This window comes from Pseudomonas syringae (assembly GCF_001698815.1).
Lineage (GTDB): Bacteria > Pseudomonadota > Gammaproteobacteria > Pseudomonadales > Pseudomonadaceae > Aquipseudomonas > Aquipseudomonas syringae_A.
Window position 1 is genome coordinate 1 of the sequence record NZ_LGSI01000052.1, and the last position, 41,739, is coordinate 41,739.

Here is a 41,739-nt window from a genome sequence, read left to right on the forward strand (position 1 = left end):
CGGCCGTAGGAGCGACTTTAGTCGCGAAGGCGTCAATTGCCCTCCCGGCTAAAGCCGGTCCTACAGCAAGCCTCGCTCCAACGAAGGTGCGAGCGGCGATTTACGCCACATCCTCCGCCCGACGCCCTGTGCTGCGCCGTCCGCCGGTTACCAGTTCAGTAAACTTGCTGGCTGTCAGCGGTCGGGCGAAGAGCCAGCCCTGGCCGTAAATCACGCCCTCGCTCTGCAGCAGTTGCGCCTGGGATTCAAACTCGATGCCTTCGGCTATCACCCGCAATTGCAGCGCATGGGCCATGCGAATGATGTGTGGGGCGACACCGCTGCTGGCCGCGTCATGGCCGAGGGCGTCGATGAAAGCCTTGTCGATTTTCAGGCAATCCACGGGAAGGGTTTGCAGATAGGCAAGGCTGCAATAACCAGTGCCGAAATCATCAATCAATACCTGATGGCCTTTGTCGCGCAGCCCTTGCAGATGATTGCGCGCCACCACCACATCGATCAGCCCGCGCTCGGTGACTTCAAAGGCAATCTGTCGTGCGGCGACCCTGTGCTGGGCCAGCAATCGAGCCGTCACCCGCCCGATTCGCGGCGCCATGACATCGCACGCCGCCAGGTTCACGGAAATATACAGCTGCGGGTTTGCGCGCAGCAGCGGGCCGAGCTGTTCGAGCAGTTGTTGCAGGACAAAGTCGGTGATCTGCCGGATCTGACCGGTGTTTTCCGCCAGCGGTATGAACAGGTCGGGACTGGTCAGCGTGCCGTCGGGCCTGCGCCAGCGCACCAAAGCTTCGGCGCCGACACAGAGGCGAGTGTTGAGATCGAAGATCGGCTGAAATAAAACCTTCAGTTCGCTGCGCCGCAGCGCACCCTGCAATTCACCGCCCAGCGACTGGCGCTGGCGAGCCAGTTGCAGCACCAGCAGGCCAATGCAGAGGGAAACCAGCAGGCTGGCGGGGACCAGCAGCCACCAGGCTCCGGCGATTTTTTCCTGCAGTCCGCTGCGTGGCGTCGTCAGCACCAGTTGGTATTCGGGACTTTGCGTGGGCATTCGGTAAATCAGCCGCGAAGACGTGGTCAGCAACGTTTCATCAGTGGCGGAAGACCAGTTCTTCGTGGGTGGCCAGGATTGCTCCGGTCCGAGAACGGTGACTGCCTTGCTGCCGTGATTGAGCACGACCAACAAGCTGCCGCCTGCCGGCAGATCGACCACATCAGTGAGGTGTCCGCGAGACGTGGTAACCCTGAAATCGCCGCGCCCCATCATCAGCGCCGCAAGATTATCGTCCGGCTGGGCCGAGGTGTTGAGCCAATAATCGTAAGTCGGGCCGCGAATGTCCGGTTCGCGCGGCGTGCCAAGCTTGCTGTTGAGTGGCCAGCTGGAGCACAGACTTCTGTCACCGACGAACCCCGCTTCATAAATGAAGCGATAGCTGGAGATGATCTGGCGCAAGCGATCAACCATTTGCGGCGTGCAGTGACGTAACGGCTGGGCTTCGAGCTGGTCCAGGCCGGTGCGCAGCTGGCCGAACAACTGTTCCAGGCGAACCAGAAACCGCTCGCCCTGGGCTTTCATCTGTTCGCTTTCATTCTGCCGGGCCTGATGAATCGCCAGTGCAAAACTGCCGCATAGCAGTAAGACCGCACTCAAAAGGGCTGCAAGCAATGCCATCAGCCATGGGCGGTACAGGTTCAAACGAAAGGGTATTGCAGCATCAAGCATCGGTGGGTATCCGGATGAATACCCTTCAGGTTAGCAACAAGCCAGAAAATCGCCTGATTAAATCGGCGACCGAGCGAAAATTGTCATTTGGACCGATTGAGTACCTTGAGCAGCGCGGCGGTACGGGCGTCCGGATTGCCCGTGAAGCGTTCGGGGCGATAGTGCATCTGAAAGGCCGCGAGGACGTGACGCGTGGCGACGTCCAGCTCGCCGGTCTGCGGTGTTTCGTATCCCAGTCGCGCCAATTGTTGCTGAAACCAGGAAATGCTCGGCAAGGCGTCCATCAGCAACGCCTGCTCTTGGGCAACCAGTCTTTCGTCTGGCCAGATACCCAAACCTTCTGCGGCCAGTCGCTTCCACGGGAACAATGGGCCTGGATCCAGCTTGCGCAGCGGCGCGATATCGCTGTGGCCGATGATGTGCCGAGGATCAATGTGATTGCGCTTGACTATATCCTTGAGCAGCACGATCAGCGCCTGAACCTGACCCTCGCTGTAGGGATACCAGACGCGTCCAGTGGGTGTGTCGGTGAAACCCGGATTGACGATTTCAATGCCGATCGAGCTCGAATTGAGCCAGGTTCGGCCTTCCCACACGCTTTCGCCAGCATGCCAGGCCCGCGCAGACTCATCGACCAACTTGTAAATAGTCGGCGGCGTATCGCCAATGAGGTAGTGGCTGCTGACTTCGCCATGGGTCAACAAGGCCAGCGAGCGCTCAAGGTTCGCCGAGGTGTAATGCACCACCACGAATTGCACGCGATTGTCGAAATTCACCGAAGCATGACTGGTGTCGAGTCGCGGCCCGCTGGTGCAAGCCGTCAGCGCGAAGAGTAATAGGGCAGGGAAAAACAGCTTCATGAACATCGGCACACGCTGGGAGTAAAAGGGTGAGCATAACGTACTGCGGCAATAACGCTTATTACAGCGGCAATCGGTCACCCTTGTTCGATCCGGTTGCGGCCGTTTTCCTTGGCTCGATACAGCGCCTGATCGGCACGCTTGAGCGCTACATCGCTACGTTCGCCCGCGCGAAATGCCGTGACACCCATTGAAACAGTGACGGTCACCGGCTCGCTCTTGAAGTGAAACGGGCAGAGTTCGACCGCAGCGCGCAGTTCGTCGAGCAGGGCTAGCCCGGCACTGACCGCCGTCGCGGGTAACAGCAAGACAAACTCCTCACCGCCGAAGCGCGCGATGAAGTCGCTGCTGCGCAGCCGTTTTTTCAGCACCGTGGCAATGATCTTCAGCACCCGGTCGCCCGCCAGATGGCCGAAGCCATCGTTGATGCGCTTGAAGTGATCGAGGTCGAGCATGCACACCAACAGGCTGTTCTTCTGCTGCTGCCACGCGGCCATTTCCTGCTCAAGACGCTCGCCCCAGGCTGCACGATTGGGCAGGCTGGTGAGCGGGTCGATCAGTGCTTTCTGTCGTTGTTCTTCCAGATGACCACGAAAGCCCAAGGCTTCCTGTTCCATGGTCGCAACACGAGTTGCCAGGCTTTGCAGACGCTCGGCGACTTCATGCTCGCGCGCATCGCGTTGCACCTGATGTTGATCCATCGTGTTCAACAGGCCTTCGAGTCGGTTCTCAAGCACGCGCTTGAGGCTGGACAGGTCCGGGGCGTCCTGCACGCTGCTTTGCAGGCCATCGACCTGCTCGCGAAGCTGGCTGTTGAGGTCACGGGAAACCGACTGGTTATCGGCATAACCTGCGCTCGCCGCCTGAAGGTTGCTCTGAAACGACTCCAGACGCTCGTTCAGCTGCTTGAGATAGATTTCGAATTCATGCTGGCCGGTGTCAGTGATGGCCAGCATCAACACCGCAAGATCATCGAGTATCGGCAGCAGTTCGTACCAGTTCAGGCCATGTTCCAGGCGTTTGCGCATCGCCTCGGCCTGAGGTCGATGATGTTCCGGAAGCGTCAGATCATTGAGCAGCCCCAGCAAGGTCTGTTCGATGTGAGCGGCCACTGAGCTATAGCTGGGTTCGGGCGAGGCGGGCAGCGCAAAACCGACACCCTCTTCGTCAAGCGCTTGCTCATCGGTTTCGCTTTCGCCTTCTTCCTCGGACGGCGCTTCAACCACAGCCTCAGGCAGCTGTTCGAAGGGCACGGATGGCGTGGGTGTGAGCAGATCCTCTACCGCAAACGCGTCAACCGCTACGGCAGCGACGGGGATTGGCGGCTCACGGAGCGGCTCAGCCGCATCGAGCTGCACTGGCTGCACTGGCGATTCGGCAGCCGGTTCGAAGACTTCGGCAACAACGGGCGGCAACGCTTCGGCAATCGGGGCTTGCGGCGAGTCGTCGGTTTCGTCTGGCTGATGCTGAGTCGGCACAACGACAGGCTCAGGTTCAGGCTCCGACTCCGACGTCGGGACGTGATCGGGTGCAGCGGCTAGGGGCTCGACCTGTTGGTTTTGCTTGGGCTGATAATGCTCTGTGGCGGGATGTTGTATGTGTTCAGGGGCGGGTGCAACGTCATTGGGGCTTTCATGGCCGCCAAACAAGCGCTGCAACAAGCCGGGTCGCGCCGCCTCTTCAGGCTTGTCCATCAATGTCAGCGCCTGGCCTTGCAGGCCGCTCAGCTCACCCAGCAGCAACGGCAGTTCCCGCGATTGGGAGGCGCGCTCTTCGAGATCCTTGGCGAATTTTTTCAGCGGTTTGCGCACATCCTTGGGCAGCGGCAATGATTGCAATTGCGTAACCAAGGCAGTCAAGGCGCTACTGATCTGGCCAGCGCGGACTTCCCGACGTTGCTCGGAATCCAGCACGGCTTTTTCAAGGCGCGGGATAAGCGCGGCCAGGCCAGCGTCCATATCGTCCTTGCGTACGATTTCGCGCATTTCCTTCATGCACTGGTCGACCGCGCGGTCCGAGCCTTCCGCCGCCAGACTGCTGCGCACCAGACCCCGACGCAAAAGGTCGAGGCGAGCTTCCCAGCGTCTTTCGAGCTTTTCTTGCTGCTCGATGCCCGTCAGGTACTTTTCTTTCCAGCGCTCCGCGTCATCGCTCATGCAATGGGCTCGCTACTGGCCGTGCTGGGTACCGGTAGTGAATCCTGGGTCAGGGACGCTGGCAGACGAATTTCTACGGCAACAGGAAGATGGTCCGAGATCGGCTGAGCCAGGACCTGCACCCGTTCCAGGGTCAGGCTCGGGCTGAGCAAAATGTGATCAAGGCAACGCTGCGGTCGCCAGCTAGGGAACGTCGCTTCGATCTGCGGCGCCAGCAAGCCAAGGTCCCGCAGCGGCGAGTTCTCCAGCAAGTCCAGGGCGTGAGTGTTCATGTCACCCATCAAGACCTGATGGCGATAGTCGCCGATCAGCTCGCGGATATAAGCCAGTTGCCGGGTTCGGGTACGTGCGCCGAGGGCCAGATGCATCATGACCACGATCAACGCGTCCGCGCCTTCGCCGAAGCGCACCAGAATCGCGCCACGCCCGGCGGGGCCCGGCAGCGGATGGTCTTCGATGGCCGTCGGCCGCAAGCGGCTGAGCACACCATTGCTGTGCTGGCCGAAGCGTCCGAGGTTGCGATTGAGCTGCTGGTACCAGTAAGGGAAAGCACCGAGCTGGGCCAGGTGCTCCACTTGATTGATGTAGCCGGAGCGCAGACTGCCGCCATCGGCTTCCTGCAAGGCGACCAGATCGAAGTCGCCCAGCAGATCGCCGATCTTTTGCAGGTTGCCGGCGCGGCCACCATGAGGCAGCAAATGCTGCCAGCCTCGGGTCAGGTAATGACCATAACGCTCAGTACTGATGCCGACCTGAATGTTGAAGCTGAGCAAGCGCAGCCGACCATCGGCCGGCAAGCCGCTTTCCAGTACATGGTGTTCGTTGACCTTGGGGTCGTGTCGGCCAACGATCCGTTCCGTTCTCCAGCGCCGCATGGCAGGCGCCGCTTACTTGGCCGCTCGCTCTTTGGCGATGAGCTGATCGGCGACCTGCAGGGCTTGCTCTGCACCACCCGCGGAACCCAGGTCAAAACGGTATTTGCCATTGACGATCATGGTGGGTACGCCCGTGATTTCGTACTTCTTGGCCAGTTCTTTGTATTGGGCGATCTTGCCCTTTACAGCGAAGGAGTCGAAAGTTTTCAGGAACTTTTCCTTGTCTACGCCTTGAGTGGCGACGAAGTCAGCCATGTCATTTTTGTCGACCAGACGCTTGCCGCCCTTCTGGATCGCTTCGAATACTGCTGCGTGAACCTTGTGCTCTACACCCATGGTATCCAGGGTGATGAACAACTGGCCGTGAGCATCCCACGGGCCACCGAACATGGCGGGGATCCGCACGAAGTTGACGTCGGCAGGCAGTTTTTCCACCCATGGATTGATGACGGGTTCGAAGGCATAGCAATGCGGGCAGCCATACCAGAACATTTCCACGACTTCGATCTTGCCTGGCACGGAAACCGGGACGGCGCTGCTCAGCTCGACGTACTGCTTACCTGCTTCGATAGGCTCGGCTGCTTGCGCCGTTATACCGAACAAACTGGCGGCAACCAGAGCGGCGCTGAGGATCAGATTACGCATGCTTTACTCCTGAGACAGATTTGAGTCGCCTTCAAGCGACCGGCTTTGGACCGGACGGGTGGGCGCGAGTTCGCTAGTGTAACGCTGGCGACAATAAAAAAGGGCAGCCGAAGCTGCCCTTTTTCAGTTGAAAACCCATTGGAGCGATGCTCGCCCGCAAAGAAGGGTAACGCGGTGTGTCAGGCTTGCCGCAGTGACTGATTCGCGGGCAAGCCTCGCTCCAACGGGTTACTCAGGATGTTTCGGCTGAACGATTCAAAACCTGTTGGAGCGAGGCTTGCCCGCGAAGGTATTGGCCCGGCCCCAGCGGGTTGCTTAATGCAGGCCTTGGATATATTGCGACAGCGCGTCGATATCCTTGTTGCTCAGCTTGGCCGCGATGGAGCGCATGACCATGGTGTCGCCGTCGTTGGTGCGGTCGCCTTCGCGGAAAGCGACCAGTTGTTTCTTGATGTAGTCGGCATGCTGGCCACCCAGATGCGGGAAGCCGGCCTGCGCGTTGCCGACGCCATTAGGCGAGTGGCAGCCGGTGCAGGCGGGCATGCCTTGATCCAGCTTGCCGCCGCGGAACAGTGCTTCACCCTGGGCCACGAGTTTTGGATCGGCAGCGCCAACACTGCCTTTCTGACTGGCGAAATAAGCCGCGATGTCTGCCAGATCCTGATCGTTGAGGTTGGTCAGCAGGCCGGTCATTTCCAGGACGACGCGTTTGCCGTCCTTGATTTCGTGCAGCTGCTTGAGCAGATAACGATCACCCTGGCCTGCCAGTTTGGGGAAGTTCGGGGCCATGCTGTTGCCGTCCGGGCCATGACAGGCGCCACACATGGCGGCTTTGGTCTGGCCAGCGGCAGGATTTCCAACCTCACCAGCAGCCTGCGCCGCACCGCAGATGCCCAAGGTCAACAGCAGACTCACGAGTATTTTGTTCATCAGGTAATCCAAATCGGCTAAAGGTGAAAAGTTATGTAGGAGATGACTCGCTCATCCGAAGATGAAGGTTCGCAAATCCTCGCTACTGCTGTCCTTGCACAATCCACGCGGCGGCAACGCTTTGAACTACCGGACACAGGCAACTCCAAAGCCTTCATACTTAACGAAACCTTTTCAGGTTCAAAGCGGACTGCGTTCTAATGCGCATCTATATGTCTCGCTCAGGTTGTGATCTTGGCCCTGTTCACAGGACAAAGCACACACAAAATCTGCGGCATTATATACTGGCGCTACTGAAACGGAAACGACACCTCTTGCCGCACCCCTTGCAGGCACCGCCCTCACCGGAAATCACATGCAACTCAAGAATCCCATCCTCGGCCTGTGCCAACAGTCCACCTTCATGCTCAGTGCTGCCAAAGTCGATCAGTGCCCTGACGACGAGGGCTTTGAAGTCGCCTTCGCCGGGCGCTCCAACGCGGGCAAATCGAGCGCGCTGAACACCCTGACTCATGCCAGTCTAGCTCGTACTTCGAAAACCCCCGGGCGAACTCAGCTGCTGAACTTCTTCAAGCTGGACGACGAGCGTCGCCTGGTCGATTTGCCGGGTTACGGTTACGCCAAAGTGCCGATCCCGCTCAAGCTCCACTGGCAGCGCCACCTGGAAGCCTATCTGGGCAGTCGCGAAAGCCTGAAGGGTCTGATTCTGATGATGGACATCCGTCATCCAATGACCGACTTCGACCTGCTGATGCTGGACTGGTCGATTGCCAGCCACATGCCAATGCACATCCTGCTGACCAAGGCCGACAAGCTGACCTACGGCGCCGCGAAGAACGTGCTGCTCAAGGTTCAGGCCGAAATCCGCAAGGGTTGGGGCGATGCGGTCAGTATCCAGTTGTTCTCGGCCCCCAAGCGCATGGGCCTGGAAGACGCCTACACCGTACTGGCCGGCTGGATGGAACTGGAAGACAAGGCGCCGGCCGAGTCTGCTCAGCCTGCTCAGTAAAAACGCAGGCAAAAAAAACCCCGGACTTCGTATGGGGAGGGGAAGTCTGGGGTCTAAGTTTTCAGACCTTTAGGGTGGGGTCTGAATATCTGCCAACACTTAACACAACTAGGAGCATTGATCGGCTTCGCTGCCAATCGAGAACTCTGACTCGATTTTCAGGGCTTAAGTTCCTGGCCCGCTGAAATTCTCCAGCCAGATTGCGTTTTGGCAGAACCGGCCTCTTCGGGGACGAGTCCCCTCCTACCGGTTTGTGTAGATCGGGTAGGACCGGACTTGTCCGGGAAGCTGTCCATCCGGGCAATGGACAACAGGTAGAGCCGGCAACCTCGAGCGCGCAACGCAATCGTGCGCGCTCCAGGTCTGAACACCCGTTATCAGTGCGCCTCGTCCCAGTTGTTGCCGACACCCACCTCAACCAGCAGCGGCACATCCAGTTGCGCCGCACCGCTCATGTGTGGGCGGATCTGCTCGCTGATCTGCTCCACCAGATCCTCGCGAACCTCCAGAACCAGTTCATCGTGCACTTGCAGGATGACCCGTGCATCCAGGCCCGACTCTTCCAGCCAGCCGTTCACCGCGACCATGGCTTTCTTGATGATGTCGGCGGCGGTGCCCTGCATCGGTGCGTTGATCGCCATACGCTCGGCGCCTTTGCGCAGGGCCTGGTTCTTGGCGTTGATGTCCGGAAGGTACAGGCGACGGCCAAAGATAGTTTCGACGAAACCCTGCTCGGCGGCCTGGGTGCGCGTGCGCTCCATATAAGCCAGCACGCCGGGGTAACGGGCGAAATAGCGATCCACGTAGGCTTGCGACTGTTTGCGGTCGACGCCGATCTGCTTGGCCAGGCCAAACGCGCTCATGCCGTAGATCAGCCCGAAGTTGATCGCCTTGGCGCTGCGACGCATGTCCGTGGTGACGCCCTCAAGCTCGACGCCGAAGACTTCAGCAGCCGTTGCCCGGTGCACATCGAGGTTGTTGCGGAACGCATGCAGCAGCCCTTCATCCTTGGCCAGGTGCGCCATGATGCGCAGTTCGATCTGCGAATAGTCCGCCGCCAGCAGTTTGTAGCCTTTAGGCGCGACGAACGCCTGCCGGATCCGGCGGCCTTCGGCAGTACGGATCGGAATGTTCTGCAGGTTCGGATCACTGGAAGACAAACGCCCGGTCACCGCCACCGCTTGATGGTAAGACGTGTGAATACGCCCGGTGCGCGGGTTGATCTGTTCCGGCAGGCGGTCGGTGTAAGTGCTTTTCAGCTTGCTCATGGAGCGGTACTGCATCAGCACGGTCGGCAGCGGGAAACCTTGCTCGGCCAGCTCCGCCAGCACCGCTTCGGCTGTGGAGGCCTGGCCCTTGGCGGTTTTGCTGAGGATCGGCATGCCGAGTTTTTCGTAGAGAATCACCCCCAGTTGCTTGGGCGAGCCGAGGTTGAATTCTTCCCCGGCGATCTCGAACGCTTCACGTTCAAGGGCGATCATTTTGTCGCCCAGCTCGACGCTCTGGATGCCGAGCAATTTCGCATCGACCAGCGCGCCTTGACGTTCAATACCCGCCAGAACCGGCACCAACGGCATTTCAATTTCATTGAGCACGGGCAGCAGGCTCGGAATCGCGTTGAGCTTTTCCTGCAATGCCTCATGCAAGCGCAAGGTCACGTCGGCTTCTTCTGCGGCGTATTGCGCAGCCAGTTCCAGGGAAATCTGGTCAAAGGTCAGCTGCTTCACGCCCTTGCCAGCGATGGCCTGCATAGCGGTGGTGGTATGGCCGAGGTATTTCAGCGCCAGGCTTTCCCGGTCATGCCGCGTCGCGGTGGAATCCAGCACATAGGATTCGAGCATGGTGTCGTACACCAGGCCGCGCACGGTAATGCCCTGGCTCTGGTCGCCGTCAATGGCGCAGTTGGCCAGAATGTTGATGTCGAACTTGGCGTGCTGGCCGACCTTGATCTTGCTCGGGTCTTCCAGTAGCGGCTTGAGCTGCTTGAGCGCGTGGTCGCGATCCAGCTGTTGCGGCACGCCCATGTACGAATGCGTCAGCGGAATATAAGCGGCTTCATTGGACTGCACCGAGAACGACAGGCCGACCAATTGCGCGCGCTGTGCGTCCAGCCCGTTGCTCTGGGTGACGAAAGCGACCAGCTTCGCGGCATTGAGCTTTTTCAGCCAGGCGTCGAGCTGATCCTGTTCGAGGATGGTTTCGTACTGCGTTTCAGCGGTCGGCGGTGCTTCGGCGATGGCGACTTCCAGCCCGGCACGCTGCGCATCGCGATGCAGGTCTTCGATCCAGCTTTTGAATTCCAGCTCGGCGTACAGCTCCAGCAAGGCTTCGCGGTCCGGCTCGCCGCAGTGCAGCGCGTCGAGTTCGATGTCCAGCGGCACGTCGATCTTGATGGTCGCCAGCTCGTAGGACAGAAACGCCATGGCGCGATGCTCTTCGAGCTTGGCGGCTAGGGTTTTCGCCCCGCGAATCGGCAGCGCCGCCACGGCCTCAAGGTTGGCGTACAACTCAATCAGACCGCCGCCAACGCCGACCAGCAGGCCAACCGCGGTTTTTTCGCCAACGCCGGGAACGCCCGGAATGTTGTCGACCTTGTCGCCCATCAGCGCCAGATAATCGATGATGTGCTCGGGACCGACACCGAACTTCTCCTTCACGCCAGCCACGTCCAGCACGCTACCGGTCATGGTATTGACCAAGGTAATGTGGCCGTCGACCAGCTGCGCCATGTCCTTGTCGCCGGTGGAGATAATCACCGGACGATCTGCCGCCGCGCTGCTGCGCGCCAGCGTGCCGATCACATCGTCCGCTTCGACGCCATCGACACATAGCAGCGGGTAACCCAGGCCTTTGACGCAGGCGTGCAGCAGATCGATCTGCACGCGCAAATCATCCGGCATGCTTGGCCGATTGGCTTTGTATTCGGCGTAGAGATCGTCGCGAAATGTGCCGCCTTTGGCGTCGAAAACCACTGCGAAAGGGCTATCCGGGTATTGCCGGCGCAGGCTTTTGAGCATGTTCAGCACGCCCTTGACCGCGCCGGTTGGCAGGCCCTTGGACGTAGCGAGCGGTGGCAGCGCGTGAAAGGCGCGATACAAGTATGAAGAACCGTCCACCAGGACGAGGGGAGCTTGGCTCATGAGCAGAATCAACCTTTTCGGCGGGGTCGGCGCTAGAATGCGCGGACCATTGACGACAAAGGGACAAGGTTATCATGCGCACGACAAATCGCTTGTTGCTGGCGGGCCTGTTTGCATTCTGCCCGCTGATTGCTGTTGCTGCGGACGATGCACCGTCGGCAGATCCGGATGTAACGATCCGCACCGAAGGCGACAAGACCATCCAGGAATACCGCCAGAACGGATTTCTGTATGCAATCAAGATTACGCCCAAGGGCGGCAAGCCTTATTTTCTGGTGCGTGCCGATGGCACCGATGCCAATTTCATTCGTTCAGACCAGCCGGATATGCTGATTCCTTCGTGGAAAATATTCGAGTGGTAACGTCCCACATTCACTTTTTTTGCTGGCAGTCCTGATATGTCCGTGTTCACCCCTCTGGCCCGGCCCGAGCTGGAAACTTTTCTCGCCCCTTACGGGCTTGGCCGTCTGCGCGATTTCCAAGGCATCGCCGCCGGCAGCGAGAACACCAACTACTTCATCAGCCTGGAGCAGGGCGAATTCGTCCTGACTCTGGTCGAACGCGGGCCGGTTCAGGATTTGCCGTTCTTCATTGAATTGCTGGATGTGCTGCACGAAGCGGACCTGCCGGTGCCTTACGCGTTGCGCACCACGGACGGCAGCGCGTTGCGTGAGCTGGCCGGCAAACCGGCGCTGTTGCAGCCGCGTCTGCCGGGCAAGCACGTCAGCGAGCCGAACACGCAGCATTGCGTGCAGATTGGTGAGTTGTTGGGGCATCTGCACCTGGCAACTCGCGAGCACGTGCTGGAACGCAAGACTGATCGCGGGCTGGACTGGATGCTGACCGAAGGGGCCGAACTGGTTTCGCACCTTGATCCGGCATCGGGCCAGTTGTTGAAAACCGCGCTGGAAGAAATCGAGCGGCTCAAGCCGGGAATCATGGCGTTGCCGCGCTCCAATCTGCATGCGGACCTGTTTCGGGATAACGCGCTGTTCGAAGGCACGCACCTGACCGGGCTGATCGACTTCTACAACGCGTGTTCCGGGCCGATGCTTTATGACCTGGCTATCGCGCTGAACGACTGGTGCTCGCGTGAAGACGGCCAGATCGACCCACAACGCGCCCGCGCCATGCTCGGTGCTTACGCCGGGCTGCGCCCGTTCACCTCAAGTGAAGCGGAACTGTGGCCGACCATGCTGCGTGTTGGGTGCGTACGGTTCTGGCTGTCGCGCCTGATCGCCGCCGAATCCAACGCCGGACAAGACGTGCTGATCCACGACCCCATGGAGTTCCAGAAACGCCTGGAGCAGCGGCAGGAGACGCATATCCCGTTGCCGTTTGCGTTGTAAGCAGCGCCACCTTCGCTTGGCAGACCTCGACTCCCGTTGGAGCGAGGCTTGTCCGCGAATCGGTATTCCAATCGACCAATCCATCGCATGAGATGACGTCTTCGCGGGCAAGCCTCGCTCCAACGAATTACGTCTTATGCATCGATCAAAGCGACTCCAGGCACCCAACCAGATCATCGCCAAGCGTGCTCAACAGCAGCTCATAACCCTGGGCGTTGATCGGGGTGTCGCTGCCGAGCGCGTCGAGTTCCGCGAGTTTCGCCGGCAAGCCTGCGGTCAGGGTTTCGGCCAGGCGTGGGCGCAAAGGCGGTTCACTGAAGACGCAGGTCTTGCCCATTTCCGTCAGACGCTCGCGCATCGCCGCAACATGCCGGGCGCCCGGCTGGACTTCTGCCGCAACGCTGAACACGCCAGCATGCTTGAGGCCATAAGCGTCTTCGAAGTAGTCGAACGCTTCGTGAAACACAAAATACGGCTTGCCGGAAATTCCCGCGACGCGGGACTTGATCCGTGTATCCAGCGCATCCAGTCGCGCGCTGAATGCCTTGGCGTTGCTGTTATAGCGCGCGGCATGGGCCGGATCTGCGGCGCTCAGGTCAGCGGCCATCTTGGCGGCGATCACCCGGGCATTGAACGATGACAACCACAAATGCGCGTCCAGGCTGCCAGGACGGTGATCATGGTCGTGCTCGTCCGGGTCCTGTTCCTCATGGGAAGCGCTGTCAGCAGCAAAGTGGCGTAGGCGCATGCCCGGCAACGACTGGACATCGACAACAGGCAACGTGCGATTTTTCAGCACGCGCGGCAGGAAGCTTTCCATGTCTGGGCCGATCCAGTAGAGCAGATCCGAGTCCCGAACGCGCCGCACGTCGGATGGCCGCAAGGCATAGTTATGTGGCGACGCACCGGGCGGCAATAACACCTCTGGCGCGCCGATGCCGTCCTGCACAGCCGCGGCAATCAGCTGCAATGGCTTGATGCTGGTGAGGACGCGAACCTCGGCCTGAGCCGGGGCATTTGCCAGGAAACTGGCCGATAAAGCGATGAAAAGGGCAAAAAGACGGTGCACGTGGGCCACTCATTGACGGCGGGAACAGGTAACATAATAACGTCTCTCACAAAAATCGTCGCCGCTCATGCCTATAACACCGTTGGCCAGTCGTCCCCATGATCACTCCCACTGCGTGCACACCGCGCTCGCCGAAGCCGATGCGCTTTGCGCCGAGAAGGGCCTGCGCCTGACCGCATTGCGTCGTCGCGTCCTGGAGTTGGTCTGGCACAGTCATAAACCCTTGGGTGCCTACGACATCCTCGCGGTCCTCAGCGAAGAAGACGGTCGCCGCGCCGCGCCGCCTACGGTTTACCGGGCGCTGGATTTCCTGCTGGAAAACGGTCTGGTGCATCGCATCGCCTCGCTTAACGCCTTCACCGGCTGCAACCACCCGACCCACGCGCATCAGGGCCAGTTCCTGATTTGCCGGGAATGCCACGCCGCCATTGAGCTGCAGCATCCGACCATCAGCGATGCGGTCATTGCCGCCGCTGCCGAAGTCGGCTTCGCGGTGGAAGGTCAGACCGTGGAAATAGTCGGTATCTGTTCCGGCTGCAAGGCAGCCTGATGAGCAACGCACTGATCACTCTTGAGCAGGTGCGCGTCACGCTATCCGGGCAAAACGTGCTGGAAAACATTCAGCTGAGCGTCAAGCCAGGGGAAATCGTCACGTTGATCGGCCCCAACGGCGCGGGCAAGACCACCCTGGTGCGCGCGGTGCTTGGCCTGCTCACCCCGGATTCCGGCACGGTCTGGCGCAAGCCGAAACTGCGCGTCGGCTACATGCCGCAAAAGCTGCACATCGACGCGACATTGCCGCTGTCGGTGCTGCGCTTTTTGCGTCTGGTGCCGGGCGTTGATCGTGCGGCAGCCCTTGCCGCATTGGCCGAAGTCGGTGCCGAAAAGGTCATCGACAGCCCGTTGCAGAGTATTTCCGGCGGCGAAATGCAGCGTGTGCTGCTCGCCCGCGCATTGTTGCGCGAACCGGAATTGCTGGTGCTGGACGAGCCGGTGCAAGGCGTCGACGTTGCTGGCCAGGCCGAGCTTTACAGCCTGATCACGCGTCTGCGGGATCGTCACGGCTGCGGCGTGCTGATGGTCTCCCACGATTTGCATCTGGTGATGAGCACCACCGATCAAGTGGTGTGCCTGAACCGCCATGTGTGCTGCTCCGGTCACCCGGAGCAAGTCAGTAATGATCCGGCGTTCGTCGAGCTGTTCGGCAAAAACGCCCAGAGCCTGGCGATCTATCACCACCATCACGACCACGCCCATGACCTGCATGGCGAAGTGGTCGAAGGCGCCGCCGAACCTACGCCTCATGCCCACAATCACGTTCATGGAGATAGCTGCAAGCATGGCTGATTTTCTACTGTATGCCTTGCTTGCCGGTCTGGCGCTGGCACTGGTGGCCGGGCCGTTGGGCTCGTTCGTGGTCTGGCGGCGCATGGCTTATTTTGGCGACACGTTGTCCCACGCTGCATTGTTGGGCGTTGCCCTGGGCTTTTTGCTGGATGTCAGCCCGACCATCGCAGTGACTGTCGGCTGCCTGTTGCTGGCAATCCTGCTGGTGACCCTGCAACAGCGTCAGCCGCTGGCGTCGGACACGCTGCTGGGGATTCTGGCGCCAAGCACATTGTCGCTGGGCCTTGTGGTGCTGAGCTTCATGCACGACGTGCGCATCGATCTGATGGCTTATCTGTTCGGCGATCTGCTGGCGATCAGCCCGACGGATCTGGCCTGGATTCTCGGCGGCGCGGCGGCGGTGCTGGTGTTGATCGTCGTGCTGTGGCGGCCATTGCTGGCGATCACTGTGCATGAAGAACTGGCCAGGGTCGAAGGTTTGCCCGTGGCAGCGCTGCGCATGACCTTGATGCTGCTGATTGCGGTGGTCATTGCCGTAGCGATGAAAATTGTCGGCGTCTTGCTCATCACCTCTTTGCTGATCATTCCGGCGGCTGCGGCACAGCGTCACGCCCGTTCGCCGGAGCAGATGGCACTGGGCGCGAGCTTGCTGGGCGTGGCTGCGGTGTGTATTGGCCTGTCCATGTCATGGTTCAAGGACACGCCCGCCGGACCCTCGATTGTTGTGTCGGCAGCAGCGTTGTTTCTGCTGAGTTTTGTTCTACCCAAGCGGGCGGTGTAGACTTGCTCGTTTTTTGCGCAATTAGAGAATCGCAGGAATGAAGCCGTTTGCATCCCGTTATCTGCTGCTTGCCGCATTTTCCATCCTGTTGGGTGCCTGTCAGAGTGCGCCCACCGTTGAGGCCCCCGCGCCTGAAACCCCGCCCGACGCGTTCGCGCAGCTGGAGCAGAGCATCACCAGCAATGAGTTGGCGACTGCCGAAGATCAGTTAGGTGCGCTGCAAACTGCTGCGCCCACCGATATCCGTCTGGAACAGTTCCAGCGGCGTCTGGCCGAGGCTTATTTGAGTCGCAGCCAGATCGTGCTGCAAAAGGGTGACGTTAATGCTGCCGCGACGGCGCTGAGCCGCGCTCGTGCGCTGATGCCCAAGGCTCCGGCGCTGACCAGTGGCGTCAACGGCGCCATTGCCCATGCCCGTAAGGCCGAGCTGGACAAGGCCGAAGCTGATTTGAAAGCAGCCGAAGCCAGGCGCATCGCCAAGCTGATCGATCCGACGGCAGAAAGCACGACCATTGCCTTGAAAATTGGCGATATGGCGCAACTGCGTCGCCAACTGGATGCCATCGCCGCTGATACTGTCGCGTTCAATTGTGATGTGGTGCTACAAGTGCCGCGCACTGAAGATTACCCATGGCTGGCCACATTGCTGACCAAGCGGGTGAACAAGATCAATCCGGATTTCGAGCTGGATCTGCGCCGCGTGATCGAGCGCAATGAGAAGGCCCAGATCGTGCTCAAGCCTGCTCAGTTGTAACTTCAAGCCGGAACCGAACTGTACAGTCTGTGTAGGAGGGGACTTGTCCCCGAAGAGGCCAGCCGAGCACTCCAGTCAGCCAGCCTTCGCTTCATTGCCTGACCCGACGCTTTCCCGGACAAGTCCGGTCCTACCTGATTTGGGTTGTCTTGCGTTCGCGTGACGTTTTCACACCGTCTGCGTAGGAACGAACTTGTTGGCGAGAGGGCGTAGCTGACACGCCGCCTCGCCAACAAGGTTTGCCCCTCCGCTTAAGCTGGAATCGCCTTGGCCTTAGGCTCGCGAGCCCAGACCCGATGCTGGGCAATCGCATCAAAGAACGTCTTGAACGACGCGCTATCGGCGACTTCCAGCAACCCGGCATCCAGATCCAGATGCAGCAGTTTCACCAATTCCTTGGCTTCGCCGCTGAACGAGATGGCCTTGAGATGCTTGTAGGCTTCCAGCACATAGTGCAATGCCACGCCATCGCCACTCAGTGCCTTGACCGAAGCGGCACCGCCCGGAATGAACACCGCGTCGAACGCAACCGAAGGCAGGCCTTCCATTGAAGCGTCCACCGCCAGCGTCGCGCCACCAGCCGTCTTTACCGGCGCCGAGGTCGGACCGAGCGCTTTGGAATGAGCGCCTTGCGCCTCCAGCGCGGCTTTCATCGCAGCCACGGCTTTGTCGTCCACGCCGTCAGCCACCAGAATTGCCACTTTGCGCGACACGATGTCCCCGGAAAGCAGGTTGGCCTGGCTCAGCAATGGCGACTCCTTGATGGACGTCGACTTGGCGGGCACGGTGCCGGCTTTCGGCGCAGGCAGGCCCAGGTTCGCGGCAACGCGGCTGGCCAATTCCAGATCAATGTTGGCGAGGATTTCATTTACCTGACGCGCACGAATGTGTTCGCGCTCAACTTTGCCCAACTCGAAGCTATACGCGGCAATGATGTGCTCTTTCTCGTGGTGGCTCATGCTGTTGAAAAACAGCGTCGCCTGAGAGAAGTGATCGCCGAACGACTCGCTACGCTCGCGCACTTTATGGGCTTCAACGCGCTCGTGATACGTCTCGAAGCCGCCGTCTACCGGGCCAGCCGGGGTTTCTTTCGGCCAGCCGCCATCAATCGAATTCGGCTCGTAACTCGCACGGCCTTTGTCGATGGTCGTACGGTGCTGCGCATCACGTTGACCATTATGGTTAGGCGCAACCGGGCGGTTGATCGGGATTTCGTGGAAGTTCGGCCCGCCCAGGCGGCTGATCTGAGTGTCGGTGTAGGAAAACAGGCGACCTTGCAGCAGCGGATCGTTGGAGAAGTCGATGCCGGGCACGATGTGGCCAGGGCAGAATGCGACTTGCTCGGTTTCCGCAAAGAAGTTGTCCGGGTTGCGATTGAGCACCATTTTGCCCAGCGGCGTTACCGGTACCAGCTCTTCGGGGATGATTTTGGTCGGATCGAGCAGGTCGAAGTCGAACGTGTGCTCGTCTTCTTCGGCCACGATCTGCACGCCCAGCTCCCATTCAGGGTAATCACCAGTCTCGATGGATTCCCACAGGTCGCGGCGGTGGAAGTCAGTGTCCTTGCCGGCGAGTTTCTGGGCTTCGTCCCAGACCAGCGAGCAGGTGCCGAACTTGGGTTTCCAGTGGAACTTGACGAAGGTCGACTTACCTTCGGTGTTGATCATGCGGAAGGTGTGAATGCCGAAGCCCTGCATGGTGCGCAGGCTTTTCGGGATCGCGCGGTCGGACATGGTCCAGAGCACCATGTGCGCCGATTCCGGCACCAGCGAAACGAAATCCCAGAACGTATCGTGGGCGGAACCGCCAGTCGGGATTTCGTTATGCGGCTCAGGCTTCACGGCGTGAACGAAGTCCGGAAACTTGATCGCGTCCTGGATGAAAAACACCGGCATGTTGTTGCCGACCAGATCGTAGTTGCCTTCGCCGGTATAGAACTTGACCGAGAAACCACGCACGTCACGCACGGTATCGCCCGAGCCACGCGGGCCTTGAACGGTAGAGAAACGCACGAACACCGGGGTTTTCTTGCCCGGATCGCGCAGGAATTCAGCCTTGCTCAGCGCGGAGTGATTTTCATACGTCTGGAAATAACCGTGAGCGCCGGTACCACGGGCGTGGACGATCCGCTCCGGGATGCGCTCGTGGTCAAAGTGGGTGATCTTCTCGCGCATGATGAAATCTTCAAGCAGCGATGGACCGCGCGCGCCCACTTTCAGCGTGTTCTGGTTATCGGAAACTTTCACGCCCTGATTGGTGCGCAGGGCCTGGTTGGTGGCGTCGGAGCGAAATTTTTCGAGGCTCTCGAGCTTTTCGTTGGTATTGCCCCGGTCGAGCGTATCGGTGCCGGCCAGGTCACTTTTGGTGGTGGGTGCAATGGGTGTCTTTTTAGTAGCCATCAGGCAAAAACTCCTCGGTTCAGAACGGCCCGTATGCTCGATTCGGCAGGGCTCAAACAAGCGGAATTCCCCCGCACGGTAAAGGGGGAAGTCGCGGTGCTCATTAAGTGACCGGGGAGAAAATCAGCCGTTCCGTGAATTTTTCAATCTTCGGTTGGCCGGTATCGGGTGGGTCGCGCTCCAACCGGACCGTTTTTTGTGAAACCACTGATCGCCTTATGCCAAAATCGCAGGCCGCTTATGAAATAAATGCTAAATACCTCTTGGCGGACAGGCTAAAATGCGCGCCCGGCTTATCCAGCCGCTGCGAAGCAGCCCGTGTGCGTCCTGCCACTGCGCTGATTTTTTACCGCGCCCCCACAAGGTTCGCTACGTGATCGAGTTTCATAACGTCCACAAAACCTATCGGGTGGCAGGCAAGGAAATTCCGGCCCTGCACCCCACCAGCCTGCGCGTCGAAGACGGCCAGGTGTTCGGCCTCATCGGCCATTCCGGCGCCGGCAAAAGCACCTTGCTGCGCCTGATCAATCGCCTGGAAACCCCGAGCGGCGGGCAGATCATTGTCGACGACGAAGATGTCACGGCACTGGACGCCAACGGCTTGCGGCGCTTCCGCCAGCAGGTCGGGATGATCTTCCAGCACTTCAACTTGCTGGCGTCCAAGACCGTGGCCGACAACGTTGCCATGCCGCTGACGCTGGCGGGCGACATGTCCCGCAAACAGATCGACCAGCGCGTCGCGGAATTGCTGGAGCGCGTGGGCTTGTCCGATCACGCGAAGAAGTATCCGTCGCAGCTGTCCGGCGGTCAGAAACAGCGCGTCGGCATCGCCCGCGCCCTGGCCACCAAGCCGAAAATCCTGCTCTGCGATGAAGCCACCAGCGCGCTGGACCCGCAGACCACGGCGTCGGTCCTGCAATTGCTGGCCGAGATCAATCGCGAGTTGAAGCTGACCATCGTGTTGATCACCCACGAGATGGACGTGATTCGTCGTGTCTGCGATCACGTGGCGGTGATGGATGCCGGTGTGATTGTCGAGCAGGGCACCGTGGCGGACGTGTTCCTGCATCCGCAGCACGCGACCACCAAACGCTTTGTTCAGGAACACGAGCAGATCGACGAAAGCGAACAGCGCGATGACTTCGCCCATGTCGAAGGCCGCATCGTGCGCCTGACGTTCCAGGGCCAGGCCACTTACGCACCGCTGCTGGGCACTGTCGCCCGGGAAACCGGCGTCGACTACAGCATCCTCGCCGGTCGTATCGACCGCATCAAAGACACCCCTTACGGGCAACTGACGCTGGCCATCACCGGCGGCGACATGGACGCCGCGTTCGCGCGCTTCACCGCTGCGGATGTCGACATGGAGGTGCTGCGCTGATGCAAGCTTTCATCGAACTGTTTTCCAACGTCGACTGGCAGGAAATCTGGATCGCCACCGGCGATACCCTGAACATGCTGGTGGTTTCGCTGGGCTTCACGGTGCTGTTCGGCCTGCCGCTGGGCGTGCTGCTGTTCCTCACTTCGCCGCGCCAGTTGCTGGAAAACAAGCCGCTATATTCGGTGCTGTCGATCGTGGTCAACCTGCTGCGCGCCTTGCCGTTCATCATTTTGCTGATTGTGATGATGCCGCTGACGCAGATCATCACCGGCACTTCACTGGGGATCCTCGGCACCTTGCCGCCGCTGATCGCCGGGGCCACGCCGTTCTTCGCGCGATTGGTCGAAACAGCGCTGCGTGAAGTCGACAAAGGCATCATCGAAGCGACCCAGGCCATGGGCGCCACGACGCGGCAGATCATCGTCAAGGCGCTGCTGCCGGAAGCGCGCCCCGGCATTCTTGCGGCGATTACTGTGACCGCGATTGCGCTGGTGTCGTTTACTGCAATGGCCGGTGCCGTCGGCGCTGGCGGCCTGGGTGATCTGGCGATTCGCTACGGCTACCAGCGTTTCCAGAACGATGTGATGTTCGTGACGGTCGTATTGCTGTTGGTGCTGGTGCAGATCCTGCAAACCATCGGCGACAAACTGGTCGCGCACTACACGCACCGATAATTGAATTGGCTGGTGATGAACCAGCAAATGCCCGCCACACGGCGGGCACTCAAGGGAGTTGATCCATGAAAAAGCTGTTGGCCGTATTTGCCGCTGTGGCCGCGTTGTCCGCGCACGCCGATGAAACCCTGACCGTCGCTGCCAGCGCCGTGCCCCACGCCGAGATTCTCGAGTTCGTGAAACCGACGCTGGCCAAAGAAGGCGTGGACCTGCAGATCAAGGTCTTCAACGATTACGTGCAGCCGAACCTGCAGGTGGCGGAAAAGCGCATGGACGCCAACTTCTTCCAGCACCAGCCGTATCTGGATGAGTTCAACAAAGGCAAGGGCACTGATCTGGTCAGTGTCGGCAAGGTTCACGTCGAACCGTTCGGCGCGTACTCGGACAAGCTCAAATCCCTGGCCGAGCTGCCGGATGGCGCCAACGTCGCGATTCCTAACGATGCCACCAACGAAGGCCGTGCGCTGCTGCTGCTGGCCAAGGCTGGGCTGATCACCCTGAAGGATCCGGACAATATTCTGTCGACCCCTAGAGACGTGCTGCAGAACCCGAAAAACCTCAAGTTCCGCGAACTGGAAGCCGCAACCCTGCCCCGGGTGCTGACTCAGGTTGACCTGGCGTTGATCAACACCAACTTTGCGCTGGCGGCCAAGCTTGATCCAACCAAGGATGCGCTGATCATTGAAGGTGCCGAATCGCCTTACGCCAACATCCTGGTAACCCGCACCGAGAACAAGGACGCCGACGCAGTCAAAAAACTCGTCGCCGCCTTGCAGAGCCCGGAAGTGAAAGCGTTCATTCTTGAGAAGTACAAAGGCGCTGTGGTTCCAGCGTTTTAATCTGAAACCAGCGAGCCCGCAGCGTAGGACCGGCTTTAGCCGGGAGGACATTATTCGGCACTGCGCATTGATTCAGCCTGATGCGGTGTTCGGAGCATAATCCTCGCGCCCCTCGCGGCTAAAGCCGCTCCTACGGGGGCGGGGGCTGGGGGTTATTTGCGCTGCAACAACCCCGGCAATTGCGCCACCAGCTTCTGATTATTCAACGGCGCACGAATGAACCCGCGTTGCGTGCCGTCCGGGCCGAGCAGGGCCAGGTTGCCGCTGTGGTCCACGGTGTAGTTCGGTTTGCTGGTGTCGGCGGGTATGAACGGGATGCTCACCGCGTTGGCCAGCTTCTGGATGTCCGCAACGGACGCCGTCAGGCCAATGAACTCCTTGTCGAAATACCCCAGGTATTGCTTGAGCTGCGCCGGCGTGTCGCGGTTCGGATCGACGCTGATCAGCACCACGCGCAGGTTCGCCAGGACGTCCTTGGGCAGCTCGCTCTTGATCTGCCGCAGCTGGGCGAGGGTGGTCGGGCAAATGTCCGGGCAGAAGGTGTAACCGAAAAACAGCACCGTCCACTTGTCTTTCAGCTCGCTGACTACCACTGGCTGGCCATCTTGATTGGTCATCTTCAGGTCGGGCAGGCTGCGGCTTTGCGGCAGCAGGATGACCCCGGCGTCGATCAACGCAGTCTGTTCGCCCTGGCCTTTACCCGACAGCACGCGGTTGACGGTCAGGCCGAGAATCAAGGCAACGATGGCGGCGAGGATAAAAACGGTCTTCTGGGTTCGAGTCATAGGGTCAACAGTAAGTAGTGGTCTACGAGCAGCGCGATGAACAGCAGGAACAAGTAGTAGATAGAGTACTTGAAGGTATTCATCGCCGCGTGCGGCCGAGCGCCACGGTACAACACCCAGGTCCATTGCAGGAAGCGCGCGCCAAGTCCCAGGGCGCAGAGCAGATACAACACGCCGCTCATCTGGATCACATACGGCAACAGGCTGACCGCCAGCAAGATCAGCGTGTAAAACACGATATGCACTTTGGTGTAGTGCTCGCCATGGGTGACCGGCAGCATCGGGATGTCGGCCTTGGCGTATTCCTCCTTGCGATGAATTGCCAGCGCCCAGAAATGCGGTGGCGTCCAGGCGAAGATAATCAGCATCAGCAACAACGGTTCGGCGCTGACGTGTCCGGTGACCGCGACCCAGCCCAGCAGTGGCGGCGCAGCTCCCGCCAGCCCGCCGATAACAATGTTCTGCGGCGTGGCACGCTTGAGAAAACCGGTATAGATCACCGCGTAACCCAGCAACGAAGCCAGCGTCAGCCACGCAGTCAGTTGGTTGGTGAAGGTCAGCAGCAGCGCCTGGCCGCTCAACGCCAGGGTCAGCGCGAACGTCAGTGCGGCGCGTGGAGACACGCGGCCCACGGCAATCGGTCGTTTATGGGTGCGAGCCATCAGCGCGTCGATCCGGCGATCCACCACATGGTTGACCACCGCTGCGCCACCGGCACAGCAGGCGATGCCCAGATTGCCAAACACCAGCACCGCCCAGGGCACGCCCGCGCGCGTCGCGAGAAACATGCCCACCAGCGAAGTGATCAGCATCAGCACCACGACCTTGGGCTTGGTCAGCTCCAGATAGTCGCGCCAGAGCGCCTGGTTGTGCTGGGCGCGGGTTAGTGTGGTCATGGAGTGAATCTCTCATCCGGTGACGTCCGTTGGAGCGAGGCTTGCCCGCGAAGGCGATAATTGAGCCCCGAAAATTTTGTTGTGAATACTGATCTCTTCGCGGGCAAGCCTCGCTCCAACGAGTACGAGCCGATCCTTGCTGGTACCGCCACCCGAACCCGGAAATTAATCAGCACCATACTCAGCATCAACGCCGCGCCGCCTGCGTTATGCGCCACGGCGACCGCCAGTGGCAGATGAAAAAGCACATTGCTGATGCCCAGGCCAATCTGCACACCCAGCGCCAACAGCAACAGCATCGCCATGCCCTTGAAACCGGCTTTCCTGAGCTGCCACGCCAGGGCGAGCAGGGAAAACGTCACCAGCAGCGCACCGATGCGGTGGGTCAGGTGAATCGCTGTGCGTGCTTCGCTGTCGAGTTTGCCGCCCAGATAATTCGGGCCGATGTGTTGCGTCAGGTGAAAGCCATTGGCGAAATCCGCATCCGGCCACCATTGGCCCTGACACGTCGGCAGATCAGTGCAGGCCATCGCCGCATAATTGGAACTGACCCAGCCGCCCAAGGCGATTTGCACGGTCACCAGCAAGATACCGATGGCCGCCATACGGCGCAGTCGCACCGGCAGTTGCGGCTGAATCGGAAAAGCGCCACTCAGGCGCACCGTCAGTAGAAACAGCAAGCTCAGGGTTGCGACGCCGCCCAGTAAATGCGCGGTGACCACTTGCGGCCAGAGCTTGAGGGTTACCGTCCACATGCCGAATGCCGCCTGGGCAAACACCACGCCCAGCAGCACCAGCGGCAGTTTCAACGGTTGCCCCGCGATATGCCGCCGCTGCCAGGCCTGCGCCGCCAACAGCAGAATCAGCAGCGCCAGTCCTCCGGCGAAATAGCGATGGGTCATCTCGTTCCAGCCTTTTTCGGCATGGACCGGCGTGTCCGGGTAATGCAGCTCGGCGTGGGCCAGCTGCGCCTCGCTGGCCGGCACGCTGATGAAGCCGTAACAACCCGGCCAGTCAGGGCAACCCAGCCCGGCATGGGTCAGCCGCGTGTAGGCACCGAGTAACACCACGAACAGCGCCAGCAGCGTGGCAAGCAGGGCAAGACGAAATCCGGGCTTGGTCATGACGACCCCCTATCCGATATTCGACAGTTTCAGCAGCTGGCGCAGATCGTTGAGCAAGTCCTTACCATTCACGTCCACGCCGTAGCGCAGCACAAGGTTGCCGTGGGGATCGACGATCCAGAGTTGTGGCGCCTCGATGCCTGGCGCGGTTTTTTGATAACGCGGCAGCTCCAGCGGATAGCGCTGCAGTTGCGGGTATTCCCGGGTCAACCTGGCGGTGTAGTCGGCGTCCAGCGGTTGGGCGGCGGCCAGTGCGTGACTGGCCCGAGACGCGTCGCGCCCCAGGCCGATCTGAATCTGCCGGGCCAGATACACCAGGTGCTGGCATTGGGCTTCACACGCCTTGGGCGCGCTGACCAACAGCTGCCAGCGCGACTCGTCGGCCTGCACACCGAGGTCGGCGCGGCTTTGGCCATTGCCGATCAATTCGCCATGAAAGCTGCGGTTTTCCGGCAACCAGAACTTGAACTTGTACATGCTGGTGGCGAGGATCATCGGGCCGATGGCCACCAGCAATACCAGAATCAGCTGCCAGCGACCCTTGCGGCGGTTCAGCGGCGGGCGTGGTTCAGACGTGCTGGTGGGGTTCATGACCGTTCCCATGGTTGTCCTCCTTGGCGTTGTTATTGTTGTTCGGTTTGTTCTTGCTCTGCGCGGTGTGCCAGCCCAGGTACACATAAAGGCCCGTCAGCGCGGTCGCCAACGCGAACCACTGCACGGCGTATCCCTGATGTTTCTCCGGCCCCATTGCCACCAGCGGCCAGTCCAGCCGATAGGCGCCCAGCTCCGACGCCATGCGCAACTCCTGGGGAAAACCGTCGCGGGCCAGTTCCGCCCAGAGCTTGCCCGCATCCACCGCAGTGACCAGTCGCGGCCATGGCGCGTTGGCCGTATCCGCGTGCAACTGGAAGGTGGCGCCGGGGGCCACGTAAACCCAGGCTTCGACATCAAGCAGCTGAACCGGGGTCTGAAACTGTGGTGGCGTGCGGCGATCAGGCCATGGCAGCCAGCCGCGATTGAGTAGTATCCACAGTCCGCTGGCCTGATCCTGAAAGGGCTGGAGCAGCTCGACGCCGACCTTGCCTTCACGCGTACTGTTATCGAGCAACTGACTGTGCTCAGGGTCGAAGCGCCCGCGCAGCTGTACACGGCGATAGGCCGGATCGGCGCTGGTTACCAACTGTTCGATCCGCACCGGTTCTGCCGCACGGCGCTCGGCGTAGTGGGCGAGCATCACCCGCTTTTCCTCGCCGCGACCGAGCTGCCAGAAACCGAGCGCGATCAGGCACGGCAGCAAGGTGAACACCACCAACGTCGGCAGCAGGCCGGGCGCAAAACGCTTCATCGCTGCGCCCGGCCTGACTGTGCGTCCCCACCTATACTCCATTGCATCGCGTTTGCTCCTGGAGTTGCCTGATGCTCAAAGCAGCGATTGTCCTGATGCTTTTCGCCACCACGGCCAGCCTGTTCAGCGGCCTGTTCTTTCTGGTCAAGGACGACAGCCACTCGACGCGTCTGGTGAAAGCACTGACCATTCGCGTCAGCCTGGCGGCCATTACCCTGGCGCTGATTACCTGGGGCTTTTACAGCGGTCGACTGGTTTCGCATGTGACTTGGTAATCGACCTTCTGCAATGACCGTTCCGTAGGAGCGGCTTTAGCCGCGAGAGCGCTTTCCCGGCTAAAGCCGGTCCTACAGCACATACACAAATACAAACAACCCGATCCACACCACGTCCACGAAGTGCCAATACCAGCTCGCCGCCTCGAAACCGAATTGATGCTCGGCATCGAAATGCCCGCGCAGGACCCTCATGAGCATCACGAACAGGATGATGGTGCCGATGGTGACGTGTGCGCCGTGAAAACCGGTGAGCATGAAAAACGTCGCGCCGTAGATGCCCGAACCCAGAGTCAGGCCAAGCTCTTTATAAGCGTGCACATATTCTTCGGCTTGCAAGGTCAGGAAGCTCAAGCCCAGCAGCACGGTGATCGCCAGCCAGATTTTCAGCGCGCCGCGATGGCCTTTTTTCAACGCGTGGTGGGCGATGGTGATGGTCACGCTGGAGCTGACCAGCAGGATCGTGTTGATCAGCGGCAAATGCCACGGGTCGATAATGCCCTTGGGCGCCGGATACAGTTTCGGGTCCGGTGTGTTGAGCATCGGCCAGGTGTATTCGAAATTCGGCCAGAGCATGTGCGCGATGGCCTTGGAGCCTTCGCCGCCCAGCCACGGCCCGGACCAATAGCGGATGTAGAACAGTGCGCCGAAAAAAGCAACGAAGAACATCACCTCGGAAAATATGAACCAGCTCATGCCCCAGCGAAACGAGCGGTCCATCTGCGCGCTGTACAGGCCCGAGCGGCTTTCCTTGATGACCGTTCCGAACCAGCCAAACATCATGTAGGCGATCAGCAATCCGCCGACGAAGAAGATCAGCGGCCCATGAGATTCCGGGCGCGCGGCCTTCATGTCGTTGAACCAGGTGCCCAGGCCATACATGGTCACCAGCAAGCCGACGGTGGCGATGATCGGCCATTTGCTCTGCGCCGGAACGTAATAGTGCTCGTGCGATGCCATATGCTTCTCCTTGCTAACCGCCATTGTTCGCGACACGCGCAGCAGGGGGTTGGCGAGCGGTAATGTCGAACAGCGTGTAGGCCAGTGTCAGGTGTTTCACGTCCTTGGGCAGGTCGCGATCCACAATGAAACGCACCGGCATTTCGATACGCTGGCCCGGTTGCAGCACTTGCTGGGTGAAGCAGAAACATTCGGTCTTGTGGAAATAAACCGCTGCTGCGCCCGGTGAAATACTCGGCACCGCCTGCGCGGTCATGGGTTTGTCGGTGGGGTTCTGGGCAATGAACAGCATCTCGTTGACGGCGCCGGGGTAAACCTCCAGCTGCTCGGCCTTGGGATAAAAACCCCAGACCATGTCCACCGCATTGGTCGACAAAAACTGCACCCGCACCCGGCGGCTCTGGTCGATGACCTGCGAGCCCTGATAGGCATCGCCGGTTTTGCCATTGATGCCGAACGCCTTGCACATCACGGTGTACAGCGGCACCAGCGCGAAGCCGAACGCAAACATCGCCACTACGATCAATAGCAGGCGGGTGACGAGGCGTTTGTTCGGGCTCGGGTTGGTCATCTGGAGCAGGCTTCAGCAAGCATTTTCATTTCACCTCCGGCGGCGTGGTGAAGGTGTGATACGGCGCGGGCGACGGGATGCTCCACTCCAGGCCTTCAGCTCCATCCCAAGGTTTGGCGGGTGCTGGTTCGCCGCCGCGAATGGTCTTGATCACGATGAACAGGAAGAAAATCTGCGTCGCGCCAAAGGTGAACGCGCCGATGGACGACACCATGTTGAAGTCGGCAAATTGCAGGTTGTAGTCCGGCACCCGACGCGGCATGCCCGCCAGACCCACAAAGTGCATCGGGAAGAACGCCATGTTCATGCCGACGAAAGACAGCCAGAAGTGCAGCTTGCCCAGGGTCTCGTCGTACATGTGGCCGGTCCATTTCGGCAGCCAGTAATAGGCCGAAGCGAAAATCCCGAAAATAGCGCCAGGCACCAGTACGTAGTGGAAGTGGGCGACGACGAAATAAGTGTCCTGGTACTGGAAATCCGCAGGCGCGATCGCCAGCATCAAGCCGGAAAATCCACCTATGCTGAACAGGATCACAAACGCCACGGCAAACAACATCGGCGTCTCGAAAGTCAGCGAGCCCTGCCACATGGTGCTGACCCAGTTGAACACTTTCACCCCGGTCGGCACGGCGATAAGCATGGTGGCGTACATGAAGAACAGCTCGCCCACCAGCGGAATGCCCACGACGAACATGTGGTGCGCCCAGACCAGAAACGACAGGAACGCAATGCTCGCCGTGGCGTAGACCATGGAGGTGTAGCCGAACAAGGGTTTGCGCGAGAACGCCGGAATGATCGAACTGACGGCGCCAAAGGCCGGCAGGATCATGATGTACACCTCGGGATGGCCAAAGAACCAGAACACATGCTGGAACAACACCGGATCGCCGCCGCCTGCGGCGCTGAAAAAACTGGTGCCGAAATGGATGTCCATCAGCATCATGGTCACGCAACCGGCCAGCACCGGCATCACCGCAATCAGCAGGAACGCGGTGATCAGCCAGGTCCAGACGAACAGCGGCATTTTCATCAGGGTCATGCCGGGCGCGCGCAGATTGAGGATCGTCGCGACCACGTTAATGGCACCCATGATCGAGCTTATCCCCATCATATGGATGGCAAATATAAAGAAGGTCACGCTTTCGGGTGCGTAGGTCGTCGACAGCGGGGCGTAGAACGTCCAGCCGAAATTCGGGCCGCCGCCTGCCCTGAACAAGGTCGAGACCAGTAATATAAAAGCAGCGGGCAGCAGCCAGAAACTGAAGTTGTTCATCCTCGGCAGCGCCATGTCCGGCGCACCGATCATCAACGGGATCATCCAGTTCGCCAGCCCGACGAACGCCGGCATGACCGCACCGAACACCATGATCAGGCCATGCATGGTGGTCATCTGATTGAAGAATGCCGGCTCGACGATTTGCAGTCCCGGCTGAAACAGCTCGGCGCGAATCACCATGGCAAATGAACCACCCAGCAGGAACATGGTGAAGCTGAACCACAGGTACAGCGTGCCGATATCCTTGTGATTGGTGGTCAACACCCAACGCATCAAGCCCTTGGCGGGGCCATGTGCATGGTCATGGCCCGCGAGGCCATGGTCGTCAATGACTGCACTCATGATCTGTCTCCTGCCAGAATCTGGCTGGTATTTTCGTTGGAGCGTGGCTTGCCCGCGAAGGCGATGTTCCTGCCTGGAAAAATGTTGTGGGTGTACCGACCTCTTCGCGGGCAAGTCGGAATCGCCGCCCGCACGCTCCAACAGAATTCGCCGCCGAACGTAAACTGATTCATTTCTGCGCCTGCTTCAAAGCCAGCACATCCTTGGGCGTGACCATATCGTTGGTGTTGTTGCCCCACGCATGGCGTTCGTAAGTCACCACGGCGGCGATATCGACCTCCGATAGCTGTTTGCCAAACGCCGCCATCGCCGTGCCCGGTCGCCCGTTGAACACCGTTTTCAGGTGTTCTTCCTTCGGTCCGGTGGCTACTTTCGAACCTTTGAGCGCCGGGAACAGCGGCGGCATGCCCTGGCCCTCGGCCTGATGACAGGCCACGCAAGTGGTGTGGTAGACCTTGTCGCCCCGGGCAACGAGTTCTTCGAGGGTCCAGTCCTTGCTGGTCAGCTCCTTGAGCTTGGCGCTTTCTTCCTTGCGGCCCGCCAGCCAGGTGTCGTAATCCGCCTTGGATTTGGCCTCGACCACAATGGGCATGAACCCGTGGTCCTTGCCGCACAGTTCAGTACATTGGCCGCGATAGATGCCGGGTTTTTCGATGCGGGTCCAGGCTTCGTTGACGAACCCCGGTATCGCATCGCGCTTCACCGCAAAAGCCGGTACCCACCAGGAGTGGATCACGTCGGCACCGGTCACCAGGAAGCGCACCTTTTCACCCACAGGCAACACCAGCGGCTCATCAACCTCCAACAGGTAATGCTCGCCTTTGTCGTCGCGGTTGTGGATCTGATTGGTCGTGGTGGTCAGGTTGCTGAAGAATTCGACGTCCTGGCCCAGGTACTTGTAGTGCCATTTCCACTGGTAGCCGGTGATCTGGATATCGATATCAGACTCACTGGAGTCGTACATCTTGATGAGGGTTTTGGTCGCCGGGATAGCCATGACCACCAGAATCAGCAGCGGCACGATGGTCCACATGATTTCGACTTTGGTGTTTTCATGAAAGTGCGCGGCCTGCTGGCCGGTGGAGCGCCGATGCACAATGATCGACCAGAACATCGCGGCAAAAACGACGATACCGATCACCACACAGATCCAGAAAATGGTCATGTGCAGATCGAAAATCGCACTGCTGGTTTCGGTCGCTCCCGGCGCCATATTCACTGTCCAGGCGGCATGCGCCTGGCCGAATATCAACCACAACAGGAGGCCCATCCAAACTGTTGGATGACGCGTCATCACGGGTTCCCCTTTTATTCTTGTTGTCCCGCGGGTCTTCACCAGCGGTCAAGCTTCAAGGGAGTGGCTGCCACGTCAACTACACCATGACCGCGTCAGACACTTTTCGAGTGCTGCGGCCATCAGCCAGCTTCCTTCAATGGCGAGTATAGCCACGCGAATCAGCTACGCAACGCACTGGTAAAAACCGCCGGGTGGGCTATGTGCTTTGTTAATAAGTTTGAATAAATGCGTATTTTTGTCCGAAAAGCCCTTTTTAATAGCCATTACACATAAATGTGAATCTGTTATGACAAATACGTCTTAGCGAACGTCTCAAGCAGGCTACCTTAAGACTTTCCCTATCAACCCCCTGGTTTTACCGCCGTCAGGAGCCTTCATGAACACCGCCGCTTTGCGCGAGCAGATTCAAAACGCCCATCAACATGAGGCCACTACTGGCCAGTTGTTGCGTCAACTGGAAATTCAATTACCGCACCTGCATCCTGCAATCCACCTTCCTGAGGTTGATGCAAAAGGGGTGTTGAATCGTTTCGTGACAGCGTACATCGATCTGGTCCCGGACCTGCTGGATGCGGCCCATGGAGTGTCTATCGAAGCGGGTATCGAGGGGCAGATTAAACCCGTACTGAAAATCGCCGAACACTTTTTCACGGCGCCGCCTGCGATCATGCAGGGTCATGACGGGCTGGACAGCCTGCTGGACGAGGCCTATCTGGCCCATCGTCTGGTCGAAGAAGTGAATGACCTGTACATCAAGCATTTCGGCCAGCCGCTGATCCCGTCCAACACCACGGTTGCCAGCGTGATCGCTCATCAGCTGATCGGCGAGACCTTCGCCAACCAACTCGACGAAGCGGTTCACCATGCTCTGGATGAAATGCTGGACGAGGACAGCTTCGCCCTGGACTCAGTGGAAGCCTATCGCGAGCGCCTGAGCAGCCCGGACACGGAAGCCGCCTGGAAGCGCTGGCCAAGCCTGTCGCGCCAGCTCGGCGTGGGTCTTGAGCTGGAGCGCAGCAAGGCTTGATCTTCATCACAACCATTTGAAGTTGAGCGTATCCCGTAGGACCGGCTTTAGCCGGGAGGGCGGAAGGCCTGTCGACGCAACTGTTGCGAATGTACCGGCCTCCTCCCGGCTGAAGCCGGTCCTACGAGTCCTGTTTATTAGCGCCTACGACGTTTTGCTCAACCCGTCGTCGACCCAACCCCCACTGTGGTCCGCACGCGGCCTTCCAGTCGGCGCTTCAAACCACGAGGTTCGATGATCAATCGCGAACCCTGCGCGGCGTTGGCCCGGCCCCATTCTTCCAGCAATTCCAGGCATGAATGGTCGATGTAGCTCAGGTTGTTCAGTGGCACATGCAGCGTGGTGCCGTTGGGCACGTTGCCCAGCGCCTTGGTCAACGCGGGCACCTTGAGGAAAGTCGCAGCGCCTACCAGACGCAACTCCATTTCACCTTCGGCATCCAGCGGGATCAGGCTGATCTTCAAGCGTGCAGCCTTCAGCGCCAGTTTGACCAGAGTCAGACCAAAACCCACCAGAACGCCGGTCAGCAGATCAGTAAAGATAATCGCCGCCGCTGTTGCCGCGTAAGTGAACATCGGCATGCGGCCATAACGACCCAGACCGCGAAACGCCTTGAGATCCACCAGCTTCAGGCCGGTATACACCAGAACGCCCGCCAGACTCGCGACCGGAATGCTTTGTAGCACACTGGACAGCAGCAACACGAAAGCCAGCAGCCATGCGCCGTGAAAGATCGCCGACAAGCGCGTGCGCGCACCGGCCTGGACGTTGGCCGAGCTGCGCACAATCACGCCCGTCATTGGCAACGCGCCCAACAATCCGCAGAGCATGTTACCCACGCCCTGGGCGCTCAGTTCCTTGTCGAAATCCGAACGCTGGCCGTCATGCATACGATCCACGGCGGCCGCCGACAGCAGGGTTTCCGCGCTGGCAATGAACGCCACGGCGAAGGCTGCCACCAGAATCGCCGGATCGGCCAGATTCAGCAGATCCGCAGGGCGCAGCCAGTCGATGGCTTCAGCCAGATTGTCCGGCACCTGAACACGCTTGACCTGCAATGCCAGCGCCAGACTGGCCAGCGTCGCCACGCCGACGCCGAGTAAGGCGCCCGGTACGAAACGCAGTGATTGCGGCCGCCATTTATCCCACAACCACATGATCAGAATCGTACCCAGGCCGAGAATGCCGGCCTGCATGCCGGTGCCTGGCCCGATGGCCTGAACCAGCGTCGCGGGGAAGCCGATCAGGTTATCCAGGCCGGAGGGTTTCGGCCCTCCATCGAACATCACGTGCGCCTGCGACAGCACGATCAGCACGCCAATCCCGGCCAGCATGCCGTAGACCACCGCTGGCGCCGTGACCCTGAACCAGCAGCCGAGCTTGAAGCGTCCGGCCAGCACTTGCAGCAAGCCAGCCAGCAACAGGATCGGGCCCAACATGGCCATCCCGTGTTCACGCACCACCTCGAACACCAATACCGCCAGGCCCGCAGCCGGACCGCTGACCTGCAACGGCGAACCGGCCAGCCAGCCCACCACCAGACCGCCAATGATGCCGGTTATCAAGCCTTTCGCGGGCGGCATGCCCGACGCAATCGCGATCCCCATGCACAGCGGCAGCGCCACCAGGAATACCACCACGGAAGCCAGCAGCTCCCGTGGTAAAACAGATTTCAGTTGAGCTATACCCATGACGAGTCTCCGGGATTCTTCAGACGTGACAATGCCGTGCGGCGCGCGATACACGCGGGCCGCCACGAACTTGTACGAGATTTAAAAACGCGTCGTTAGAAACGCGGTTTTGGCGTGGCCATCGGTGTTGGATGGTCGCCGTCCAGAGGCAGGAAACAATCTTGTTCGGCGTCGTAGGCTCTGATTGCACAGGTCTCGATGTCGTAGACCCAGCCGTGGATGAATAGCTGTCCACTGGCCATTTTTGACGCTACAGAAGGGTGAGTACGCAAGTGCTGCAATTGGGCGATGACGTTCTCTTCGGTGAGAACATGCATGGTTTCAGTCTCGCCAGCGCAGTGGCAGTTGTCTTCGACCACGATGCGCGCGACTTCGGCGTGGCGTAACCAGGCTTTTACCGTCGGCATTTTTTCGAGGGTTTGTGGGTTGAGCACCGCGCGCATGGCACCGCAATCGGAGTGGCCGCAAACGATGATGTGGTGCACACCCAAAGCCAGTACCGCATATTCGATGGCCGTGGAAACGCCGCCATTCATGGGGCCATAGGGCGGAACCACGTTACCGACGTTACGTGTAACGAACAGGTCGCCCGGCGAACTTTGGGTAATCAGCTCCGGGACGATGCGTGAGTCGGCGCAGGTAATGAACATCGCCCTGGGTTGTTGGGCGTTTGCGAGTTTCTTGAACAGTTCTTCTTGTTGCGGGAAGACTTCGTGCCGGAAATGCTTGAAGCCATCAACAATGTGCTTAAGCGCAACGTCGGCGGATTCGGCTTGCGGCCGTTCGTCCGCCAATGCAGCCGAAGTCTGCTTATCCATGTCGTTCATGTCTCATCCTCTTTGACGGATTGATGTGGATGGTAGCTTTGAGGCTGTCAAAGCGGCGCGGTGCACATTCCATTTTACGAGGCCGCTGACTCATTGCGTGTTACACATTAACCGCCAAAACTTAATTGAAACTTAATGCAACGCTCTAACTCGGCACTCATGGCGATACGACATTATATTCGTCGCCGTCGTTCAGTCGACTTACAGACTCTACCGCCAACCCGTTACAACAACGACATCTGCCCGCCCGGCGGGCAGAACGCCTCGCTATCCAGGCTGAAACTTTCGCGCTTGTTCAGCCCAAGGCGCTTGATGGCAATACTGTAGCGCTGCGCCAGAAGATCGGCAAAAGGGCCTTCACCGCGCATGCGCACGCCGAATCGGCTGTCGTAGACCTCACCGCCGCGAACCTGCCGGACCAGACTCATCACGTGCTCGGCGCGCTGCGGATAATGTGCCTGGAGCCATTCGTCGAACAGCGGCGCAACCTCCAGCGGCAAACGCAGCATCACATAGCTGGCGCTCAACGCCCCGGCGGCCTTGGCTTCGCTGAGCAGGCTTTCCAGTTCCATGTCATTGATCATCGGAATCATAGGCGCGCACAGCACGCCCACCGGAATTCCTGCATCGCGCATCACCCGAATCGCCCGCAATCGGGCCTTTGGCGCTGCGGCGCGGGGTTCGAGGATGCGCTTGAGTTCGTCATCCAGCGTGGTCAGGCTGATGAACACCGAGAGCAGACGCTGTTTCGCCAACTCGGCCAGCAAATCCAGGTCACGCAGGATCAGCGAGCCTTTGGTGATGATCGTCACCGGATGCCGATAACGCAGCAGTACTTCCAGCACGGCGCGGGTGATCTTGTATTCGCGTTCGATGGGCTGATACGGATCGGTATTCGCGCCCAGGGTAATCGGCGCGCATTTGTAACCTGGCTTGGAAAGCTGCTGTTCCAGCACGGCAGCGGCATTGGTCTTGGCGATCAGTTTGGTCTCGAAGTCGAGCCCCGGCGACATGTCCCAATACGCATGGCTGGGGCGCGCATAGCAATAAATGCAGCCATGTTCGCAGCCACGATAAGGATTGATCGAGCGATCGAAGGGAATATCCGGCGAGCTGTTGCGAGTGATGATGCTCTTGGCGGTTTCGCTGGTGACCTGCGTGCCCTGGGTCATGGGCACTTCCTGATACCAGCCGTCATCCTCGGCAACCGAGCGATTCGGCGCAAAACGGTTGTGCGGATTGCTGGCCGTGCCGCGGCCACGAGGCGGGAAAATCAGCGACATGGGGATTTTCTCTGTACTGTTTATATATACAGTACAGCATGGTGCTCAAAATCTCACCTCGAAGGCGATCAATGGATAGCCGTCCGTTGGAGCGAGGCTTGCCCGCGAACGCGAGCCTCGCTCCAACGAATTGGATTCCAGTTCACCTCACCCCAGATCAACCGGCTTTTTCAGCTTCGGATTCGGGAAGAACTGCACACCCTGCACCTTTGGATCAGCAGGCTTGGCCGCAGGTTTATTGACCCGCGTGCCCAATTCCTTGGGAATCGACTGACCTTGGGCATTCAACGTATCGCTGTAGCCGCAGCCCACGCATTCACGATGGGGAACGTCGTCTTCGTTCCACATCATGAGTTTGTCGGACTCGCTGCACGCCGGGCAGACAGCCCCGGCGATGAAGCGCTTCTTGGTAATGACTACCGGTGTATCGGTCATGCTGCCACTTCCTCACTCAGGCCACTGTGGCGCAAGAGTGCGTCAATCGACGGCTCGCGTCCGCGGAAGTCGACGAACAGCACCATCGGCGCCAGCGAGCCACCACGGGCCAGGATGGCTTCGCGGAATGCGCGACCGGTTTCGGCATTGAGCACGCCGTCTTCCTCGAACTTCGAGAAAGCATCGGCGGACAGCACTTCAGCCCATTTGTAGCTGTAGTAACCCGCTGCATAACCGCCAGCAAAAATGTGCGCGAAACTGTTCGGGAAGCGATTGTAGGCAGGCGGACGCATCACCGAGACTTCGTCGCGAATGCCTTCGAGCACCTGGGCCACGCTGCGACCATCGCCATGGGTGGCGTGCAATTCGAAGTCGAACAGCGAGAATTCCAGCTGGCGAACCATCATCAGGCCGGACTGGAAATTCTTCGCCGCAAGCATCTTTTGCAGCAGGTCTTGAGGCAGCGGTTCGCCGCTCTCGTAATGACCGGAAATCAGCGCGAGACCTTCAGGCTCCCAGCACCAGTTTTCCATGAACTGGCTTGGCAACTCGACCGCATCCCACGCCACGCCGTTGATGCCCGATACACCGGCATGTTCAACGCGGGTCAGCAGGTGATGCAGGCCGTGGCCGAACTCGTGGAACAGCGTAGTGACTTCATCGTGAGTCAGCAGCGCTGGCTTGCCAGGCGAAGCAGGCGTGAAGTTGCACACCAGGTTGGCCACCGGGCTTTGCAGCTGGCCTTCGGCGGTGCGGCGACGGTCGCGCGCGCCGTCCATCCAGGCACCACCACGCTTGTTGGCGCGAGCATACAGATCGAAGAAGAAACGCCCGACGTGCTGGCCGTTTTCCTTGATCTCGAACAAACGCACGTCCGGATGCCAGGTATCAAAACCTTTCTGCTCGGCGATTTCGATGCCGTACAGACGCTGCACGATAGCGAACAGCCCGCCGAGTACTTTGTCGATGGGGAAGTAGGCGCGCAGGGCTTCCTGGGAAACGCTGTAGCGCTGCTCGCGCAGTTTCTCGCCATAGAAACCGCTGTCCCAGCTTTGCAGATCCGGGCAGCCTTGTTCGGCGGCATACGCCTTGAGTTGTTGCAGATCCTGCGCGGCAAATGGCTTGCTGCGCTTGGCCAGATCCCGCAGGAAACTCAGCACTTGATCGCTGGATTCAGCCATCTTGGTAGCCAGACTCAGCTCGGAAAAGCTGGCGAAACCTAACAATTTAGCCAATTCCTGACGCAGATCGAGAATCTGCTCCATCACTGGGCCGTTGTCGTTCTGGCCGGCATTCGGCCCTTGGTCCGACGCGCGCGTGCAATACGCGGCGTAGATTTCTTCGCGCAGGGCGCGGTCTTCGGCGTAGGTCATCACCGCGTAGTAGCTCGGGAATTCCAGCGTGATCAGGAAACCTTCCAGATCCTTGGCCTTGGCGGCGGCAGCCATTTGCTGTTTGGCCGAATCGGTCAGGCCCGCCAGCGCGGATTCGTCGCTGACCAGTTTGGTCCAGGCCTGGGTCGCATCCAGCAGCTGATTGGAGAACTGGCTGCCCAGCTCGGACAACTTGCTCTGCACTTCGGCGTAGCGTTTTTGCTGTTCTGGCGGCAGATCGATGCCGGACAGGCGGAAATCACGCAGCGAATGTTCCAGAATGGTTTTCTGCGCTACATCAAAACCGGCAGCTTCCGGGCTGTTGGCCAAGGCTTCGAAGGCCTGGAACAGCGCGCGGTTCTGGCCCATTTCAGTGGAGTAGGCGCTCAAGGCTGGCAGGCACGACTCGTAGGCTTCGCGCAATTCGGCGCTGTTGCACACGGCGTTCAAATGGCTGACCGGGCTCCAGGCCGCGCCGAGGCGGTCGTTGAGTTCGTCCATCGCCAACACCAGCCCGGCCCATGTAGGCTGCGAGCCTTGCTTGACGAGGATGTCGGCAATCGCGGCGCGGTTGTCGGCAATGATCTGTTCAATGGCAGGTTTGACATGCTCGGCACGAATCGCCGAGAAAGGTGGCAGGTCGTAGGATTGCAGAAGAGGGTTGTTCGCGCTCACGGTTTTGCACCTTGGCTGGAAGAAACACCCACGCATCTTAATTACAATCGGCGCAGTCCGCAGCTATCAGCGCCAAAGAAGGAGTCTATCGTGGCCATCCGCAGCTTCCAGAATCACACGCCAGCCCTTGGCGAACGGGCGTTCGTCGATCATTCAGCCGTGGTGCTCGGCGATGTCGAGATCGGCGCCGACAGCTCTGTCTGGCCGTTGACCGTCATTCGCGGCGACATGAACCGCATCCGTATCGGCGTGCGCACCAGCGTGCAGGACGGCAGCGTGCTGCACATCACCCACGCCGGGCCGTTCAACCCGGACGGTTTTCCGTTGCTGATCGGCGACGAAGTGACCATCGGCCACAAAGTGATGTTGCATGGCTGCACCGTCGGCAATCGCATCCTGATCGGCATGGGCAGCACGATCATGGACGGCGCAGTGGTCGAAGACGAAGTGATCATTGGCGCGGGCAGCCTGGTGCCGCCGGGCAAAACCCTGGAAAGCGGCTTTCTTTACGTAGGACGGCCGGTCAAACAGATGCGGGCATTGACCGAAAAAGAGATCGCCTTTTTCCCTTACAGCGCCGCCAACTACGTAAAGCTCAAGGACCTGCACCTTGCCGAAGGTTTTGATCAGCCCTGCTAGCCCTGCGACCTATCGACACATCGTAGGACCGGCTTCAGCCGGGAGCAGCCTCGCGGCTAAAGCCGCTCCTACGAGCCCACCCGAGTAGCCCACCTGCAACCAGATCCCGAACACTGATCGAGAGTTCTATGCATTACCAGAATATTCTGTTCGACCTTGATGGCACGCTGACCGATCCGCGCTTGGGCATCACCCGTTCTATCCAGTTCGCGCTCAGCAAACTGGGCATCGACGAGCCCGACCTCGCCAACCTCGAACACTTCATCGGTCCGCCGTTGTTGCAGCAATTCATGCTCGCCTACCACCTTGACGAGGCTAAAGCCTGGGAAGCCGTGGGTTTCTACCGCGAGCGCTTCAAGGTCACCGGGCTGTATGAAAACCTGGTCTTCGACGGCGTGTTCGAGCTGCTGGACGAGCTGGCCGACCAAGGCCGCAACCTGTTCATCGCCACGTCCAAGCCTTGGGTCTTCGCCCACGAAATCGCCCGCCACTTCGACTTCGCCCGGCATTTCAAGGTCATCTACGGCAGCGAACTGGACGGCACCCGCACCGACAAAGTCGAACTGATTGCGCACCTGCTCGCCGAAGAAAACCTCGACCCCAAACAAACCCTGATGATCGGCGACCGCAAACACGACCTCATCGGCGGCCTGCGCAACGGCCTGGATGTGGCGGCGGTAGGCTATGGTTTTGGTAGCCGCGAAGAGCTGCAAGCCGAAGCGCCGACGTATCACTTTGCGACGCTGGCGGAGTTGCATGCGGCGTTTTTGAAGACTTGAACGGATTTCCCGTAGGACCGGCTTCAGCCGGGAGGGGGCCGGGATATCCAATGCATCTGTATCTTTGGACATGCCGCCGTCCCTTCGTGGGCAAGCCTCGCTCCAACGAGCGTCGTATGCAGCAAATTCACCCAACTCCCGGTCCAAGCCTCATCCAACAACAAAACCAGGAAGGAACCGATGCCGCAGTCCTGTTCCATTGACCAAGCCGTCGCGCAGGTGATCGCGCAGTTGCCGGCTCATATCCATATGGGCATTCCCTTGGGGCTCGGCAAGCCGAATCGGTTCGTCAATGCGTTGTACGAGCGGATCAAACAGCTGCCGGACCGGCAATTGACGATCTATACGGCGCTCAGTCTCGGGCGGCCTGCGGTGGGCGAAGGGTTGAAGGAGCGGTTTCTCCAGCCGTTTCTGGAACGGGTTTTCGATGATTATCCCGAGCTTGATTATCTGGTCGATCTGCATCGTGACAGCCTGCCGCCGAACATTCGTGTGCAGCAGTTCTTCATGCAGCCGGGCAGTCTGCTCAATAGCGCACCGGCGCAGCAGGATTACATCAGCAGCAATTACAGCCATGCCGCGCGGGACATCAATGCCAATGGCCTGAATCTGGTGGCGCAACTGGTGGCCCGTGATGAGCAGCGGCCGGGCACGCTGAGCTTGAGTTGCAATCCAGACGTCACCCTCGACCTGCTGCCGATGATCGCCAAACGCCGCGCAGCCGGGGAAACCGTGCTGTTGTTGGGCCAGGTCCACGCTGACCTGCCTTATATGCCAGGCGATTCGGAACTGTCTGTCGAGGACTTCGACTTCCTGCTGGACGATGATGAGCGCAGCACGCTGTTTTCGACGCCGAACATGCCGGTTGGTTTTCAGGATCATTTCATCGGCCTGCACGCCAGCACCCTGGTGCGTGACGGCGGCACGTTACAGATCGGCATCGGCGCGATGGGCGACGCCTTGACCGCCGCGCTGCTGGCTCGGCAAGCCGACAACGAAACCTATCGCGCCTTGCTCGCCGAGTTGAATCTCAGCGACTGGCAAGTCCTGATCGACCGCGAAGGTGGCGTGCTGCCGTTCGTTTCTGGGCTATATGGCTGCAGCGAAATGTTCGTCAACGGCCTGTTGGTGTTGGTCGATGCGGGGATCATTCGTCGCAAGGTCTACGCCGATGTGATGCGCCAGCGCGAGGCCAATGATGGCACTCTGGACGAAGCCGCTCACTCCGACGGAGTTATCGTGCATGGCGGGTTTTTCCTCGGGCCGCAGAGTTTTTATGCGCGCTTGCGCGAGTTTTCCATGGAACGCCTCGGCCAGTTCAACATGACCGCCATCAGTTACATCAACGAGCTGTATGGCAATGAAGAACTCAAACGCCTGCAGCGCCGGGACGCGCGATTCATCAATAGCGTGTTCACCGTGACGCTGATGGGCGCAGCGGTGGCGGATCAGCTCGAAGACGGGCGCGTCTTGAGCGGCGTGGGTGGTCAGTACAACTTTGTCGCTCAGGCCCACGCGCTGGAAGGTGCGCGTTCGATTCTGATCCTGCGCAGCTGGCGCGAGGCGGGCGGCGAGGTCAATTCGAACATTGTCTGGGAATACGGTCATACGACTATTCCCCGGCATTTGCGGGACATCGTGGTCACTGAATATGGCATTGCGGATTTGCGCGGCAAAACCGACTCCGCCGTCATCGAAGCCATGCTCAATATCAGCGACTCACGTTTCCAGGCGGGCTTGATCGAGCAGGCGCAGAAAATCGGCAAGCTGCCTAAGGATTTCCGCCTCGACCCACGCTTCGCACAAAACTCCCCCGAGCGCTTGCAGGCGATTGCCGAGCAGTATTCACAGTTGTTTACCGAATACCCGCTGGGCTGCGACTTCACCGCCGAAGAGCGCGATTTGCTGCGGGCGTTGAACTGGCTGGAAAGCAAATTCAAGCTCACCGAAATCCTCGAACTAGGCAAAGCCACACTGGACGCGCCAGACCCTTCGACATTCCCGGCGCAACTGGAACGCATGCAGCTTGATCAGCCGCAGGGGTTGAAGGAAGAGCTGTATCAGCGATTGTTGCTGGCGGGGTTGCAGAGCACGGTGCAATCACAATCTGTGTAGGAGGGGACTTGTCCCCGAAGAAGGCAACCTCAATCTGTCTGACTCGACGCCTTCCCGGACAAGTCCGGTCCTACCGGGCTGCGCCGACGCCTTCCC

38 protein-coding genes are annotated in these 41,739 nt (G+C 59.7%); 15 read left to right on the forward strand and 23 right to left on the reverse strand.

Annotation, left to right across the window (positions count from 1 at the left end; all coding sequences use genetic code 11):
- Positions 1-100: 100 nt before the first annotated feature.
- The 6 genes from AFK24_RS18535 to AFK24_RS18560 all read right to left on the reverse strand — a co-directional run bounded on the left by AFK24_RS18535 (position 101) and on the right by AFK24_RS18560 (position 7,186).
- Positions 101-1,720, reverse strand: coding sequence for an EAL domain-containing protein (locus AFK24_RS18535; protein ID WP_065834609.1), 1,620 nt, complete (start codon positions 1,718-1,720; stop codon positions 101-103).
- Positions 1,721-1,803: 83 nt separating this feature from the next.
- Positions 1,804-2,580, reverse strand: a complete 777-nt coding sequence (locus tag AFK24_RS18540) for an N-acetylmuramoyl-L-alanine amidase (RefSeq protein WP_065834642.1) — start codon at positions 2,578-2,580, stop codon at positions 1,804-1,806.
- 77 nt (positions 2,581-2,657) lie between these two features.
- Positions 2,658-4,736 carry a GGDEF domain-containing protein gene (locus AFK24_RS18545; RefSeq protein ID WP_065834610.1) on the reverse strand — a complete coding sequence of 693 codons (2,079 nt, stop codon included), beginning with the start codon at positions 4,734-4,736 and terminating at the stop codon, positions 2,658-2,660.
- Positions 4,733-5,611, reverse strand: coding sequence for an endonuclease/exonuclease/phosphatase family protein (locus AFK24_RS18550; RefSeq protein ID WP_065834611.1), 879 nt, complete (start codon positions 5,609-5,611; stop codon positions 4,733-4,735). Before AFK24_RS18550 ends, AFK24_RS18545 begins: the two co-directional genes overlap by 4 nt.
- Positions 5,612-5,623: 12 nt before the next feature.
- On the reverse strand, positions 5,624-6,256 hold the full coding sequence (locus AFK24_RS18555) for a thiol:disulfide interchange protein DsbA/DsbL (RefSeq protein WP_065834612.1): 633 nt from the start codon (positions 6,254-6,256) through the stop codon (positions 5,624-5,626).
- 315 nt (positions 6,257-6,571) lie between these two features.
- A complete protein-coding gene (locus AFK24_RS18560) occupies positions 6,572-7,186 on the reverse strand; it encodes a c-type cytochrome (protein WP_065834613.1) in 615 nt (204 codons plus the stop codon).
- Positions 7,187-7,541: 355 nt separating this feature from the next.
- Here AFK24_RS18560 and yihA point away from each other — a divergent pair, with 355 nt between their 5' ends.
- Positions 7,542-8,195, forward strand: a complete 654-nt coding sequence (gene yihA / locus AFK24_RS18565; protein ID WP_065834614.1) for a ribosome biogenesis GTP-binding protein YihA/YsxC — start codon at positions 7,542-7,544, stop codon at positions 8,193-8,195.
- Between the two features lie 377 nt (positions 8,196-8,572).
- On the opposite strand, the gene polA is transcribed toward yihA, so the two are convergent.
- Positions 8,573-11,335, reverse strand: a complete 2,763-nt coding sequence (gene polA, locus AFK24_RS18570; protein WP_065834615.1) for a DNA polymerase I — start codon at positions 11,333-11,335, stop codon at positions 8,573-8,575.
- A gap of 74 nt (positions 11,336-11,409) precedes the next feature.
- Here polA and AFK24_RS18575 point away from each other — a divergent pair, with 74 nt between their 5' ends.
- Positions 11,410-11,697 carry a DUF2782 domain-containing protein gene (locus AFK24_RS18575; protein WP_020293359.1) on the forward strand — a complete coding sequence of 96 codons (288 nt, stop codon included), beginning with the start codon at positions 11,410-11,412 and terminating at the stop codon, positions 11,695-11,697.
- Between the two features lie 36 nt (positions 11,698-11,733).
- Positions 11,734-12,684, forward strand: a complete 951-nt coding sequence (locus AFK24_RS18580; protein ID WP_065834616.1) for a homoserine kinase — start codon at positions 11,734-11,736, stop codon at positions 12,682-12,684.
- A 145-nt stretch (positions 12,685-12,829) separates the two neighbouring features.
- Here the strand turns inward: AFK24_RS18580 and AFK24_RS18585 are convergent, their stop codons facing one another.
- Positions 12,830-13,753 (reverse strand): zinc ABC transporter substrate-binding protein, encoded by a 924-nt coding sequence (locus tag AFK24_RS18585; protein WP_065834617.1) that lies wholly within the window; start codon positions 13,751-13,753, stop codon positions 12,830-12,832.
- Between the two features lie 67 nt (positions 13,754-13,820).
- Here AFK24_RS18585 and AFK24_RS18590 point away from each other — a divergent pair, with 67 nt between their 5' ends.
- The 4 genes from AFK24_RS18590 to AFK24_RS18605 are packed head-to-tail and all read left to right on the forward strand — an operon-like array spanning position 13,821 to position 16,635.
- The gene (locus AFK24_RS18590; protein ID WP_065834618.1) at positions 13,821-14,303 is read left to right on the forward strand and encodes a Fur family transcriptional regulator; all 483 of its coding nucleotides are present in this window, start codon (positions 13,821-13,823) and stop codon (positions 14,301-14,303) included.
- Entirely contained in the window at positions 14,303-15,100 is a 798-nt protein-coding gene (gene znuC, locus AFK24_RS18595; protein ID WP_065834619.1) for a zinc ABC transporter ATP-binding protein ZnuC, read from the forward strand. The genes AFK24_RS18590 and znuC overlap by 1 nt, the downstream gene beginning before the upstream one ends.
- Positions 15,093-15,881, forward strand: a complete 789-nt coding sequence (gene znuB, locus AFK24_RS18600; RefSeq protein ID WP_065834620.1) for a zinc ABC transporter permease subunit ZnuB — start codon at positions 15,093-15,095, stop codon at positions 15,879-15,881. The genes znuC and znuB overlap by 8 nt, the downstream gene beginning before the upstream one ends.
- A 37-nt stretch (positions 15,882-15,918) precedes the next feature.
- A complete protein-coding gene (locus tag AFK24_RS18605; RefSeq protein ID WP_065834621.1) occupies positions 15,919-16,635 on the forward strand; it encodes a PA5502 family lipoprotein in 717 nt (238 codons plus the stop codon).
- A 251-nt stretch (positions 16,636-16,886) separates the two neighbouring features.
- Here the strand turns inward: AFK24_RS18605 and katE are convergent, their stop codons facing one another.
- Positions 16,887-19,034, reverse strand: a complete 2,148-nt coding sequence (katE, locus tag AFK24_RS18610; RefSeq protein WP_065834622.1) for a catalase HPII — start codon at positions 19,032-19,034, stop codon at positions 16,887-16,889.
- A 373-nt stretch (positions 19,035-19,407) separates the two neighbouring features.
- Here katE and AFK24_RS18615 point away from each other — a divergent pair, with 373 nt between their 5' ends.
- From AFK24_RS18615 to AFK24_RS18625, 3 genes are all read left to right on the forward strand, one after another.
- Positions 19,408-20,415 carry a methionine ABC transporter ATP-binding protein gene (locus tag AFK24_RS18615; RefSeq protein ID WP_020293367.1) on the forward strand — a complete coding sequence of 336 codons (1,008 nt, stop codon included), beginning with the start codon at positions 19,408-19,410 and terminating at the stop codon, positions 20,413-20,415.
- Positions 20,415-21,089 (forward strand): methionine ABC transporter permease, encoded by a 675-nt coding sequence (locus AFK24_RS18620; protein ID WP_065834623.1) that lies wholly within the window; start codon positions 20,415-20,417, stop codon positions 21,087-21,089. The genes AFK24_RS18615 and AFK24_RS18620 overlap by 1 nt, the downstream gene beginning before the upstream one ends.
- A 65-nt stretch (positions 21,090-21,154) precedes the next feature.
- The gene (locus AFK24_RS18625) at positions 21,155-21,928 is read left to right on the forward strand and encodes a MetQ/NlpA family ABC transporter substrate-binding protein (protein ID WP_065834624.1); all 774 of its coding nucleotides are present in this window, start codon (positions 21,155-21,157) and stop codon (positions 21,926-21,928) included.
- Between the two features lie 152 nt (positions 21,929-22,080).
- Here AFK24_RS18625 and AFK24_RS18630 read toward each other — a convergent pair whose 3' ends face one another.
- The 5 genes from AFK24_RS18630 to AFK24_RS18650 are packed head-to-tail and all read right to left on the reverse strand — an operon-like array spanning position 22,081 to position 26,078.
- Positions 22,081-22,713: an SCO family protein gene (locus AFK24_RS18630; RefSeq protein WP_065834625.1), complete on the reverse strand. Its 633-nt coding sequence runs from the start codon at positions 22,711-22,713 to the stop codon at positions 22,081-22,083.
- A complete protein-coding gene (gene cyoE / locus AFK24_RS18635) occupies positions 22,710-23,609 on the reverse strand; it encodes a heme o synthase (RefSeq protein WP_065834626.1) in 900 nt (299 codons plus the stop codon). The genes AFK24_RS18630 and cyoE overlap by 4 nt, the downstream gene beginning before the upstream one ends.
- Entirely contained in the window at positions 23,606-24,733 is a 1,128-nt protein-coding gene (locus AFK24_RS18640; RefSeq protein WP_065834627.1) for a COX15/CtaA family protein, read from the reverse strand. The genes cyoE and AFK24_RS18640 overlap by 4 nt, the downstream gene beginning before the upstream one ends.
- A gap of 9 nt (positions 24,734-24,742) precedes the next feature.
- Complete coding sequence (locus AFK24_RS18645) at positions 24,743-25,336, reverse strand: hypothetical protein (protein WP_065834628.1); 594 nt, start codon at positions 25,334-25,336, stop codon at positions 24,743-24,745.
- Complete coding sequence (locus AFK24_RS18650; protein WP_065834629.1) at positions 25,302-26,078, reverse strand: SURF1 family protein; 777 nt, start codon at positions 26,076-26,078, stop codon at positions 25,302-25,304. The genes AFK24_RS18645 and AFK24_RS18650 overlap by 35 nt, the downstream gene beginning before the upstream one ends.
- Positions 26,079-26,149: 71 nt before the next feature.
- Between AFK24_RS18650 and AFK24_RS18655 the strand changes: the two genes are divergently transcribed.
- Complete coding sequence (locus AFK24_RS18655) at positions 26,150-26,353, forward strand: twin transmembrane helix small protein (RefSeq protein ID WP_020293377.1); 204 nt, start codon at positions 26,150-26,152, stop codon at positions 26,351-26,353.
- A 72-nt stretch (positions 26,354-26,425) separates the two neighbouring features.
- Here the strand turns inward: AFK24_RS18655 and AFK24_RS18660 are convergent, their stop codons facing one another.
- The 4 genes from AFK24_RS18660 to coxB form a co-directional block, all read right to left on the reverse strand.
- Complete coding sequence (locus tag AFK24_RS18660; RefSeq protein WP_065834630.1) at positions 26,426-27,313, reverse strand: cytochrome c oxidase subunit 3; 888 nt, start codon at positions 27,311-27,313, stop codon at positions 26,426-26,428.
- Between the two features lie 13 nt (positions 27,314-27,326).
- The gene (locus AFK24_RS18665) at positions 27,327-27,884 is read right to left on the reverse strand and encodes a cytochrome c oxidase assembly protein (protein ID WP_065834631.1); all 558 of its coding nucleotides are present in this window, start codon (positions 27,882-27,884) and stop codon (positions 27,327-27,329) included.
- Positions 27,885-27,909: 25 nt separating this feature from the next.
- The gene (ctaD, locus tag AFK24_RS18670; RefSeq protein WP_065834632.1) at positions 27,910-29,502 is read right to left on the reverse strand and encodes a cytochrome c oxidase subunit I; all 1,593 of its coding nucleotides are present in this window, start codon (positions 29,500-29,502) and stop codon (positions 27,910-27,912) included.
- Positions 29,503-29,671: 169 nt separating this feature from the next.
- Entirely contained in the window at positions 29,672-30,796 is a 1,125-nt protein-coding gene (coxB, locus tag AFK24_RS18675; RefSeq protein WP_065834633.1) for a cytochrome c oxidase subunit II, read from the reverse strand.
- Positions 30,797-31,175: 379 nt separating this feature from the next.
- Here coxB and AFK24_RS18680 point away from each other — a divergent pair, with 379 nt between their 5' ends.
- Positions 31,176-31,826, forward strand: a complete 651-nt coding sequence (locus AFK24_RS18680; RefSeq protein WP_065834634.1) for a hypothetical protein — start codon at positions 31,176-31,178, stop codon at positions 31,824-31,826.
- 158 nt (positions 31,827-31,984) lie between these two features.
- On the opposite strand, the gene AFK24_RS18685 is transcribed toward AFK24_RS18680, so the two are convergent.
- The 5 genes from AFK24_RS18685 to prlC all read right to left on the reverse strand — a co-directional run bounded on the left by AFK24_RS18685 (position 31,985) and on the right by prlC (position 38,110).
- Complete coding sequence (locus AFK24_RS18685) at positions 31,985-33,517, reverse strand: SulP family inorganic anion transporter (protein WP_065834635.1); 1,533 nt, start codon at positions 33,515-33,517, stop codon at positions 31,985-31,987.
- Positions 33,518-33,612: 95 nt separating this feature from the next.
- Positions 33,613-34,344: a carbonic anhydrase gene (locus AFK24_RS18690; protein WP_065834636.1), complete on the reverse strand. Its 732-nt coding sequence runs from the start codon at positions 34,342-34,344 to the stop codon at positions 33,613-33,615.
- 224 nt (positions 34,345-34,568) lie between these two features.
- Complete coding sequence (locus AFK24_RS18695) at positions 34,569-35,627, reverse strand: PA0069 family radical SAM protein (RefSeq protein WP_065834637.1); 1,059 nt, start codon at positions 35,625-35,627, stop codon at positions 34,569-34,571.
- A gap of 147 nt (positions 35,628-35,774) precedes the next feature.
- Positions 35,775-36,062, reverse strand: a complete 288-nt coding sequence (locus tag AFK24_RS18700; protein WP_065834638.1) for a YheV family putative zinc ribbon protein — start codon at positions 36,060-36,062, stop codon at positions 35,775-35,777.
- Positions 36,059-38,110, reverse strand: a complete 2,052-nt coding sequence (prlC, locus tag AFK24_RS18705; protein ID WP_065834639.1) for an oligopeptidase A — start codon at positions 38,108-38,110, stop codon at positions 36,059-36,061. Before prlC ends, AFK24_RS18700 begins: the two co-directional genes overlap by 4 nt.
- Positions 38,111-38,200: 90 nt before the next feature.
- On the opposite strand from prlC, the gene AFK24_RS18710 reads away from it, so the two are divergent.
- The 3 genes from AFK24_RS18710 (at position 38,201) to AFK24_RS18720 (ending at position 41,643) form a co-directional block, all read left to right on the forward strand.
- The gene (locus AFK24_RS18710; protein WP_020293388.1) at positions 38,201-38,749 is read left to right on the forward strand and encodes a gamma carbonic anhydrase family protein; all 549 of its coding nucleotides are present in this window, start codon (positions 38,201-38,203) and stop codon (positions 38,747-38,749) included.
- Between the two features lie 128 nt (positions 38,750-38,877).
- Entirely contained in the window at positions 38,878-39,528 is a 651-nt protein-coding gene (locus tag AFK24_RS18715) for an HAD family hydrolase (RefSeq protein WP_065834640.1), read from the forward strand.
- Between the two features lie 180 nt (positions 39,529-39,708).
- Complete coding sequence (locus tag AFK24_RS18720; protein ID WP_065834641.1) at positions 39,709-41,643, forward strand: acetyl-CoA hydrolase/transferase C-terminal domain-containing protein; 1,935 nt, start codon at positions 39,709-39,711, stop codon at positions 41,641-41,643.
- The last annotated feature ends 96 nt before the right edge of the window (positions 41,644-41,739 follow it).

Coding starts and splice junctions, on each gene's coding strand:
- AFK24_RS18560 (WP_065834613.1), bottom strand. CDS start 7,186: ATGAACAAAATACTCGTGAGTCTGCTGTTGACCTTGGGCATCTGCGGT.
- AFK24_RS18545 (WP_065834610.1), bottom strand. CDS start 4,736: ATGAGCGATGACGCGGAGCGCTGGAAAGAAAAGTACCTGACGGGCATC.
- AFK24_RS18535 (WP_065834609.1), bottom strand. CDS start 1,720: ATGCTTGATGCTGCAATACCCTTTCGTTTGAACCTGTACCGCCCATGG.
- AFK24_RS18540 (WP_065834642.1), bottom strand. CDS start 2,580: ATGAAGCTGTTTTTCCCTGCCCTATTACTCTTCGCGCTGACGGCTTGC.
- AFK24_RS18555 (WP_065834612.1), bottom strand. CDS start 6,256: ATGCGTAATCTGATCCTCAGCGCCGCTCTGGTTGCCGCCAGTTTGTTC.
- AFK24_RS18685 (WP_065834635.1), bottom strand. CDS start 33,517: ATGGGTATAGCTCAACTGAAATCTGTTTTACCACGGGAGCTGCTGGCT.
- AFK24_RS18630 (WP_065834625.1), bottom strand. CDS start 22,713: ATGACTCGAACCCAGAAGACCGTTTTTATCCTCGCCGCCATCGTTGCC.
- yihA (WP_065834614.1), top strand. CDS start 7,542: ATGCAACTCAAGAATCCCATCCTCGGCCTGTGCCAACAGTCCACCTTC.
- AFK24_RS18580 (WP_065834616.1), top strand. CDS start 11,734: ATGTCCGTGTTCACCCCTCTGGCCCGGCCCGAGCTGGAAACTTTTCTC.
- AFK24_RS18640 (WP_065834627.1), bottom strand. CDS start 24,733: ATGACCAAGCCCGGATTTCGTCTTGCCCTGCTTGCCACGCTGCTGGCG.
- AFK24_RS18715 (WP_065834640.1), top strand. CDS start 38,878: ATGCATTACCAGAATATTCTGTTCGACCTTGATGGCACGCTGACCGAT.
- AFK24_RS18605 (WP_065834621.1), top strand. CDS start 15,919: ATGAAGCCGTTTGCATCCCGTTATCTGCTGCTTGCCGCATTTTCCATC.
- polA (WP_065834615.1), bottom strand. CDS start 11,335: ATGAGCCAAGCTCCCCTCGTCCTGGTGGACGGTTCTTCATACTTGTAT.
- AFK24_RS18650 (WP_065834629.1), bottom strand. CDS start 26,078: ATGAAGCGTTTTGCGCCCGGCCTGCTGCCGACGTTGGTGGTGTTCACC.
- AFK24_RS18660 (WP_065834630.1), bottom strand. CDS start 27,313: ATGGCATCGCACGAGCACTATTACGTTCCGGCGCAGAGCAAATGGCCG.
- AFK24_RS18700 (WP_065834638.1), bottom strand. CDS start 36,062: ATGACCGATACACCGGTAGTCATTACCAAGAAGCGCTTCATCGCCGGG.
- AFK24_RS18695 (WP_065834637.1), bottom strand. CDS start 35,627: ATGTCGCTGATTTTCCCGCCTCGTGGCCGCGGCACGGCCAGCAATCCG.
- AFK24_RS18720 (WP_065834641.1), top strand. CDS start 39,709: ATGCCGCAGTCCTGTTCCATTGACCAAGCCGTCGCGCAGGTGATCGCG.
- AFK24_RS18680 (WP_065834634.1), top strand. CDS start 31,176: ATGAACACCGCCGCTTTGCGCGAGCAGATTCAAAACGCCCATCAACAT.
- AFK24_RS18550 (WP_065834611.1), bottom strand. CDS start 5,611: ATGCGGCGCTGGAGAACGGAACGGATCGTTGGCCGACACGACCCCAAG.
- AFK24_RS18575 (WP_020293359.1), top strand. CDS start 11,410: ATGCGCACGACAAATCGCTTGTTGCTGGCGGGCCTGTTTGCATTCTGC.
- AFK24_RS18655 (WP_020293377.1), top strand. CDS start 26,150: ATGCTCAAAGCAGCGATTGTCCTGATGCTTTTCGCCACCACGGCCAGC.
- katE (WP_065834622.1), bottom strand. CDS start 19,034: ATGGCTACTAAAAAGACACCCATTGCACCCACCACCAAAAGTGACCTG.
- znuB (WP_065834620.1), top strand. CDS start 15,093: ATGGCTGATTTTCTACTGTATGCCTTGCTTGCCGGTCTGGCGCTGGCA.
- AFK24_RS18620 (WP_065834623.1), top strand. CDS start 20,415: ATGCAAGCTTTCATCGAACTGTTTTCCAACGTCGACTGGCAGGAAATC.
- cyoE (WP_065834626.1), bottom strand. CDS start 23,609: ATGACCACACTAACCCGCGCCCAGCACAACCAGGCGCTCTGGCGCGAC.
- ctaD (WP_065834632.1), bottom strand. CDS start 29,502: ATGAGTGCAGTCATTGACGACCATGGCCTCGCGGGCCATGACCATGCA.
- AFK24_RS18645 (WP_065834628.1), bottom strand. CDS start 25,336: ATGGGAACGGTCATGAACCCCACCAGCACGTCTGAACCACGCCCGCCG.
- znuC (WP_065834619.1), top strand. CDS start 14,303: ATGAGCAACGCACTGATCACTCTTGAGCAGGTGCGCGTCACGCTATCC.
- AFK24_RS18590 (WP_065834618.1), top strand. CDS start 13,821: ATGCCTATAACACCGTTGGCCAGTCGTCCCCATGATCACTCCCACTGC.
- AFK24_RS18625 (WP_065834624.1), top strand. CDS start 21,155: ATGAAAAAGCTGTTGGCCGTATTTGCCGCTGTGGCCGCGTTGTCCGCG.
- AFK24_RS18690 (WP_065834636.1), bottom strand. CDS start 34,344: ATGAACGACATGGATAAGCAGACTTCGGCTGCATTGGCGGACGAACGG.
- coxB (WP_065834633.1), bottom strand. CDS start 30,796: ATGACGCGTCATCCAACAGTTTGGATGGGCCTCCTGTTGTGGTTGATA.
- AFK24_RS18665 (WP_065834631.1), bottom strand. CDS start 27,884: ATGACCAACCCGAGCCCGAACAAACGCCTCGTCACCCGCCTGCTATTG.